The sequence below is a fragment of the Alloalcanivorax dieselolei B5 genome (assembly GCF_000300005.1).
GTDB classification, from domain to species: domain Bacteria; phylum Pseudomonadota; class Gammaproteobacteria; order Pseudomonadales; family Alcanivoracaceae; genus Alloalcanivorax; species Alloalcanivorax dieselolei.
In genome coordinates this window covers 4,577,722-4,633,560 of sequence record NC_018691.1, presented here as the reverse complement: position 1 = coordinate 4,633,560, position 55,839 = coordinate 4,577,722, and the positions used below count along the sequence as shown (strand labels likewise).

General features: G+C 60.9%; 55 protein-coding genes, 1 pseudogene and 1 riboswitch (2 of these 57 cut by a window edge). Of the genes and pseudogenes, 33 read left to right on the top strand and 23 right to left on the bottom strand.

Annotated features, from left to right (window positions below; all coding sequences use genetic code 11):
• From B5T_RS20760 to B5T_RS20735, 5 genes are all read left to right on the top strand, one after another.
• Positions 1–1,084, top strand: partial view of a sensor histidine kinase gene (locus B5T_RS20760; protein ID WP_014996491.1) — the 3' portion only. Its footprint begins 305 nt before the window's first position; 1,084 of the gene's 1,389 nt are visible here — the last part of the coding sequence; its start codon lies beyond the left edge, outside the window; the stop codon is at positions 1,082–1,084.
• Positions 1,085–1,527: 443 nt separating this feature from the next.
• Positions 1,528–2,358 (top strand): MipA/OmpV family protein, encoded by an 831-nt coding sequence (locus B5T_RS20750; protein WP_014996490.1) that lies wholly within the window; start codon positions 1,528–1,530, stop codon positions 2,356–2,358.
• A 196-nt stretch (positions 2,359–2,554) separates the two neighbouring features.
• Complete coding sequence (locus B5T_RS20745; protein WP_014996489.1) at positions 2,555–3,958, top strand: efflux transporter outer membrane subunit; 1,404 nt, start codon at positions 2,555–2,557, stop codon at positions 3,956–3,958.
• Positions 3,939–5,060 (top strand): efflux RND transporter periplasmic adaptor subunit, encoded by a 1,122-nt coding sequence (locus tag B5T_RS20740; protein WP_014996488.1) that lies wholly within the window; start codon positions 3,939–3,941, stop codon positions 5,058–5,060. Before B5T_RS20745 ends, B5T_RS20740 begins: the two co-directional genes overlap by 20 nt.
• Positions 5,057–8,194: an efflux RND transporter permease subunit gene (locus B5T_RS20735; protein ID WP_014996487.1), complete on the top strand. Its 3,138-nt coding sequence runs from the start codon at positions 5,057–5,059 to the stop codon at positions 8,192–8,194. Before B5T_RS20740 ends, B5T_RS20735 begins: the two co-directional genes overlap by 4 nt.
• Before the next feature lie 50 nt (positions 8,195–8,244).
• Here the strand turns inward: B5T_RS20735 and B5T_RS20730 are convergent, their stop codons facing one another.
• Both B5T_RS20730 and B5T_RS20725 read right to left on the bottom strand, forming a co-directional pair.
• Positions 8,245–8,997, bottom strand: a complete 753-nt coding sequence (locus tag B5T_RS20730) for an SDR family oxidoreductase (protein WP_014996486.1) — start codon at positions 8,995–8,997, stop codon at positions 8,245–8,247.
• A 244-nt stretch (positions 8,998–9,241) separates the two neighbouring features.
• Entirely contained in the window at positions 9,242–9,919 is a 678-nt protein-coding gene (locus B5T_RS20725) for a histidine phosphatase family protein (RefSeq protein ID WP_014996485.1), read from the bottom strand.
• A gap of 121 nt (positions 9,920–10,040) precedes the next feature.
• On the opposite strand from B5T_RS20725, the gene B5T_RS20720 reads away from it, so the two are divergent.
• Complete coding sequence (locus B5T_RS20720) at positions 10,041–10,952, top strand: LysR family transcriptional regulator (RefSeq protein ID WP_014996484.1); 912 nt, start codon at positions 10,041–10,043, stop codon at positions 10,950–10,952.
• A gap of 286 nt (positions 10,953–11,238) precedes the next feature.
• Here B5T_RS20720 and B5T_RS20715 read toward each other — a convergent pair whose 3' ends face one another.
• Positions 11,239–11,751 (bottom strand): winged helix-turn-helix transcriptional regulator, encoded by a 513-nt coding sequence (locus B5T_RS20715; protein ID WP_014996483.1) that lies wholly within the window; start codon positions 11,749–11,751, stop codon positions 11,239–11,241.
• Between the two features lie 175 nt (positions 11,752–11,926).
• On the opposite strand from B5T_RS20715, the gene B5T_RS20710 reads away from it, so the two are divergent.
• Together B5T_RS20710 and B5T_RS20705 are read left to right on the top strand one after the other, a co-directional pair.
• A complete protein-coding gene (locus B5T_RS20710) occupies positions 11,927–12,652 on the top strand; it encodes an SDR family oxidoreductase (protein ID WP_014996482.1) in 726 nt (241 codons plus the stop codon).
• Between the two features lies 1 nt (position 12,653).
• Complete coding sequence (locus tag B5T_RS20705; RefSeq protein WP_014996481.1) at positions 12,654–13,244, top strand: 2-hydroxychromene-2-carboxylate isomerase; 591 nt, start codon at positions 12,654–12,656, stop codon at positions 13,242–13,244.
• A 211-nt stretch (positions 13,245–13,455) separates the two neighbouring features.
• Here B5T_RS20705 and speE read toward each other — a convergent pair whose 3' ends face one another.
• Positions 13,456–14,316 (bottom strand): polyamine aminopropyltransferase, encoded by an 861-nt coding sequence (speE, locus tag B5T_RS20700; protein WP_014996480.1) that lies wholly within the window; start codon positions 14,314–14,316, stop codon positions 13,456–13,458.
• A gap of 237 nt (positions 14,317–14,553) precedes the next feature.
• Between speE and speA the strand changes: the two genes are divergently transcribed.
• Together speA and B5T_RS20690 are read left to right on the top strand one after the other, a co-directional pair.
• Positions 14,554–16,434 (top strand): biosynthetic arginine decarboxylase, encoded by a 1,881-nt coding sequence (gene speA / locus B5T_RS20695; protein WP_014996479.1) that lies wholly within the window; start codon positions 14,554–14,556, stop codon positions 16,432–16,434.
• A 32-nt stretch (positions 16,435–16,466) separates the two neighbouring features.
• Positions 16,467–16,919 carry a DUF4112 domain-containing protein gene (locus tag B5T_RS20690; protein ID WP_014996478.1) on the top strand — a complete coding sequence of 151 codons (453 nt, stop codon included), beginning with the start codon at positions 16,467–16,469 and terminating at the stop codon, positions 16,917–16,919.
• Here the strand turns inward: B5T_RS20690 and B5T_RS20685 are convergent.
• Positions 16,891–17,577: a DUF523 domain-containing protein gene (locus tag B5T_RS20685; protein ID WP_014996477.1), complete on the bottom strand. Its 687-nt coding sequence runs from the start codon at positions 17,575–17,577 to the stop codon at positions 16,891–16,893. The two genes, B5T_RS20690 and B5T_RS20685, sit on opposite strands and share 29 nt — an antisense overlap.
• A 36-nt stretch (positions 17,578–17,613) precedes the next feature.
• On the opposite strand from B5T_RS20685, the gene B5T_RS20680 reads away from it, so the two are divergent.
• Together B5T_RS20680 and B5T_RS20675 are read left to right on the top strand one after the other, a co-directional pair.
• Positions 17,614–18,588 (top strand): 2-hydroxyacid dehydrogenase, encoded by a 975-nt coding sequence (locus B5T_RS20680; protein ID WP_014996476.1) that lies wholly within the window; start codon positions 17,614–17,616, stop codon positions 18,586–18,588.
• Between the two features lie 3 nt (positions 18,589–18,591).
• Positions 18,592–19,017 carry a secondary thiamine-phosphate synthase enzyme YjbQ gene (locus B5T_RS20675; RefSeq protein WP_014996475.1) on the top strand — a complete coding sequence of 142 codons (426 nt, stop codon included), beginning with the start codon at positions 18,592–18,594 and terminating at the stop codon, positions 19,015–19,017.
• A gap of 114 nt (positions 19,018–19,131) precedes the next feature.
• On the opposite strand, the gene B5T_RS20670 is transcribed toward B5T_RS20675, so the two are convergent.
• The 3 genes from B5T_RS20670 to B5T_RS20660 form a co-directional block, all read right to left on the bottom strand.
• Positions 19,132–19,848: a DUF2057 domain-containing protein gene (locus tag B5T_RS20670; RefSeq protein WP_014996474.1), complete on the bottom strand. Its 717-nt coding sequence runs from the start codon at positions 19,846–19,848 to the stop codon at positions 19,132–19,134.
• A 106-nt stretch (positions 19,849–19,954) separates the two neighbouring features.
• Complete coding sequence (locus B5T_RS20665; RefSeq protein ID WP_014996473.1) at positions 19,955–20,290, bottom strand: DUF4870 family protein; 336 nt, start codon at positions 20,288–20,290, stop codon at positions 19,955–19,957.
• 70 nt (positions 20,291–20,360) lie between these two features.
• Entirely contained in the window at positions 20,361–21,002 is a 642-nt protein-coding gene (locus B5T_RS20660) for an MBL fold metallo-hydrolase (protein WP_014996472.1), read from the bottom strand.
• 60 nt (positions 21,003–21,062) lie between these two features.
• On the opposite strand from B5T_RS20660, the gene B5T_RS20655 reads away from it, so the two are divergent.
• Entirely contained in the window at positions 21,063–21,818 is a 756-nt protein-coding gene (locus B5T_RS20655; RefSeq protein ID WP_014996471.1) for an SDR family oxidoreductase, read from the top strand.
• Positions 21,819–21,969: 151 nt separating this feature from the next.
• On the opposite strand, the gene B5T_RS20650 is transcribed toward B5T_RS20655, so the two are convergent.
• Positions 21,970–23,157, bottom strand: a complete 1,188-nt coding sequence (locus tag B5T_RS20650; protein ID WP_014996470.1) for a CaiB/BaiF CoA transferase family protein — start codon at positions 23,155–23,157, stop codon at positions 21,970–21,972.
• A 104-nt stretch (positions 23,158–23,261) separates the two neighbouring features.
• On the opposite strand from B5T_RS20650, the gene B5T_RS20645 reads away from it, so the two are divergent.
• The 4 genes from B5T_RS20645 (at position 23,262) to B5T_RS20630 (ending at position 26,020) form a co-directional block, all read left to right on the top strand.
• Complete coding sequence (locus B5T_RS20645) at positions 23,262–23,909, top strand: TetR/AcrR family transcriptional regulator (protein WP_014996469.1); 648 nt, start codon at positions 23,262–23,264, stop codon at positions 23,907–23,909.
• Between the two features lie 57 nt (positions 23,910–23,966).
• The gene (locus tag B5T_RS20640; protein WP_014996468.1) at positions 23,967–24,962 is read left to right on the top strand and encodes an NAD(P)H-dependent flavin oxidoreductase; all 996 of its coding nucleotides are present in this window, start codon (positions 23,967–23,969) and stop codon (positions 24,960–24,962) included.
• Positions 24,963–24,967: 5 nt separating this feature from the next.
• Positions 24,968–25,495: a bifunctional adenosylcobinamide kinase/adenosylcobinamide-phosphate guanylyltransferase gene (gene cobU / locus B5T_RS20635; RefSeq protein ID WP_014996467.1), complete on the top strand. Its 528-nt coding sequence runs from the start codon at positions 24,968–24,970 to the stop codon at positions 25,493–25,495.
• 174 nt (positions 25,496–25,669) lie between these two features.
• The gene (locus B5T_RS20630; protein ID WP_014996466.1) at positions 25,670–26,020 is read left to right on the top strand and encodes a c-type cytochrome; all 351 of its coding nucleotides are present in this window, start codon (positions 25,670–25,672) and stop codon (positions 26,018–26,020) included.
• Between the two features lie 209 nt (positions 26,021–26,229).
• Here B5T_RS20630 and B5T_RS20625 read toward each other — a convergent pair whose 3' ends face one another.
• Positions 26,230–28,380 carry a metallophosphoesterase gene (locus tag B5T_RS20625; protein ID WP_014996465.1) on the bottom strand — a complete coding sequence of 717 codons (2,151 nt, stop codon included), beginning with the start codon at positions 28,378–28,380 and terminating at the stop codon, positions 26,230–26,232.
• Positions 28,377–30,128, bottom strand: coding sequence for an alkaline phosphatase D family protein (locus B5T_RS20620; RefSeq protein WP_014996464.1), 1,752 nt, complete (start codon positions 30,126–30,128; stop codon positions 28,377–28,379). The genes B5T_RS20625 and B5T_RS20620 overlap by 4 nt, the downstream gene beginning before the upstream one ends.
• A 278-nt stretch (positions 30,129–30,406) precedes the next feature.
• On the opposite strand from B5T_RS20620, the gene B5T_RS20615 reads away from it, so the two are divergent.
• The 5 genes from B5T_RS20615 to B5T_RS20600 all read left to right on the top strand — a co-directional run bounded on the left by B5T_RS20615 (position 30,407) and on the right by B5T_RS20600 (position 33,913).
• Positions 30,407–31,087 carry a response regulator transcription factor gene (locus tag B5T_RS20615; protein ID WP_014996463.1) on the top strand — a complete coding sequence of 227 codons (681 nt, stop codon included), beginning with the start codon at positions 30,407–30,409 and terminating at the stop codon, positions 31,085–31,087.
• The gene (locus B5T_RS20610; protein ID WP_041717165.1) at positions 31,080–32,357 is read left to right on the top strand and encodes a sensor histidine kinase; all 1,278 of its coding nucleotides are present in this window, start codon (positions 31,080–31,082) and stop codon (positions 32,355–32,357) included. The genes B5T_RS20615 and B5T_RS20610 overlap by 8 nt, the downstream gene beginning before the upstream one ends.
• Before the next feature lie 106 nt (positions 32,358–32,463).
• Positions 32,464–32,751 carry a class I SAM-dependent methyltransferase gene (locus B5T_RS23545; protein ID WP_014996461.1) on the top strand — a complete coding sequence of 96 codons (288 nt, stop codon included), beginning with the start codon at positions 32,464–32,466 and terminating at the stop codon, positions 32,749–32,751.
• A gap of 21 nt (positions 32,752–32,772) precedes the next feature.
• Positions 32,773–33,183, top strand: a complete 411-nt coding sequence (locus tag B5T_RS23540; RefSeq protein WP_014996460.1) for a class I SAM-dependent methyltransferase — start codon at positions 32,773–32,775, stop codon at positions 33,181–33,183.
• On the top strand, positions 33,176–33,913 hold the full coding sequence (locus tag B5T_RS20600; protein WP_081586932.1) for a lipopolysaccharide kinase InaA family protein: 738 nt from the start codon (positions 33,176–33,178) through the stop codon (positions 33,911–33,913). The genes B5T_RS23540 and B5T_RS20600 overlap by 8 nt, the downstream gene beginning before the upstream one ends.
• Here the strand turns inward: B5T_RS20600 and B5T_RS20595 are convergent.
• The 3 genes from B5T_RS20595 to cobT are packed head-to-tail and all read right to left on the bottom strand — an operon-like array spanning position 33,820 to position 36,247.
• Positions 33,820–34,566, bottom strand: coding sequence for an adenosylcobinamide-GDP ribazoletransferase (locus tag B5T_RS20595; RefSeq protein ID WP_014996459.1), 747 nt, complete (start codon positions 34,564–34,566; stop codon positions 33,820–33,822). The genes B5T_RS20600 and B5T_RS20595 overlap by 94 nt on opposite strands.
• Positions 34,563–35,177 (bottom strand): histidine phosphatase family protein, encoded by a 615-nt coding sequence (locus B5T_RS20590; RefSeq protein ID WP_014996458.1) that lies wholly within the window; start codon positions 35,175–35,177, stop codon positions 34,563–34,565. The genes B5T_RS20595 and B5T_RS20590 overlap by 4 nt, the downstream gene beginning before the upstream one ends.
• Positions 35,178–35,179: 2 nt before the next feature.
• Entirely contained in the window at positions 35,180–36,247 is a 1,068-nt protein-coding gene (gene cobT, locus B5T_RS20585; RefSeq protein WP_014996457.1) for a nicotinate-nucleotide--dimethylbenzimidazole phosphoribosyltransferase, read from the bottom strand.
• Positions 36,248–36,398: 151 nt separating this feature from the next.
• Between cobT and cbiB the strand changes: the two genes are divergently transcribed.
• The 11 genes and pseudogenes from cbiB (at position 36,399) to B5T_RS20530 (ending at position 48,647) form a co-directional block, all read left to right on the top strand.
• Positions 36,399–37,322 carry an adenosylcobinamide-phosphate synthase CbiB gene (cbiB, locus tag B5T_RS20580; RefSeq protein ID WP_041717163.1) on the top strand — a complete coding sequence of 308 codons (924 nt, stop codon included), beginning with the start codon at positions 36,399–36,401 and terminating at the stop codon, positions 37,320–37,322.
• Entirely contained in the window at positions 37,319–38,356 is a 1,038-nt protein-coding gene (gene cobD, locus B5T_RS20575; RefSeq protein ID WP_014996455.1) for a threonine-phosphate decarboxylase CobD, read from the top strand. The genes cbiB and cobD overlap by 4 nt, the downstream gene beginning before the upstream one ends.
• Positions 38,357–38,618: riboswitch (cobalamin riboswitch) on the top strand.
• 158 nt (positions 38,619–38,776) lie between these two features.
• Positions 38,777–40,654 (top strand): TonB-dependent receptor domain-containing protein, encoded by a 1,878-nt coding sequence (locus B5T_RS20570; protein ID WP_014996454.1) that lies wholly within the window; start codon positions 38,777–38,779, stop codon positions 40,652–40,654.
• 57 nt (positions 40,655–40,711) lie between these two features.
• Positions 40,712–41,581 carry a cobalamin-binding protein gene (locus B5T_RS20565; protein WP_014996453.1) on the top strand — a complete coding sequence of 290 codons (870 nt, stop codon included), beginning with the start codon at positions 40,712–40,714 and terminating at the stop codon, positions 41,579–41,581.
• 43 nt (positions 41,582–41,624) lie between these two features.
• Positions 41,625–42,560 carry a FecCD family ABC transporter permease gene (locus B5T_RS20560; protein WP_041717800.1) on the top strand — a complete coding sequence of 312 codons (936 nt, stop codon included), beginning with the start codon at positions 41,625–41,627 and terminating at the stop codon, positions 42,558–42,560.
• A pseudogene (locus B5T_RS20555) lies at positions 42,557–43,072 on the top strand (ABC transporter ATP-binding protein); the annotation flags it as partial. The gene B5T_RS20560 and the pseudogene B5T_RS20555, both read left to right, overlap by 4 nt.
• A 484-nt stretch (positions 43,073–43,556) precedes the next feature.
• Positions 43,557–44,879 carry a cobyrinate a,c-diamide synthase gene (locus B5T_RS20550; RefSeq protein ID WP_014996450.1) on the top strand — a complete coding sequence of 441 codons (1,323 nt, stop codon included), beginning with the start codon at positions 43,557–43,559 and terminating at the stop codon, positions 44,877–44,879.
• On the top strand, positions 44,872–45,483 hold the full coding sequence (gene cobO / locus B5T_RS20545; protein ID WP_014996449.1) for a cob(I)yrinic acid a,c-diamide adenosyltransferase: 612 nt from the start codon (positions 44,872–44,874) through the stop codon (positions 45,481–45,483). The genes B5T_RS20550 and cobO overlap by 8 nt, the downstream gene beginning before the upstream one ends.
• A gap of 89 nt (positions 45,484–45,572) precedes the next feature.
• Positions 45,573–47,009, top strand: a complete 1,437-nt coding sequence (locus B5T_RS20540; protein ID WP_041717799.1) for a cobyric acid synthase — start codon at positions 45,573–45,575, stop codon at positions 47,007–47,009.
• A gap of 264 nt (positions 47,010–47,273) precedes the next feature.
• Positions 47,274–47,723 (top strand): RrF2 family transcriptional regulator, encoded by a 450-nt coding sequence (locus B5T_RS20535; RefSeq protein WP_041717161.1) that lies wholly within the window; start codon positions 47,274–47,276, stop codon positions 47,721–47,723.
• A gap of 27 nt (positions 47,724–47,750) precedes the next feature.
• Positions 47,751–48,647, top strand: coding sequence for an NAD(P)/FAD-dependent oxidoreductase (locus tag B5T_RS20530; protein ID WP_014996446.1), 897 nt, complete (start codon positions 47,751–47,753; stop codon positions 48,645–48,647).
• Between the two features lie 28 nt (positions 48,648–48,675).
• On the opposite strand, the gene B5T_RS20525 is transcribed toward B5T_RS20530, so the two are convergent.
• The 9 genes from B5T_RS20525 to B5T_RS20485 all read right to left on the bottom strand — a co-directional run.
• Complete coding sequence (locus B5T_RS20525) at positions 48,676–49,452, bottom strand: ferredoxin--NADP reductase (protein ID WP_014996445.1); 777 nt, start codon at positions 49,450–49,452, stop codon at positions 48,676–48,678.
• Positions 49,453–49,552: 100 nt separating this feature from the next.
• Complete coding sequence (locus tag B5T_RS20520) at positions 49,553–49,873, bottom strand: DUF971 domain-containing protein (protein WP_014996444.1); 321 nt, start codon at positions 49,871–49,873, stop codon at positions 49,553–49,555.
• Between the two features lie 61 nt (positions 49,874–49,934).
• Entirely contained in the window at positions 49,935–50,258 is a 324-nt protein-coding gene (fdxA, locus tag B5T_RS20515) for a ferredoxin FdxA (protein ID WP_014996443.1), read from the bottom strand.
• Between the two features lie 30 nt (positions 50,259–50,288).
• Complete coding sequence (locus B5T_RS20510) at positions 50,289–51,245, bottom strand: HEAT repeat domain-containing protein (RefSeq protein WP_014996442.1); 957 nt, start codon at positions 51,243–51,245, stop codon at positions 50,289–50,291.
• Positions 51,246–51,252: 7 nt separating this feature from the next.
• Positions 51,253–51,486, bottom strand: a complete 234-nt coding sequence (locus B5T_RS20505) for a 4Fe-4S dicluster domain-containing protein (protein ID WP_014996441.1) — start codon at positions 51,484–51,486, stop codon at positions 51,253–51,255.
• Between the two features lie 19 nt (positions 51,487–51,505).
• On the bottom strand, positions 51,506–53,239 hold the full coding sequence (locus B5T_RS20500) for a fumarate reductase/succinate dehydrogenase flavoprotein subunit (RefSeq protein ID WP_014996440.1): 1,734 nt from the start codon (positions 53,237–53,239) through the stop codon (positions 51,506–51,508).
• 8 nt (positions 53,240–53,247) lie between these two features.
• Complete coding sequence (locus B5T_RS20495; protein ID WP_014996439.1) at positions 53,248–53,994, bottom strand: GntR family transcriptional regulator; 747 nt, start codon at positions 53,992–53,994, stop codon at positions 53,248–53,250.
• A gap of 69 nt (positions 53,995–54,063) precedes the next feature.
• A complete protein-coding gene (locus B5T_RS20490) occupies positions 54,064–55,002 on the bottom strand; it encodes an ABC transporter ATP-binding protein (RefSeq protein ID WP_014996438.1) in 939 nt (312 codons plus the stop codon).
• A protein-coding gene (locus B5T_RS20485) for an ABC transporter permease (RefSeq protein WP_014996437.1) crosses the window boundary here: on the bottom strand, positions 54,999–55,839 show its 3' portion. It continues 53 nt past the right edge of the window; the window shows 841 of its 894 coding nt (coding positions 54–894); its start codon lies beyond the right edge, outside the window — the gene reads right to left on this strand; its stop codon occupies positions 54,999–55,001. The genes B5T_RS20490 and B5T_RS20485 overlap by 4 nt, the downstream gene beginning before the upstream one ends.

The following is a 55,839-nucleotide window of genomic DNA, read 5'->3' as shown; positions in this document are numbered from 1 at the left end:
AGTGCCTAGCGTTATGGAGGATCAAGACGGTGATTTTGTTCTTTATGATATCCCTTATGGTGAGGTGATTGGCAATGCACCGGAACAAAAAGATGCATTTTTTCCGCATTATGATGTTTTAGCCAAAACGCTCACAGTGGGTGACGGTATGAGTCTGCTTGTCGGGCGCGATGTTGATGCGTTTCAAACTCTTGAAGCGGCTATTATGGGGGTGGCCTGGATTACAACTGCCTTGGTTTTCATGATGGCGCTTATCGGGTTTTTGATGGGAGCCATGATTTTGAAGCGCATGCGCTTGATTCATCAAACAGCAGATACGGTTATTAAAACAGGAAAGCTTTCTGCGCGTATTCCTACTGAGCACGCAACGGGTGATTTTAAGCCGCTTGCCGATACTTTTAATAACATGTTGGGGCGCATTGAAGATTTGGTCGCGGGAATACGACAAGTTTCAGACAATATCGCTCATGATCTACGTACCCCCTTAACACGGTTAAGTCATCATATCGAGGCTCTCAAAAAAGGAGAAAGCGATGTTAGCATTGATGATATCGCTGATGAAACAAACCGCATGATTGCAACTTTTAATGCTCTTTTGCGGATTGCCAATATCGAACATGGAAAGCGACGTTCAGCATTTTGCAGCGTTGATCTGAAGGCACTTTTAAATGATTTGTATGAATATTATACGCTGCTGGCACAGGAAAAAAATATTACGCTGAATATGGATTTGCCTATGGTTATCCCCCATATAACGGGAGATAAAGATCTTCTGTTTCAGGCGTTTTCCAATATGATTGAAAATGCGATGAAATTTACTCCTGAAGGCGGTCATATTACGATTCGGGCTCTCAATAAGGATGAAAAAATACACATCGTATTAACAGATACAGGATCTGGCATCCCTGATGAAGACAAGACACGAGTGTTTCGGCGATTCTACCGCGTGGAAGCCAGCCGCCATGCGCCTGGAAACGGCCTTGGATTGGCGCTTGTAAAGGCCGTCATGGATTTACACAAAGCGCAAATTTCTTTGGAAGACCATACTCCCTGTGGCTTATCTGTCACAGTGATCTTTTCGTAACTGTCCGAGCAACACCACATGGCCATTCATTCAGGCCTAAGATCGATCACTTTATGTAGCAGCGCATAGCTTACTCGCCAGGATATGCGGTCAGCATGATTCACGACGGCCGCTGTTATCTGATTCAAACGGATCACCTCGCCGGAGCGTTCTATACCTTCGCCATCAACGGGTTCGGGTTTTTTGTGCTTTCTCCAGTCTTCTCTTCAACAAGTTTTTTCATGATGATCTCCGGCTTTTTGGGGAGCTCAGAATGTAACGACTTGGAAGACCAATTATTAGGTGGGGTTGGGCGGACAGTTACGCCTTTTCTAACATTAACAATCCTTAATTTGCTCTCAACCTGTCAGTTAGACGCAACCATCTAAGCTGTAATTGTTCAATCGCCCTTTAAAGTATTTTGGGCGGGTGGAAGGCTAACTAAACAATGATAGGGAGGTGCTATGAAAAAGCTTATGGTGGCTTCGTTCGCGGCTTTTACAATGTCGGGAAGTGCCGCAGCATATGCCGAGGAACTCGGCTGGAGAAATTCCTCATACGAACACGGTGAGGAAGAAATGGGAACACGCAATTGGAAAGATTGGGATGTGACAATCGGAATCGGCGGTGAGTATGGCCCTGTTTCTCCAGGTGTTGATAAAACAGAGTTTGATGCTTTTCCCTATGTCGACATTGAATACAAAGATCGTTACTTTCTGAATTTTGAAAGAGGCTTGGGCGCGTACCTTCTGCGCTCGGAAGATGAGCCTGAATATGCTTTGGGTGTTGCTGTAGGATATGCTGAAGGTCGGAAAGAATCAGATGCCAGAGCAGAACTAGATGGGCTGGGTGATATCGATGGGGCAGCAGAAGTCGTTCTTTTCGCCGAAGGTGAAATCGGATTTTTTGAAGTCGAGTTTGAGGTCGCAAAAGCTTTTGGCGATCATGATGGCTTCACTGCCGAACTTTCTGCTGGCGTTGATGCGCCTGTGACAGACCGCTTGTTTGTCGGTGTAGCACCGTTTATCGCCTATGCCGATGATAAGTACACCCAGAATTTTTACGGTGTATCTGCATCACAAGCTGCAAATTCTGCGACTTACAGCCAATATGATGCCGGTGGTGGCCTTGAAAGCTACGGCATTGAATTGGAAGCGAATTACAGAATTACACAGAATTGGTCTGCCATGACCTTTGTCAGCTATACAAGATTGCTAGGCGATGCCAAAGATTCCCCGATTGTTGATAATGAAGGGTTCTTTAGTGCCGGTGTGGGATTTGCCTACACATTCTAATCTAACACTTCTTTATTTTTTCTCCTCCGCACTGGAAACCGGCGTCATTCACGAGTCGGTTATTAGGCGTTGGTTGCCGTTTGATAAATATAGAGTGGGCAAAATTATAAATGCACTTCACTCAAAACATGGAACCTTTCCAAGAATTAATATTTTGCTCACCCAATGGTGAGGAAGCGTTCGTTAGAATTAAGTCATGATGCTAAAATATGCGACCTTATCTATATGTCTCTTACTATTACCGGCATGTTCCGTGATTTCAGCCACGGATCGGCCTGATTTTTCTGCGCGTATGCCAGAACATTTCTTTAGTGCCGATAAAACGGTGAATGCCGGTTCGATATATTGGTCAGAAATTTTCAGTGATTCGGTTTTACGAAGGGATATTGAGGCCCTTAATACGGAAAATTTCGAACTCGAAGCTGCCCGTGCGCGAGTAGAACAAGCCGCAGCCAGTTATGGTATGGAACGGGCTGATCTGTTCCCTAGCCTCAATGCCACAACTGATTTTGAACGCAAAAGAGAAAAAGAGGATGGCGGATCATCGGAGACAAGCAGTGCCATTGGCTTTGGGGGGGCGCTGAATTGGGAATTGGATATCTGGGGGCGTTTACGTGCAAAAAAAGAAGCAGCAAGCCTCAGTCTTGAAGAACAAAAAGCACTGGTTGATCAAACAGCACTTAATTTAAGCACTGTTTTGGTGGAAAGCTGGATCGCTCATCACACAGCCTCCAAGCTGGAAATGATTTTACAGCGACAAAAAACAACAAATACACAATTTTTAGAGCTTACCGAACTGCGTCTTGAACAAGGGCAAGGAAGCGCACTTGATGTTCTCCAACAGCGTGGGCGTTTAGCGGCAACCAAACGCGAGATCCCTTCTGTTCAGGCCGATAAGATCAATGCTGCCAACGCCTATGATGTTTTGCTGGGGCAAATTCCTGATGGACAGGCTTTGCCGCTTGAAATATGGCCAGATATAAACCCGTTTTCCTCTCTGCCTACCTCCAAAGAACTGATGGAAAGTCGTCCCGATATTCGGGCAGCATTCCTTGCTCTTTTGGTGGCAGATCAGGATGTTGCCGCAGAGATTGCCAACCGTCTGCCGAAGCTTTCTATCGGACTGAATTACAGTATTACAGGCAATACACTTTCCAATATCGGTGATGGAAAAATTGTGAGTTTTACCACCGGTTTGCTTGCACCGATTTTTGATGCTGGGCGGCGCAAAGCCGAAGTATCACGCCGTGAGGCAATGGCTAAAGAAGCCCTGGCGGATCTTGAACAATCCATGTTGGTTGCTGTGAAGGATATTGAGAACGGATTAAGCAGCGAACAGGCATTGTTTAAAGAGAGAACTTTACTGAGCGAAGAAATCTCTATCGCCCAGCAAACCGTGAGCAAAGCCAAGTTGCGCTACGTCAACGGGCAAGAGAATTATTTAAGCGTTTTGAGTGCGCTGGAAAATCTACAGAACCTGCATAGACATGAAATTAATCTGCAACGTGACTTGTTGATCAACAGGGCAAGAATCTTGAAAGCCTTTGGTGCTACGTGGCATTTAAAAGAAGGGAATGTGAATGAAATACCCGAAACATAAACGCTGGCTAGCACCTGCGATTCTGATTACAGGCTTGATAATAGCTTTTTTGCTGATGGCTAACGAAGAGGATGAGCTGCCTACCGGTTTGCTTTCAAAACCGTTGACGGTTGAGGTCATAAAAGCGCAACGCAGTACAACACAGCTTGATGTTCCGGCCTGGGGATTGGTAGAGCCGCGCGAACAAGTTGATATTCGTCCGCAAGTTGAAGGCTCTATCGTTTCGGTTTCTGATCATATTGTCGCAGGTGCAGCCATCAAACAGGGGGATGTTTTATTTACCATTGATCCCCGTGATTTTGAAAATCGCTTAGCCGAAGCCAAAGCCACTTATGAACAAGCCATGCAAGCCCTTGAAATTGAAAAAGGACAGCAAAAGATTGCCCGTGCAGAATATAAGTTGCTGCAGCAAAATGACAGCACCATAAAAAGCAACGCTTTAGCTCTTCGTCAGCCACAATTAAAAGAGCGAGAGGCGGCACTGAGTATGGTAAAGGCGCAATTAAAACAGGCAGAGCTTGATTTGGAACGCACAACGCTTAACGCGCCTTGTGACGGTCAAATCATAAAAGAAAATATCGCTGCCGGACAATATGCGGAAAACGGCACAATTGCGCTGAGTATAGCCTGTACAGACAGCTATCATATCACCGCATCTTTTCCCTCTGACTATGGCGTTGATGCTACAAAGCAAAAAGCCACAGTTACAATCAACGACAAGGCATATCCGGCAACCCTTAAAGCCGTCTTGCCGCAAATTGATCCGGACACGCGACAAAAACAGGCTTTGGTATCCGTGTCCGATGTGGTCTTGCCGTTAGGATACTATGCTGCCGTAACCCTTCCCGGTCTTGAGTTTCAAAATGTTATCGCTTTACCAAAAGCCGCGTTAAGAGAAAATAACACAGTCTGGATTTTTACAGCCGACAGTATGCTTGATATTCGTTCAGTGACACTTGCTGCGCAAAATGACGAACGGATCTTTGTTGCTAACGGGCTGGAAAACGGTGCGCAGGTTATCCTCTCTCATATCGCATCGCCCCTAAAAGGTATGGAGCTTCGCTTACCTGAAACCAAACGGAATCAGGGTGATGCGTTATGAATAAATTATTAGAAAACATTCTACAGCGCCATGTGATTGCCAATATCTTGATGGCTGTTTTCATTGTTGGCGGCTTGTTAAGCGCACAATCAATCCGTCAGGAAGTTTTACCCACGACCCAATCTAAAACCGTGCAAATATCTGTCGCATTTAACGGAGCACAACCTGCGGAAATTGAAACCGCCATTCTGCTACCGATTGAAAATGCTGTACGAGGCATGGACGGTCTCAAAAAGGTTCAGGGGGTTGCACGTGAAGGATTGGGCACTGTCACACTGACATTGCTTCGGAGTGCCAATCCCAATCAAATGCTGGGTGATATCAAAAATGCCATAGACCGTATCGAAACCTTCCCAGTAGATGCAGAAAAACCGGTTGTAAGCATCCCCGCGGAAATTGAGAAAGTTATGTCGCTGGTCGTATCTGGTGACCAGCCATTGCTCTGGTTGCGGCAAACGGCAGAAAATATCCGCGATGATCTTCTTACCGAGAAAGGATTAACCAAAGTTCAACTGGCAGCACCGGGTGAGCAAGAAATCACAGCCGAAATCAGTGAAAAAACGCTACGCGCACATGGTTTGTCATTGGAAGATGTTGCCCTCCGCATTCGAGATACAGCGCAGGATTTAGCCGGTGGCACGATTTATACGCCGCAGGTTGATATTGGACTGCGTACGAATGAGCGCCGCGAATGGGCGCACCAATTTTCAAATATTATAATCAAGGAAACAGCGACAGGCTTACCTCTAAGGCTTTCGGATATCGCCACGTTACAAGACGGCTTTGGAAACTCTCCGATTGAATCCTGGTATAACGGCAAACCGGCGATTCAGATTGACATTTTTACAGCCGGAGTGGAAACGCCAACCTCAGTTGAAGAAGTTGTCAGAGATTACCTGCCTGGCGCCATACGGAAATACAAGGGCGTTTCTTTAGATATTTTTGAAAATGACGCGCAAACCTATCGTGATCGTCTCAGCTTGCTCATTGATAACGCTTTTTTAGGGCTGGTGCTGGTGATGATCGTGCTTGCTCTTTTCCTCACACCGCGCCTGGCATTTTGGGTGATGATGGGGATTCCCACCTCGCTTTTAGGCGGGTTGATGCTTTTGCCGCTGTTTGGCGCAACGATTAACGAGATTTCATTGTTTGCCTTTATCGTCACCATTGGCGTGGTGGTAGATGATGCCATTATGCTGGGTGAAGCCATCCACACCAATCGCAGTAAGGGCATGGATAATTTAAGCGCTGCGGTCGAAGGGCTTAAAGAAATGGGCGTGACGATTTTGCTGGCGGTCAGCACAACCATGCTTGTCTTTATGCCTATGTTTTTTATTCCAAAGCCAATGGGAACGATGATGGAGCAAATACCGGCTGTGGTAGTGTCGGTCTTGCTGGTTTCCCTGATTGAATGCCTTTTTGTTCTCTCAACACATCTGGCACAGGGTAACCCCCAACGTCCCTGGCTTAAAACTTTGTCCCGTCCGCAGGAAAGGGTCAATGCATGGCTGGAGAATTTTACCCGTGAAACGTTCCGCCGCTTTGTCCGTACGATATTGTTACGCCCGACGGCAATACTTTGTCTGGCCTTATCCCTATTGTTTATTACGTTTTCTGCAACTGTCGGCGGCATGATTGGCTTCATTTTTACCCCGCCTGTGCAATCTGACACGGTTATTGCCCATGCAACACTGCCCTATGGTTCACCAAAGGCACAGTCCATTGCCATTCAGGACAAAATGGTCAAGGACGCGCAGGCCGTATTCGCAGAATCAGGCATGAGAACACCCGGTATTTTCTCTTTAATCGGTGTGCGTCTTGATGAAGGAGAAATTGAATCGGAATCTCTGGCTGGATCACATTATATATCAGCACTGGCGGCTCTGCCGCCCGAAGATGAACGGGTGATAAACGGAATAGAATTTGCGCGGCAATGGCAAGAACGATTTGGTGATCCCGGTGGGCTTGAAGCATTGACCTTTACCGGTGAAACGAACGTAACCGGTGGAGAACCGATTCAAATAGAGCTTTTCCATCCGGATGAAGCTGTAGCGCGTGAAGCTGCATTGAAACTAGGTGAACGTATGCGATCTGTTGCCGGTCTAACGGCAATTGATGATGGTTTGCGTGCTGGCAAACCTGAATTAAAGATCAAACTTAAAGATAATGCCTTACAAATGGGATTAACGGCAGGTGATATTGCAAGGCAAGTCCGGCATCGTTTTTATGGCGCAGAAGCCCTGCGTATTTCTCGAAACGGTAACGATGTTAAGATGATGGTACGCCTTCCTGAAAAAGAACGCCAGCAACGCAGCGCCCTTGATCATGCGCTGATTAAAACACCTGGCGGATCTTTAGTGCCACTAACCGAGCTTGTCACAATCACATCCGAACGAAGCACCACTACGCTTACTCGCCGTGATGGAAAGCGCATTTACCCTGTGACAGCCGATATTATGATCGGGGCCAGCGATGATGCTGTGGAGGATGTATTGGACGATAGGTTGGTTCCGCAAATACTGGCGGAGTATCCTGGACTCACAGTTAAATTTGCCGGAGATGAAGAAGAAACCGATGGATCAATGGAGATATTGGGTAATGGGTTTTTTATTACGCTTTGCATTATATATATTTTGTTAGCGCTGCGATTCAATTCTTATGTGCAGCCGCTTTTGGTTCTCTCTGTCATTCCGTTTGCGTGTATTGGGGCTGTATGGGGGCATATCCTGATGGGATATGACATTTCCATTATCTCCATCATCGGTATTCTTGCAATGTCCGGGGTGGTGGTGAATGACTCTTTGGTATTGGTTACGGCTTATAACCGTTTTCGTATGCAAGGAGTGCCGCATGTCAGAGCAATCACCGAAGCAACATGTAGCCGTTTGCGCCCCATTCTTCTAACAACCCTGACAACGTGCCTTGGCCTAACGCCAATGATGCTTGAAACATCTGAACAAGCGCAATTCCTAATTCCTATGGCTGTTTCGATTATCTTCGGCCTTGCGTTTGGAACGTTTATTGTTCTGTGTTTGATGCCAGTTTTATTGCGATTGTTCGGTCTTAAAAAAATGCCGAGCATGAAGCAATACCCTTCCGTAGAACAACGCTACCCAGCGAATAAATATGACTGAGGTGTCAACCTATTCCAGGACTAGACATGATTGATGACCATCCTGTCGCCTTATGTCATCCGTTTGACCACCGACAACGGCAGCACCGTCATGGCAAAACCCAGCGGCGCCCAGGGCCAGCGTGGTACGTAGGCTTTGGCCGGTTCCTTCTCGATGGCTTCCACCAACTGCCGGCAGCCGGTTTCCAGATCGACGATAAACGGCGCGTTTTTCACCTGGGCGTTGATGTCGGTGCGGATGTAACCGGGATAGATCGTGCTCACCTTGATCGGCTTGCCGAGCATCTCCATGCGCAGGCCCTCGGCCAACGCGGCCACGCCGGCCTTGGTGGCGGAGTAGGTGTTGATGTTTTTACGCAGGCCGCGCAAGGCACTCATGGAAGACACCACCACCAGATGGCCGCTGTTCTGTTCGCGGAAGATTTCCATGGCCGCCTCGCACTGAGCCAGGGCGGCGACGAAGTTGGTCTCGGCGGTCTGGCGATTGGCGTGGAAATGGCCGGTGCCCAGCGGTTGTCCCTTGCCGATGCCGGCGTTGACGATGATCCGGTCCAACTGACCCAACTCCGCCTTGAAGGCGCGGAATACGTCGAAGACCTGCTCGTAGTCGTTCACGTCCAGTGGCCGGATCGCCACGGTGATGTTCGGGTGTGCCTGTTCCAGCTCGTTTTTCAAGGTTTCCAGTTTATCCAGGCGCCGGGCGCAGAGGGCCAGGTCGCGGCCCATGGCGGCGAACCGCCGGGCCATGCCCATGCCCAGTCCGGAACTGGCGCCGGTAATCAGGATGGTTTTGCGGTGCGGCATTGGGAGTCCTTATACGCCTTGAAGTGCCGGTGGCCTGCGAAGCCGCTGTAGGAGCCAGCCCTGCTGGCGAATTCACCCCTCCTGTGTTGGGTATTCGCCAGCAGGGCTGGCTCCTACAGCTACAGTGGTCTCGTCGTGCGGGCCAGTAAGCGTGCCAGTGGATTATGGAGCGGTAGAGGGATAGTGCCGCTAACCGTGGCGGCCCGCCAGTCCCTGCGGGCCTTTCCATGCCTTTTCATAGCAATCAACGATAGGTAAGCAGCTCGCCGCGCAGGTGCAGGTGCTCGTTGAGTGTGGCCAGACGCAGGCGGCCGGCATTGACCAGCAGACGGGTGACGCTGGTGTTGACCAGGCCGCGATTGAAGGTGATCAAGGCATCATCGGCCAGTTCAAGCAGATGCTGTATGGCCACGCTGATGGCGCCGCCGGAGGTGAACACCAGGACGGAATCACCACGTTCCAGGCCATTGGCCAGGCTGTAAAGCGAGGCCAGAACCCGCTCACGGAATGCCGGCCAGGTTTCCTTATAGTCATCTTCGTTGCGCTGCCAGCGTTGCAGGGCCTCCTCGAAACGGGCCTGGAAGGCGCGTCGGGGATTGGGCTGCTCGGCCAGCCAGGCGGACAGCGCCTGATGATCGGCGGACTCCGGCCAGTGCACGTGCAGCAGGCTCTTATGGTCGTATTCGTCGAAACCATGATCGGTCTGCCATTCCTTCGGCAGGGCCATTTGTTCCAGTGTGGCTTCGGCGGTCTCCCGGTGCCGGCGCAACGAGCCGCACACCGCCTGAGGGGCGCCCAGGTCCTGCTCGCTCAGATGGCGGCCAAGGATCCGGCTTTGTTCCCAGCCGTTGTCGGACAGGGCGTCATAGTTCTCCGCGCCAAAGCTGGCCTGGCCGTGGCGGATCAGATAAATCACAGGCATTGCGTACTCTCCCGGAGTCCGCTGGCGCCGGTGCCAGCGAACGCAGCAACCATTGACCTCATGCTAGGTATCGGTTTTCAATAAATCGAATGAATATTTGAAATAATTCCGGATAAAACTCATGCATGTTTCGCGCTTCGATCTGAACCTGTTCGTGGTGTTCGACGCCATCTACACGGAAGGGTCCCTGACCCGGGCGGCGCGGGTACTCAACCTCACCCAGCCGGCGGTGAGCCACGCTCTGGCGCGATTGCGGGAGCGTCTGGAGGACCCGCTGTTCGTGCGGCAGGGGGCGCGCATGGTGCCCACCAGCCGGGCCCGGGCCATGGTGACGCCGGTGCGTCACGCGCTGGGAGGCTTGCAGCGCTGCCTCAGTCATGAAGGGGGCTTCGATCTTGGCGAGGCGGAGCGCACCTTCGTGCTCGGGCTGCGCGATGGTCTGGAAGGGTGTCTGTTACCGCCGCTGATTTCCGCGTTGGTGGACGAGGCCCCGGGCATACGCCTGCAGTCAATGACGGTGCCGCGCCGGCAATTGGCCACGGAGCTGGCCAGCGGCCGCCTTGATCTGGCCACCGATATTCTGCTGCCGTTGCCGGAGTCGGTGCAGCATCGGCGTGTCATGCAGGGGCCCTTGGTGGTGCTGATGCGCGAAGGCCATCCGTTGGCCGGGAATCTTGACCTGCCCGCCTATCTGGCCGCCCAGCACGTGCTGGTGTCGTCCCGCCGCGAGGGCCCGGGAATGGAGGATTTCGGGTTGTCGCGGCTGGGCTATCGGCGTCACATCCGGTTGCGCTGTCAGCATCATCAGGCCGCGTTGTCCACGGTGATGGGATCCGACCTGCTGCTGACCCTGCCGGAGCTGCTGGCTCGTCAGCTGGCGCCGAAAGGGGCGCACACCGAGTTCTTGCCGGTGGACATTCCCGGGCTGGAGTTACATCTGTACTGGCACCGGGATCAAAGCGCCGACCCCGGCCATAGCTGGTTACGACAGAAGGTCATGGCGGTTATGGAACAATTGTCCACTCATCCTTAATGCGGTGGTTTCTGTTCCCTCTTTGTTCGTATTGTGTGACTTATGTCTCACTTGTACCGTTTTAGCTCCCCGCTGTCGCGGGGAGACCAAAAATGAAGGGGGAACCGACCATGTGGCACGTCAATTGGCCCCTGGTGCGACGTCGGGTGCTGCTGATCGTCATTCTGGGAGTCGTGGCTTGGGCCGTAGCGGTACAGGTGGGTGGCTGATTTTGGGTTGTGGCCACTCAGAAAAGGGAGCCTTTGGCTCCCTTTTTTTATGACCGCCGTCCATGGCGGTCACCCGGTCATCCACCCTGCCGCCAGGCGGTGTCCGGTGACCGGCCTTCGTCGGGCAGTTCCAGTTGTTGCGCCAGGGCCGGGTTGGCCGCCACGGTGACATCCCGCGGTCCCACCACGTCGCCGCAATCGGCGCAGGTGAGCTGAGCCTGGAAACGGTGTCCATGACCGCGGTGAATATGCTGCAGCGGGGCGCCATGGTCATCGGACAGCCAGCGGTCGCCCCATTGCACCAGGTGAATGATCGCCGGGTGCAGTTCCAGCCCCATGGTGGTGAGGCGATACTCTTCCCGCGGGGGCCGTTCCTGGTAAGCCCGCTTCTCCAGTACACCGGCCGCCACCAGCTTGCGCAGCCGGTCGCTGAGCACATGCCGGGTGATCCCCAGCCGTTCCTGGAAACGCTCGAACCGGCGCACGCCGAGAAAACAATCCCGCAATATCAACAGCGTCCAGCGGTCGCCGATCACCGCCAGGGTGCGGGCCATGGAGCAGGGCTCCTGATCCAGATCTTGCCAGCGCATAAGTATCTCCTTAACCACGCCGCAGTATAGAGGTTTGACAGGTTCTAAAAAAGAATGGACTATTTGGTTCCTTTTTGGAACTTTCAATGTCGATGGTCGGTACCGTTATGTTGACCGTGGTGCATATGTTGATCGCGGTGCAGTGGGCCGACCGTGGTGCAATCAGGAGAGAGTCATGAGCAAACCCGCGATCTTGGTGGTGGGGGCCGGCGATGCCACCGGCGGCGCCATTGCCCGACGCTTCGCCCGCGAGGGTTATGTGGCCTGTGTCAGCCGACGCCAGAAGGAATCCCTGGCGGACCTGGTGGCTGAGATCGAAGCGGAGGGCGGAGAGGCCCGCGCCTTTGGCTCCGACGCCCGTGATGAAGAGCAGGCGGTGGCCCTGGTGGATACCATCGAACAGGAGGTGGGGCCTCTGGAGGTATTGGTGTTCAACATTGGCGCCAACGTCAACTTTCCGATCCGTGACACCACTGCCCGGGTCTATCGCAAGGTCTGGGAGATGGCGGCGTTCGCCGGTTTCCTGGCCGGACGTGAGGCGGCGCGGGTGATGGTGCCCCGAGGGCGCGGCACCATCATTTTCACCGGCGCCACCGCGTCGCTGCGCGGTGGTCGTGGCTTCTCCGCTTTTGCCGGCGCCAAGTTCGCGCTGCGCGCACTGGCCCAAAGCATGGCGCGGGAGCTGGGACCGGAGGGCATCCATGTGGCGCACAGCATCATCGATGGCGCCATTGATACCGCCTTTATCCGTGACAACTTTCCCCAGCGTTACGCGCTCAAGGAGCAGGACGGTATCCTCAACCCCGAGCACATTGCCGATACTTACTGGACGCTGCATCAACAGCCCCGTGATACCTGGACCCATGAGCTGGATCTGAGACCCTGGATGGAGACCTTTTGAGATGAGCAAAACCGTGGAATTCTTCTTCGACGTGGGCAGCCCCACCACCTATCTGGCCTGGACCCAATTACCCGGAATCGCCGAACGTCATGGCGCTGAACTGGTGTACCGGCCGATGTTGCTTGGTGGGGTATTCAAGGCCACCGGTAACGCCTCCCCGGCGACGGTTCCGCTCAAGGGCTTGTACACTCGAAAGGACATGCAGCGCTATGCCCGGCGATATGGTGTGCCCCTCAAGCAGAACCCGCATTTTCCGGTGAATACGCTGAACTGCATGCGTCTGCTCACCGCCGCCTTGAACACGCCGCAATGGGACACCATGCTGCGCGCGCTGTTCGAAGGGATGTGGCTGCGGGAACGCAAACTGGATGAGCTGGAAGTGCTTGGCGCGACCCTCCAGGAAGCCGGTCTTGATCCGGCGGAATGGGCGGCCCGGGCCCAGCAGCCGGAGGTTAAGGACGCGCTGAAAAAGACCACGGAAGAAGCCGTGTCCCGCGGCATCTTCGGCGCCCCGACAATGTTTGTCGGCGACGAAATGTTTTTCGGCCAGGACCGTCTGGATTGGGTGGAAGAAGAGCTTGGGAAGAGTTGACAGTTGATAGTGGACAGTTGACAGTGAAAAACGAAATAAATGCGTTTACGCAAAAACCCTTTGCGCATCAGCAAGATCCGTTTTTCCTGGTGTTGTTTTTGTTCCAAGAGCAAAGAGGCCGCGCCAAGCTTCAGGCGCGGCCTCTTTGCTTTCAAATCAATTGATCCTGTCTCGCGTCGCTGTCAACTGTCCACTATCAACTGTCAACCCCTCAGGTGCCGATGGCGGCGCTCATGAACGGCGGCAGGGTCAGGGCGCCATGGTGGATGGCGTTGCTGTAATAGCGGGTGTCGAAGTCCTTGCCGGCGGCGTCCGCCTCGCGGAAGGCACCGACATCACAGCCTTTGCCGGCCAGGGTGCAGCTCCACCAGCCGCTGGGATAGACCGGCTGCGGGAACGGCAGGGTCTGGGTGTGATCAAAACCGGCCTCGCGCATGTTCACATGCAGGTCGCGGATGATGGTGTCGCTGTGCAGCAGCGGTGACTCCGATTGCTGTACCAAGACCCCGCCATCGGCGAGCACGCGGTGGCAGTGACGGAAGAACTCCGCCTTGAACAGCCCTTCCGCGGGCCCCACCGGATCGGTGGAATCGACGATGATGACGTCGAACTGGCCGGGCTCGCACTCCTGCATGAACTTGACGCCGTCCTCGAAGCGCAGCTCGGCGCGGGGATCGTCGTTGGACTCGCACAATTCCGGGAAGTACTTCTCGGAGAAGCGGGTGACCTGTTCGTCGATGTCGATCTGCACCGCTTTTTCCACACCGCCGTGGCGCAGTACCTCGCGCAGGGTGCCGCAATCGCCGCCGCCGATGATCAATACCCGGCGCGGTGCCGCGTGCGCGAACAGGGCCGGGTGCGCCATCATTTCGTGATAGAGGAAGTTATCGCGGCTGCTCAGCATGGTGGCGCCGTCGATGGTCATCAGATAGCCAAAGGTGTCGGTTTCCCACATTTCGATGTGCTGGTAGGGGGTTTGCACCGCTTCCAGCTTTTGCTTGAGGCGCAGGCCGAAGGCCACGCCGGCGGAGTCGAAATGCTCGATGAACCAGTTGCCGTCTTGGGCACTCATAGGACTCTTCCCGCTGATGGGTGGTGGAGAAAAACAGTAAATGGAACGGCGCCGATTGTACTGCGCCGTGGTACTGGCGCCTATAGAAAAGCGCCGGACGCCGGGCGCTTTAAATAAGAGGTCGGACGTCTGACGTCAGACGTCCGGCGAATTATACCGAAGCAAGGATTTGCCACCCCTCCATGATGGCCCATAATTGGGGCTGCCCTCATCCTCATCAGCAAGGATCACCAGCCTATGAGCACCACCCCGGAACGCCCCTTTGACGCCATCTACAATGTGGATCGCTGGGGGGATGGCTATTTCCGTATCGATGACCGGGGGCGCCTGTGCGTGCGGCCGCGGGGTGGCGATGGCACCGAGGCGCCGTTGGAAACGGTGCTGGAAGCCTGCCGGCAGGCCGGGTTGCGGCCTCCGGTGCTGGCCCGCTTCTCCGGCATTCTCAGGGACCGGGTGCGGCGTTTGTCCGGCGCCTTCGGGGCCGCCATTGACGATCTGCAATACCGGGGGGAGTACACACCGGTTTATCCGATCAAGGTGAATCAGCAGCGCCGGGTGGTGCATGAGATCATCCGCGCCCGTGAAGACGGTGACCGGGTCGGCCTGGAAGCCGGCTCCAAGCCCGAGCTGCTGGCGGTGCTGGCGCTGTCCAATCCCGGCGACACGGTGGTCTGCAACGGCTATAAGGATCGTGAATACCTGCGTCTGGCGCTGATGGGCCAGACGCTGGGGTTCAAGGTGCATATCGTGGTGGAAAAGCTCTCGGAGCTGCCACTGCTGCTGGAAGAGGCGGACCGGATCGGGGTACAGCCGATCATTGGCCTGCGCGTGCGCCTGATGAACATCGGCAAGGGCAACTGGCAGAACACCGGGGGCGAGAAATCCAAATTCGGCCTGAGCGCGCCGCAACTGATCGAGGCGGTGGCGCACTGCCGGGACGCCGGCAAGTTGTCCTGTGTGCGCATGTTGCATTTTCACCTGGGCTCCCAGGTGGCCAACATCCAGGACATCAAGGCCGGCATGCGCGAGGCGGCCCGCTACTATGTGGAACTGCGCGGCCTGGGCGCGCCGGTGGATACCGTGGACGTGGGCGGTGGCCTCGGCGTGGATTACGAAGGCACCCACTCGCGTTCCTACTGCTCGATGAACTATGGCGTGGCCGACTACGCCTGGCATATTGTTCATACTCTGGCTGAACAGTGCGCCGCCCACGACTTGCCGCACCCTGACGTGATTTCCGAGTCCGGCCGCGCGCTCACCGCCCATCACGCGGTGCTGTTGCTCAATATCACCGACGAAGAACGCCAGACCGTGGCGGAGGTGGCCCCGCCCGGTGCCGACGACAGTGTGGAACTGCACGAGCTGTGGCGGTTGAACGGGCAACTGGAACGCGGCGAGGGCAACCTGCTGGAGCTGTATCCGGAACTGATGGGCGCCTGGCAGGATCTGCAACTGCGTTACCTTAACGGGGACCTCGGCATCGTCGAACGTGCCCGCGCCGAGCAGTTGTACGTGAATGCACTGCTGCGCTTGCGCCAGCGCCTGGATCCGCGCCGCCGGCAGCAGCGGGAGCTGCTGGACCAGCTCAATGAACGTCTGGCGGACAAGTTGTTCGTCAACTTCTCCGTGTTCCAGTCGGTACCGGATGTCTGGGGTATCGATCAGGTGTTTCCGGTGCTGCCTTTGTCCGGGCTCGATCAGCCGGCCACCCGCCGGGGGGTCTTGCAGGACATCACCTGCGACTCGGATGGCCGTATCGATCAGTACGTGGACGGTGAGGGCGTGGAAAGCAGCCTGCCGCTGCCGGAGACCCTGAATGGCCATCTTGGTATCTTCATGGTTGGCGCTTACCAGGAGATTCTTGGTGACATGCACAACCTGTTCGGTGACACCGACTCGGTGGATGTTACGGTCACGGAGAATGGCGACATTGAACTGGCCCACGCGATTCAAGGCGACACCGTCAGTAGCGTGCTGCGTTACGTTAATTTCGATCCCCAGCGGTTGCTGGAAACCTTGGAAAACCGATGCCGTGATGCGCATCTGGACGAATCACGCCGGCAGGTGTTTCTGAACGACATTCGCGACGGTCTGGCCGGTTACACCTATCTGGAATAACCGATTCCGCAGACTGGAAAGGAGATCAGTGCATGGATGAACAGGAACGTCAGCGTTATCAGGCGGTGCTGGAACGGCTTGACCGGTTCAGCACCTGGACCGACTCCAGTATCGGTATTCCTTTCACCCGCTTTCGTATCGGCCTGGAAGCCATTATCGGGCTGATTCCGGGTATCGGCGACGTGGTGGGGTTGGTGCTGTCCAGTTATGTGTTGTTGCAGGCGCAGAAAGTCGGCGCCAGCGGCAAGGTCAAACGGCGCATGGTGCGCAACATCCTGGTGGACTTTCTCGGCGGCCTGCTGCCAGTGGTCGGTGATGCCTTCGACGCGGTGTTCAAAGCGAATACGCGCAATACCCGATTGCTGCGTGAGTACCTTTATGAGCAGTTGGAAGAAGAACCGAAGCAACGGTTTCCGTGGTGGCCTTTCCTTGGGCTGTGCGTGTTGTTCGCGGTCATCACCGCTGTGGTGATGTGGATTTGGTAAAGGGACGGTGATGGCGTTCAAAACGCTGCAAATACCTCAATAGCAACTGCCGAGGGCCCGGAGCAAGGTGTTGTGCCCGCTGTCGCAGATCGGCAAGGGAGCCGCCCAGCCGCCAGTGGCGATGGCAGTGGACTTGCAGCAGGAAATCAGTGAGCACGCCATCCTCATCCAGATCGCTGTCGTTGCACAGTGGCAAGAACGGCAGACGGGCATGGAGCCGGGCGGCGAAAGCGCCGCTGGTGAAGCCGAGTTCCCGGCCGCTCTCGTCATGCAGCGGTGTGGTGCCAAAGCCGCAACTGGGTGAACGCGACTTCAGCACCACGCCGTCCAGTGCCAGCGCCAGGCCGTCGGCGTAATCCGCCAGGGCATCACTGAAATCTTCGTTCGGCGCGGCCAGGCCGCGCACGCGCTGCGCCTCGCCCACAAGCACCACCTGGATCGGGGGGCGAGGCACTGGCAGGCCGATGGCGGTTTCCGGGCATAGCGGCACCAGGGTAACCCGGGCCGCCAGGGTGTTGGCCACGGTGGAATGGTACTTGTGGCCGCCGTCGTAGCGCACCGGCTGGCCCAGCAGGCAGGCGCTGGCCGCCACCCGGGGCGGCTCCGGGCGTTCCGGGGAAGGCTCGAAGCCCATTTCCCTGAGCAATTCCGTTAGCATAGTGGGCCCGTCCGGTTTCACAACGAAGGATCTCCCATGCAAGGCGTATTTCTCGACATCGAAACCATCAAGCCCTCCGAACTGGATTTGTCGGCGCTGCGGGCCGCGCTGTCCGGCTGGACCTTCCATGACCGCACCGCCCCGGAACAGGTGGCCGAACGTCTGGCCGGCGCCGCCGTGGCGGTGACCAACAAGGTGGTCATCGACCGGGCCACCATGGACGCTTGTCCGGACCTCAAGTTTATCGGTATCTCCGCCACCGGCACCAATAACGTGGATCTGGACGCGGCGCGGGAAAAAGGCATCGTGGTCAGCAACGTGGTGGGCTACTCCACCGCCACCGTGGCGCAGCACGCGATGGCGCTGATGCTGGGCCTCGCCACGCAATGGCATCGATACGACCGGGATGCCCAACGGGGCCGCTGGAGCGAGTCCACCATGTTCTGTCGCATGGATTACCCGGTGGTGGATCTGGCCGGCCGTACCCTCGGTATTATCGGCTACGGCGCTCTGGGACAGAGGGTGGCGGCCATCGCCCGGGCACTGGGCATGGATGTGCTGGTGGCCGCGTCACTGCGTCCTGACGCGAGCCCGGCGCCGGACCGGGTGCCGCTGCCGGAGTTTCTCCGTCGCGCCGACGTTATCAGCTTGCATTGTCCGCTCACCGAAGACACCCAGGGGCTGGTCAATGATGATTTCCTGGCTGCCATGCGTCCCGGCGCTTTCCTGATCAATACCGCCCGCGGGCCGCTGGTGGATGAGGCGGCGTTGGAGCGGTCATTGCGGGCCGGGCATTTGGGCGGTGCCGCCCTCGACGTGCTCAGCCAGGAGCCGCCGGCGGCGGATCACCCTCTGCTCAGCGGCGATGTGCCGAACCTGATCGTCACTCCGCACAGCGCCTGGGTCAGTACCGAGTGTCGTCAGCGAATGGTCGACCAGGTAGTGGAGAACATCCACGCCTGGCGCAACGGACGGCCGGTCAACGTCGTCAACGGTCTACAAGGAGCCTGAGCCATGTGGCACCAGCAGACCATCACCCTGAAGCCCCGGGCACGGGGTTTTCACCTGATCACCCGTGAAGTGGTCGAGGCGCTGCCGGAATTGGGGCGTTACCGGGTGGGGTTGCTGCATTTGTTCATCCAGCACACTTCCGCGTCCCTGGCCGTCAACGAAAACGCGGACCCGGATGTGCGCGGCGATCTGGAGCGCCATTTTAATGTGATGGTGCCGCAGAATGCGCCCCACTACGAACACACCCTGGAAGGACCAGACGACATGCCCGCGCACATCAAGAGCGTGCTGATCGGCCCGTCCCTGTCATTACCGCTCCATGACGGGGCCCTGGCCCTGGGCACCTGGCAGGGGATCTATCTGTGCGAGCACCGGGATCATGGCGGCGCGCGCAAGGTCGTGGCGACCTTGCAGGGCGAGGCGGGATAGCGGACGACATCGTTGACGTAGCCCGCTAACGCTTGATTCGTGGCCAGGCGGAGCGCCGCCCGGCCGCGAATCAGCGCCAGCGCCGCGTGAGTGCGGGCTGCTGGCGGTCAGAGCTTACTTGGAAATCCACTGCAGGAACTCGCGACGCTCTTCCGGCGTGGCCTGGTTCCACTGGGCTTTCAGGGTATCCACATAGCTGCCGGCCGGTGCCGCCGGTGCCACGGAAGAAGACGGAGCGGGAGCCGGTGCGGAGGCCGCTTCCTTGGGCGCGATCACGGCGGCGGGCTTCGGCGCTACCGCTTCGCTGGTGGAGGATTCCACCTCGGTGCCGGTGAGGGGCGCCAGAATGCTGCGCTTGAGCACCAAACCGCTGGGTTGAGTCGGGGTCTTTTCGCCGGTGGCGGTGTTCTCCACCCAGCCGGAGAAGTTGTCCGCCAGCTCCCGGGCCTCGCGGGCGTTTTCCGGCTGCTTGTAGTTCATGGCGTAGTACTGGCCGGCCTTGCCGTTGACCGGGAACACCACCGGATCGGATTTCATCACTTCGTGGCTTTCCGAGTTCAGGTCCCACAGTTCCTTGTAGTAGGCCACGATTTCATAGGTGCCGGGGGTCAGCTTCAGATCCTTGTGGGAGGTATTGAAGAAGGTGTTGGCGCCTTTCACCTCTTGGCCATTGATGGTGACGACTTCCATCTGGGTCGGAATCCGCACCGTCAGTACCTGGGTGTCCGGCTTTTTCGGACCATCATAAAGTTGAACCACCGGATTGCGCGCACAGGCGGTGAGCGCCAGGGTGGCGAAGATCAGGATCAGAAGAGAACGCGGTGAAGGCATGGTGAACTCCCGGTAAAACAGGCCCGACAGTGTGCCGATGGCCGGTGAAGGTTTTATGACAATGTTCCATGGCAGTGTGTGCCACGGCGGCAACAACGGGGGCGGGTTAAAAGCCCCAGGTTTCCAGATTGGCCGGTGGCTGGCCGCGATTCAGTTTATCCAGGCCGCGCAGACCCCGTATTACCCACCACACCACCGTGATGGTCAACAATACCCAGCCGATCAGCGCCAGCGTGGTCAGCCCGGAGATGAAGTAATACAACAGGCCGATCCAGAATGTCCGGTACTGGAAGCGGAAATGGGCGCGAACCGGGTCGTCGGTCTGCGGCGCATACAGGTGCGCGATCACCACCGCCACCAGCGCGGTAAGGCCGCCGGTAAGAATGCCGAGAAGAAGCAAAACATAGGCCAGTTTACACAGCTGGGTATGATTATCCGGCATTGAGGGTCTCCTGATCGGCCGGGCGGGAACCGAACAGCACCTTACCCCGGCCCCTGATGCAAATGAAGCCTTAGCCGCGATGATCGGCGACGAAAGGGTTGTGCTGACGTTCATGGCCGATGGTGGACATCGGTCCGTGCCCGGGGATGAACGCCACCTCGTCGCCGAGGGTGAACAGCCTGGTCTGGATGGCGTCGATCAGGGTCTGGTAATCGCCCCGGGGAAAGTCGGTGCGGCCGATGGAGCCGTTGAACAGCACGTCGCCGACCACCGCCAGTCCGGCCTCCGGCTGGAAGAACACCACGTGCCCGGGGGTATGGCCGGGGCAATGCAATACCCTGAGTTGCGTCGCGCCGACAGTGACGGTATCGCCGTGTTCCAGCCAGCGGGCGGGAGTGAAGGGGCGAGCGGGCGGAAAACCCATCATCTGCGACTGTTGCGGCAGCATGTCGATCCAGAACTGGTCGTCACGATGCGGTCCTTCGATCGGTACGCCCAGTTCCTCCGCCAGGTCCGCGACACCGCCCACATGATCCAGGTGAGCGTGGGTCACCAGGATCTTTTCCACCTCGCCGCCGAGCTGCTCCAGAGCCTGGTGGATGCGGGGCAAATCGCCGCCGGGGTCGACGATGGCGACCTTGCCGGTGGCCTCGCAAATCAGGAAAGAACAGTTCTGTTCATAGGGGGTAACGGGCAGAATGGCGTATTTCATGGCGGATCGGCTTTGAAAAACGGGGCCGACAGTATAACCCGAACAGAAAGGAGAGCAGTGATGAGTTCATCTCCCGTGGCCATTGTGACCGGAGCCGGTACCGGCATCGGACGCGCGGTGATGCTGGCGCTGGTGAGCGCCGGTTATCGCGTGGGTGCCGCCGGCCGTAATGGCGAGCGTCTGCAGCAGGTGCTGGCGGACGCCGGGCTGGGGCCGGATCAGGCGCTGGCCATCGCCACCGATATCACCGACCCGGATTCGGTGAAGGCCCTGTTCGCCGAGGTGAAGGAACGCTACGGACGGCTCGATCTGTTGTTCAACAACGCCGGCATCGGCGCTCCGCCAGTGCCGCTGGAAGAGCTGTCGGTGAAGCACTGGCGGGCGGTGGTGGACACCAATCTGACCGGGGCTTTCCTGTGCACTCAGGAGGCGTTTCGCATCATGAAGACGCAACATCCGCAGGGTGGCCGGATCATCAATAATGGTTCGATCTCCGCCACCTCGCCGCGACCGCGCTCGGCACCCTACACCGCCACCAAACACGCCATGACCGGGCTGACCAAATCCACCTCGCTGGATGGCCGCGCTTACAACATCGCCTGCGGTCAGATCGACATCGGCAACGCCGCCACCGAAATGACCGAGCCGATGCGGCGCGGCATCCCCCAGGCCAACGGCGATATCCTGGTGGAGCCGATGATGGACGTGGCCCATGTGGCCGATGCGGTGGTGCACATGGCGCAACTGCCGCTGGACGCCAATGTGCAGGTCATGACCATCATGGCCACCAAAATGCCGTTTGTCGGGCGGGGCTGAGAGCGAGAAGACCTGAAATCGGAGGTCGCCACGAAGCCGCTGTAGGAGCTTGCCCTGCAAGCGAATGGCTCTCGGGCCAAAAGATTCGCTTGCAGGGCAAGCTCCTACAGCTCCGGTCTGTGGGAAGCGGCCGATCAATGCCGAGCTGGCCTTAGCCAGCCTGTTCCGCTCGTTCCAGCTCGGCGAGGATTTCCTCGTTATGTTCGCCGAGCCGCGGTGGCGGCCGGCGCAGGCTGCCCGGGGTGCGGGACAGACTCACCGGAGCCGTGGCCAGTAACGCTTCCTTGTCCAGTCCGGGAATGGTCATCGGCTGCAGCATGCCGCTGGCCTGAACCTGAGGGTGAGCCAGGGACTGCGCCGGGGACAGCACCGGCGCCGAGGGAATACGCGCTTCCGCCAGTGCGTCCAGCGCTTCGTCGAGGGTGCGTTCCGCGCACCAGGCCGCGATGCGCTCACACAGCTCCTCACCGTGGGCGCCGCGCCCCTCATCGTCCTGGAAGCGGGGATCTTCCAGCCATTGCGGCTCATCAATCAATGTCGCCAGCCGGCGGAACAGGGGATTGCCCACCGCCTGCAACACCAGCCAGCCGTCACGGGCCTCGAACAGATCGCCGGGGTTGGTGAAGATGCCCCGGTTACCCGCCGGCTGGCGGTTGCTGGCGACCAGATGCTGTTCCACCAGGGGCTGGGCGTGGGCGGACAGCGCGGTATTCAGCAGGGCCCCGGTAACCTCCTGGCCGCGTCCGCTGAGATTACGTTCCATCAGCGCCAGCAGGGTGCCGAAAGCCGCGTGGGTGGCGGTGGCGTGGTCCACCCAGTTCACCTGGGTGCGGCGGGGTTTGCCATCCTCACCACTCAGATACACTCCACCGCACATTACCTGGCCGATACTGTCGAAGCCGGGGCGGGTGCTCCACGGACCTTGCTGGCCGTAGGCACTGAGGTTGACCAGAATAATATCCGGCTTGATGGCGCTGAGCGTGGCGTAGTCCAGGCCCATCTTGCGCAGGGTGGTGGGGGGCAGATTGGCCACCACCACGTCGGTGTTGGCCAGCAGCCGGCGCACGATGGCGCGGCCCTCATCGCTGGTCACGTCCAGGGCCAGCGAGCGTTTATTGCGGTTCATCTGCAGATACAAGGCACCGGTGCCGTCGTCGGTCACCGGCATCAGGAAACGGTCTTCCGCGCCTTCCGGGCGTTCCACCCGGATCACATCGGCGCCGAACTCCGCCAACAGCGCCGCGCAAAAAGGGCCGGCGATGAAACGGCCGAAATCCAGAACACGGACACCGGTCAGCGGTCCCGCGTTGCCGCCAGCGGGCGGTGTTGTTGTACTCATGATCTCTCCCGATGTCTGTCTTTGTTATGATTTACACTGTATCAATAAACCAATATAAGCCCATAACCGAGGTCCGCGCCAATGGCGTAGTTGGGGAGAACCGGGTGCCGAAGAAACCGAAGACCAATCAGGAAGTGGCGGTGTTCCGTAAACGGGTGTGCGATGTCGCCACCCGTTTGTTCATCGAGCATGGACCGGAGAACGTGACCATGCGGCAGATCGCCGCCGAACTGGGCGTCAGCGCGATGACGCCGTATCGCTACTTCCGGGACAAGGATGAAATCCTTGCCGCCGTGCGTGCCGCTGCCTACAACAAGTTCGCCTCGTCGTTGTCACGGGCGGTGAACCGGGCTCCGGATGTGCGTGCCAAGGCCCGCGCCGTGGGCGATGCCTATGTCCGTTTCGCCAAACGTTACCCCGCCGCGTACCAGATGATGTTCGACTTCTCCATGCAGGATGAAGAGCGCTATCCGGAACTGGTCAAAGCCAATGCCCGTGCCCATGACACCATGATCGGCTATGTGCAATTAATGATTGATGCCGGCCTGCTGCAAGGGGACGCGGATCTGATCGGGTATATGTTCTGGGCCACCATGCACGGCATCGTGGTGCTGGAGATGGCCGGCCGTCTGGACCGGGAAATTGACGCTGATACCCTGCGCGAAAAGTGCATGCGCACGCTGTACGCGGGCATGCTGGCATCGCCGCCCTCATTGGAGCCGGGGCCCCCGGCGCATGAAGATCAGACTTGATCTTTAAAGATATACGGTGTAAATCTTATCGCCATCCCGGACCGAAGAGAGTTTCCCATGGCACTTCCTGATTCCATCGCCAGCCGGCTGCGTTTGCCGGTGCTGTGTTCGCCGCTGTTCATCATCTCCAATCCAGATCTGGTCATCGCCCAGTGCAAATCCGGTGTGATCGGTTCCTTCCCCTCCCTGAACGCCCGTCCGCTGTCACAGCTGGACGAGTGGCTGCACCAGATCACCGAGGAACTGGCGGCCTGGGATCGCGATCATCCCGATCAACCCGCCGCGCCTTTCGCGGTCAACCAGATCGTGCACAAGACCAATGACCGTCTGGAGCAGGATCTGGAGCTGTGCGAGAAGTACAAGGTGCCGCTGGTGATCACCTCCCTGGGCGCCCGCGAGGACCTCAACCAGCACGTGCACAGCTGGGGCGGCATCACCCTGCATGACGTCATCAATGACCGCTTCGGTCGCAAGGCCATCGAGAAGGGCGCGGACGGCCTCATCGCGGTGGCCGCCGGTGCCGGTGGTCACGCTGGCAAGTTGTCGCCGTTCGCCCTGGTTCAGGAATTACGCCAGTGGTTTGATGGTCCGATCGGGCTGTCCGGTTCCATCGCCAATGGCCGCTCGGTTCTCGCCGCCCAGGCCATGGGCGCGGACCTGGCCTACATCGGCTCCATGTTCATCGCCAGCGAGGAAGCCAACGCGGCGGAAGGCTACAAGCAGATGATCGTCGACAGCTCCGCCAACGATATCGTCTACAGCAACCTGTTCACCGGCGTGCACGGCAACTACCTGGCGCCGTCCATCCGCAATGCCGGCCTCGACCCGGAGGACCTGCCGGAAAGCGATCCGTCGAAGATGAACTTCGGTTCCGGCGGCAACAGCAAGGCCAAGGCCTGGAAAGACATCTGGGGCTGCGGCCAGGGTATTGGCGCGGTGGACAAGGTGGTCTCCGCGGCCGACCACGTGGACCGCCTGGCGCGGGAATACGAAGCCGCCAAGGCCGAGCTCAACGGCAAGGTTGCCTCTCCGGCGCTGCGCGCCGCGAGCTGATCCTGATGACGCATACCCTGATCCTCGGCGGTATCCGTTCCGGCAAAAGCGCGGAAGCGGAGCGGGCGGCGGCGAACAGCGGCCGCCCGGTGACCTACGTGGCCACCGCCACCGCCGGGGACGGGGAGATGCTCGATCGTATTGAGCGGCATCGCCACCGCCGCCCGGACCATTGGGGGCTGGTGGAAGAACCGCTGGCGCTGGGCCGGGTACTGCGCGAGCAGGCGCCGTCGGCGCCGTGTCTGCTGATCGATTGCATGAGCCTTTGGCTGAGCAACCTGCTGCACGCCGGCGAGCAACGCTGCCAGAAGGAACGCGACGATTTCCTTGAGGCCCTGGTCGAGTATCCCGGCCCGCTGGTGATCGTCAGCAATGAAGTGGGGCTCGGCATTATCGGCATGGACCCGCTCACCCGTCGCTTCGGCGATGAACTCGGCTGGCTCAACCAGGCGCTGGCGCAACGTTGCCATAATGTACGGCTGGTGGTGGCCGGGCTGTCCCTGGACTTGAAATCCGCTACCCGATCCGGCTGATCCGGAACGCATCTCCCCTTGACCCAAGCGTCGCCCGGCGCCCATCCGGTTGTCATGTTTGTGCCGGACGGCAACGCTATACTTTTCGCTACGCGATCCACGCGTTACTTAAAAAAGCCATACCCCTTTCCCTCGTTTGGGGTGAGTCCGGGAACGTACCGCCAAGAGTTGATCATGTTGATGCGATCTTTTTTTATCATGACATTGCCGTTGGTGCTGGCGGCGTGCACGGATGCCGACAGTGCTTCTTCTTCCGGAGAAAAGGCGGTTCGCGACGGTGCGTCCCTCTATCAACAATACTGTGTGGTTTGTCATTCCAGTGGGGCCGGCGGCGCGCCGATAGTGGCCAAGGAAAACCGCTTGCACTGGTCCCACGAAGTGGAAGAGGAAGGCTTTGACGCTATCGTGCGCGAGGCCATCAATGGTGTGAACGCGATGCCGCCCCGGGGCGGGTGCGTGGATTGCAGCGACGAGGAAATTCGCGCCACCGTGATTCATATGTTGCAGTTGAGCGGCGCCAAATAGGGTTTGTCGCGGCTCACGAGTCGCTGATATTTCACCATGCGGAGCAACCCGGACCTCTTCCCGCAGGCCAGGCTACGAAGCCTCTGTAGGAGCCAGCCCTGCTGGCGAATCTTTTCGTCCCCAGAACTTATTCTCCAGCAGGGCTGGCTCCTACAGAGGCCTTGTAGTGACCTCTGGGTTGGTGTCCGCGTGGAGCAATAATGTTTCCGCTAACCAAACAAACCGGACAGCAGGTCCCGCAATAATCCGGTGATCGGCGACAGCAGGTTGCGGAGAAAATCCAAAGGCCCTTCCAGCACCGTATCCAGTATCGTGGTGATCTCCCGCACCAGGGTGGACAGCACCGAGGAGAGAAAATCCCCGGGCAGGGCGGGGTAATCTTCGGCTCCGGGAATCTTGTTAAGCCAGAGCACATCGTTGACCAGATGCTCCAGGGTTTGCTGAACCGTTCCCACCAGCTCGTCACCGCCGGCGCTGACGTCCAGGGCCACCAGTTGTTCCAGAGTGTTGGCCAGGCCGAGGGTGACCGTGGACAGTACCGAAGTGAGACCGGCGAACACTGGTACCTCTTCGGGCATGACTTCTTCAATGCCATCGAGGATGTTATGCAGATTGCGGGACAGCTCCACCAGGGGGCCGGCAATGAAGGCGATGTCGTCCACCGTGCTGCCTTCTCCCGGCTCGGTTTCGCCGCTGCCGATCCCCGCGGCCAGGGCCTGGAAGGCACCGCCCAGTTGATCGAACGGCGCCGGCAGGCTGCTGGTATCGATGGCCTGCAGTTGCTCGGCCGCGGCCAGCACCGCTTCCACCGACTGAGTGATTTCACTGCTGTCACCGTTGACGATGGCGGCGGTGGCCGCATCCAGGGCGTTCAACAGAATGTCCATGCCGGCGATCAGTTGATCCAGCGTTTGCCGCATTTCCGGCGGCAAGTCCGCGCCGGCTTCGGTGAAGCCTGATACCAGGGCCTCGCGCAACTCCTTCAGCGGGCCGGTGAAGGTAGCGTCGAAGTCCTCCGGCAGAGGCAATGGCAAGGCGCCGTCGCCGATCGGCTGGCCGGTAAAGTCATTGCCGGGAGTAAGGCCGGTTTTCGCTTGTTTGTCATAGCAGTGCGTGAACGCCGGGGTCAGTTCGTCGTCGCCGTTGATGACGCCGAGCCCTTCCGCGTCTTTATCCACCACATAGACTTCCAGGCAGAGAGACGCCGGTGTTTGCTTGTCCTCATCCGCTTCGCTGGCTTGCAGCCACATGAAACCGTACTCGTCGCCTTGCTGGAACAGTGCGTCGTTGCGTTGCGGATCGTCGATGGAGCGATGCTTGCCGGCGGCGCCGCTGACCATGAATTCAGTGCGGCCGCAGGAGGACGGTACGCCTGACAGCACCTGCAGATCATGATCGTGACCGGCCAGGAAGAAGTCGGCCTGATCGCACACCGCCTCTTCCATGAACGCCTTCCAGCGGGTGCCGGCCAGCACCGGCAAAATCTGATGCGGCACGCCGTCGTAGTTGCCGGCATTGCCGTGGGAACCATTGGAAAGATAAGGGTGATGCGCCATGGCGATCTTGAACACCGCATTGGAACCGGCCAGCGCGTTCACGGCCCAGTTGCGCTGGTCCACGCCATAAGTGTGGTAAGCGTAGGCGATGTTCGGGTCAGCGAAGCCGCCGGCGATGGGATTGGAGTCCAGGGCGAAAAAGTCCACCAGCGGGCGGCCGTCGCGGGCGGTCGGTGCCGGGGTATGCCGATAGTACCGGTCCGGCATTTTCCAACGGTTTGAGAGTCTGCCATCAAAATAATGGTAGTCGACCTGGAACTCGCCGCGGGCGTTGCCGGCACCATCACCGCCGACGTAACCGGTATTGTCGTGGTTGCCAAGCACCATGTAGAACGGCAATTGGATCGGCTCGAACGGCTTTTCGAATTTCTCCTCGAACTGGGGATCGTCGACGCTGGTGACCCCGGATTCGTAGATGTTGTCGCCCAGCCCCAGGGCGAGGTGGCAACCGGCGGCGGGGGAGGCTTCGTTCATGCCGCCTTTGCGGTCGCAGACGGCGGCAATGGCTTCCCCCACCGCGTACTGGCCCGACGAGCCGCTGCCGGAATCGCCGATTACGATGAAGCGTAATGCCGCCAGGGGTTCCGGCTCAGGTTCAGGTTCGGGATCCGGATCCCCGTTGCCGCCATCTCCATCGCCGCCGTCACCGCCGTCACCACCATTGCCGCCATCGCCGCCATCACCAGGCACGTTAGGATCGGGATTGGTCCCGCCGCCGGAGTCACTGCCGGAAGAGCCTCCCCCTCCGCAGGCGGCCAGAGTCAGAGCTGCCAGCAGGGGCAGCAGCGTCCATAGGGGCTTCATGATTTTACCTCTTCCTGGTTGTGCTCGACGGGAGGATGGAACAGGGCGGTGCGCAACGTTCGGGGGCGGGATAGCGGCAGGTCTTCCTTGATGCGGCTGCTGCCGCTTTCCACCGCCACGACCTTGGTCAGCCGATCGTTGAGCTGACCGCGCAGGTCATAGGAATCGATGCTGTTGACGTAATGGAACTCGGCCTGGGCGCGGCCGCGGGTCACATCCACCAGAATAAAACCGTGGGTTTTCAGTTCGGTGTAACGAATGTGCGGATTGACCACCGGAAGCGCGACCGAGGCCAGCTCCGCCAGGCCGTCGGGGAAGCCGGGGCTGGTCACCGAAGGCGCGACGAACTCCGCCGCCAGCGGGCGAGCAAACAGATCGCCCACCAGCACGGCGGGATTGCGGTACAACTCGTTGGCCCAGGAGGTGTGAATGTCCCCGGTGAGCACGACCACGTTATCGATCCGGTTGTCTTCGAGGTGCTTGAGAATGGTGTCACGGTCGGCGGTATAGCCGTCCCACTGATCCATGTTGACGGCCAGCAGCTGGCCCTTCATGTCCGGGGTCAGGCCGGGGATTTCGAGAATATTGAGTTGAGCGAACATGACCTGCTGGCCGATGAAGCGCCAGTGCCCGCGCGCGTTGTCGAGCCCGGCGAGCAGGAAGTCCATTTGCGCCTTGCTGATCAGGCGGCGATCCGGGTCATTGCGGTTCGGGTCCAGTGAGCCGGCCACCGCCGGCAACGGTTCGTCACGACTGTCCAGCCGGGTATCCAGCAGGGTCAGATCGAGCAAATCGCCGAAGTGGAAGCGGCGGTAGATGATGTCCGTGTTGCCCGGCTCGCGGGGACGGATCGGCATCCACTCAAAATACACGTCGCGGGCGGCGCTTTTACGCTGTTCCCAGACGCCTTCGGTGAGAGGGTCGTGGTTCTCGGCGCCGCCGTGCCAGCTGTCGTTGGCGGACTCATGATCGTCCCAGATCGCGATCATGGGGAACTGCTGGTGCAGCGCCTGCAGATCCTCATCGGTCTTGTACTGGGCGTGGCGCCGCCGGTAATCCTCCCGGGTGACGATTTCGTGAGGCGGATCGGGGACGCGTTCAGGAAAGTCGCCGTACTCGCCGGCGCCGTATTCGTAGATGTAATCTCCCAGATGCAGCACGAAATCCAGGTCGCCCAGTTCCGCCACCGCTTTGTAGACCGAGAAATAGCCGTTGGGGAAATTGGAGCAGGACACCACCGCGAAGCGGGCCCGATCAATAGCCTTCCAGGACGCCGGGAAAGTGCGGGTGCGGCCCACCGGCGAGTACCGCTGCCCCACCTCGAACCGGTAGTAATACCAGCGGCCGGGCAGCAGCCCGGTGGCATCCACCTTGACGCAATAGTCGCCATCGGCGCTGGCCACGGCCTGGTACTGAGCCACCACCGCGGTCATGGCGGGATCCGTGGCGACGGTGGCGGTGACCGTTACCTCGACGTCTTCCTCGGGAGTGATCCGCGTCCACAGGATCACTTGGGTGGAGAGCGGGTCGCCGGATGCCACGCCATGCAGAAAACGGACGTTGGGCGGTACCGGGGTTTCCGGCTCCGGTGAGGGTGGCGGCGTGTCGGGGTCCGTGGGCTGGTTGGGTGTTTCGGGATTGCCGGTGGGCGCGCCGCCGTCACCACCGCTGCCTCCGCCACAGCCGGCCAATGCCAAAGTGCTGCCTGCCCCGAGTGCTCGCACCAGAGCGCGACGTTTGTGATCCATGCTGATCCCCGCTGAAAGACGGTCAATAAATGCCCCCAAGAGTAGGCAGGGAATTGCACCGGCACCGTGGCTCTTGCGTTTAGTACCGTAGTGCCATGTTTCGGTTTGTAAGGGCCCAGTTAAAGGTGACAAGGGGATGAAAAATGGATGAAGAATGGCGAATGCAGACCGGGTCTGGTGGAACGTAATCGGGGACCGGAAGGTCTTCTCTCTGAGTGTTTGTCACTCAGGCCGCCGTTCGCGCGGCGTCAGACTGACCTGAAGTGTCGGAGAACGATGTGCGTATTCTGGTCATTGAGGATAACCCGGACATTCTGGCCAACGTCATGGATTACCTTCAACTGAAGGGGTTCACGGTGGATTGCGCCCGGGACGGGGTCAGCGGATTGCACCTGGCGGTAACCCAGCCGTTCGATCTGATTCTGTTGGATATCATGCTGCCCGGTATGGACGGCTATCAGCTGTGCGAACGGCTGCGCCAGGACGCCTGCGTGACCACGCCGATCATTATGCTGACCGCCCGTGATGCGTTGGACGACCGGGTCAAAGGATTGCGTACCGGGGCCGATGACTATCTGATCAAGCCGTTTGCGCTGTCGGAGCTGGTGGCGCGTATCGAAGCCGTGCTGCGCCGGTGCCAGGGCGACCTCAAGCGCCAGTTGCAAGTGGCGGATCTGTGCTACGACCTGGATACACTGGAAGTGACCCGGGCCGGACAGTCGTTGAAGCTGAATCCGCTGGCCTTGAAGCTGCTGGAAGTGTTGATGCAAAAGAGCCCGGCGGTAGTGCGCCGGGAGGCCCTGGAAGCGTCGTTATGGGGTGAAGATCCTCCGGACAGTGACAGTTTGCGCAGCCATATCCATCAGTTACGCCAGACCGTGGACAAACCCTTCGAGCGAGCGCTTCTTCAGACCGTTCACGGCATTGGTTATCGACTCTCGGATCGGGCCGATGTCTAGCCGGCAGCCGTTCGTTCGGCGCTTGGTGATTGCCTTTACGTTGATGACACTGGTGGTCAGCGGGCTGTTTTCGTCTGGCATTTTCTTCTCCGTTCATTTTGTCGAGAAGCATCTGATGTCGGAGGAAATGGATCGTAAGATGGATGCGATTCTTTCCGATGATTCGTTGGCGCACTCTTCATCGCGGCTGGACGTCAAGACCCGTTTCTACAGTGATGCCGGCGCGGGTTTGCCGTCGGCGCCCTGGATGATGACGCTGACCGCCGGCTTTCACGAGTTGGAGCGTGGCGGCGAAGCGTATTACGCCTATGTGCGTGATGAGGGAGGGCATCGTTATCTGCTGTTGCAGGAGCAGCAGGAATTCGAAGCCCGTGAGCAGGCATTGTTCCAGGTGGTCGCGGTGGGCTTTCTGCTCAGTGTGGTGGCCGCTTGTCTGCTCGGTTGGTTACTGGCAAGAAAAGTGATGGCGCCTTTGGTGAAGCTGGCCTGGCAGGTGCGCCAGGAAGACCGCTTGCTTTCCCATTCGCCGCCCCTGGCCCTGCATTATGCCGACGATGAAATCGGACATCTGGCGGCGGCCTTCGATGCCACGCTGCGGCGCCTGCATGAATCCCTTGAGCGCGAGCGCCTGTTCACCGGGGATGTCAGTCACGAACTGCGCACGCCGCTGATGGTGATCGCCGGCAGCTGTGAATTGCTGGCGGCCCGGCCACTGGCGGAGCGGGAGCGGGAACAGGTGGAGCGCATCGCCCGCTCGGTCAAGGAAATGCACGGTCTGGTGGACACTTTCCTGATGCTGGCGCGCAACGATCCGAAGGATTCGGCCTTCGCCGCCGACGCCACTCTTGGGCAGGTGGTGGAAGAACAGTGTGCACGCTGGGCGCCTCAGATTCGTGCCAAGGGGCTGGATTTTCAGGTGCGATACCCGCATGGCGGGGACGGTAACGCCAGTGCCTACAACCAGACGTTGCTGGGAGCGGTTCTGGGCAACCTGCTGCGCAATGCCTGCCACTACACCGAGAACGGCGGCGTCATACTGACGGTGTTGACGCATGGCTTCAAAGTGGAGGATAGCGGCTCCGGCATCCCCGAAGCGGAGCAGGTGACGGTTTTCCAGCCGTTCGTGCGGGGAAGCGGCGCCCGGGGCGAGGGCATGGGGCTCGGCCTTTCGTTGGTGAAACGGATCTGTGCCAGCCAGGGCTGGCGTATCTCGGTCACCTCCCTGCCAGCGGGGGGCTGTTGTTTTCAGGTGTCGTTGTCATCGTCCTGATTTTTTCCGAAAAATGCCCACTTAACGAAATTTTGACATCTCTTTGACGAGTGTTTCAGGCCGGTTTTTCTACTGTTATGGCTGATATTCCCAATGGAGTAGAGCCATGTCGGATTCCCGGCCGGTGGAACTGGAATTTTCCAGCAAGTACGACCTGCAACACGCCGAACACTATCTGAACAAGCACCAGGATGGCTGGTCCCGCCGGCTGTCCAACTGGCGCGATCAACAGCTCGCGCGGCGTGCCCTGAAATGGGCCGGTGAGCCCCGGGTGGTGTTGGACCTGCCCTGCGGCGCGGGCCGTTTCTGGGCCACTCTGGCCGAGCATCCGAGCCGGGAGATCCTGGCCGCTGACTACTCCGCCGACATGCTCGATGTGGCGCGCCGCTATTAGGGGCGTGAAAGCCAGGGACGGGTGCGGACCTTGCAAACGTCGGCGTTCTCCATCGATCTCGATGACACCAGTGTGGATTGCGTGTTCTGCATGCGTCTGCTTCATCACGTCGCCGACGCGGAAAACCGAACGACGATGTTGCGCGAGTTTCACCGGGTCAGCCGCGATACGGTGATCCTGTCCCTGTGGGTGGATGGCAATTACAAAGCGTGGCGCCGCCGCCGTCTGGAACAACGTCGCGAGCAGGGTCGCAACTATGGTCACAACTACAGCCGCAACCGTTTCATCATCGCCCGGGAGCAAGTGGAGCAGGAATTCCATGATGCCGGCTTCGACATTGTCGGCCATCAGGATTTCCTGCCGGGCTACGCCATGTGGCGGGTCTACACCCTGCGCAAGAGCGATACCGCCACCGGGAGCAGAGATGACTGAGTCAACCTTCCGCTACTGGTGGCAACGCCATGGGCCCTGGGTGGAGCCCGCCAACCAACGGCGGGGTGGTGAAAGCGGCGTCCAGTATCTGCAAGTCGAGGGGGATGGCGCGCCGGGGCTGTATTGCAAACGGCAAACCGGTCATTTGTATCGCTCGCTGCGGTATCCGCTGGGACGCCCCACCGTGATCCGTGAGGCGGAGGCTTACCGGGCCTGGCGGGCTTTGGGCATCCCCTTGCCGGCGCTACGCTATGCCGGTGCCCGGCGCGAGGCAGGGGAATGGCGCGCGCTGCTGGTGACGGAGGAACTGACCGGCTTCATCAGTCTGGATCAATGGTATGCGCAGGCGTCGCGCGCGGAACAGGAGCGGCATGCCATGCTCCATGATCTGGCCACCATTTTGGCGCGGCTGCACACCGCCGGTTGGCAACACGGCTGCCTTTACGCCAAGCATGTGTTCGTCAATGTGGGGCGCGGCCGGCCGCGGGTGGCGTTGATCGATCTGGAAAAGAGCCGCCGCCGGTTCCGGCGGGCCACCGCGTCATGGCGCGATCTGGATCAGTTCGGCCGTCACCGTGGCGTCATGCCGGAACGGGACTGGGCCTGGTTCCTCGAGCAGTACCGGCGGGCCTGGGATCACAACAGCAAAGCGGCGGCCAGCAGAACAAGGGTTTCCACCACCTCGATCAAGGCGCCGGCGGTGTCCCCGGTGAAACCGCCCAGCCGCTGACGGAGCACGCGTACGGCGGCCCAGGTGACGAACACGCTGATTAGCACCCAGGCGGCACCGGCCAGTCCGCCGAGCAGTACGGCAAGCAGCGCGGTCAGCGCCAGGGCCACGGTGACCTTGTCCCGGGGCAGGTGGTCCGCGCCGGCCCGGCCCAGTCCCTCCGGGCGGGCGTAGGGCAACAGCAGGAACAGTGAGGCGCCGGCCGCGCGGGCCAGCACCGGGGACAACAGCAGCGGCAGCGACCAGCCCAGATCCAGCAGTGTCCACAACGCCAGGGATTTGCCCAGCAGTACCAGCACCACGGCGCATACCCCGGCGGGGCCGCTGGCCGGATCCTTCATGATGCGCAGGGTGCGCTCGCGATCGCCGTAGCCGCCGAGCCAGGCGTCGGCGCTGTCCGCCAGGCCGTCCAGATGCAAGGCGCCGGTGATCAGCACCCAGGCCGCCACCAACAGAATGGCCAGTGGTGTGCTTTGCCAATGCAGCCAGCCGCCGGCGGCGCCGCCGAGCCACAGCAGCAGCCCGACGATCAGCCCCACCAGGGGATAACACGCCACCGCCAGACCCTGATCGCGATCGTCGGGCGCCCGGTTCAGCCCGCTGGGCAGGCGGGTCATCAACGCCAGGGCGGTGCTTAGCGGTGTGGGTATCATGGCGTCAGCCCGTGGCTGAGCAGGCAGCCGAGACGGCCGTGTTCGGTGTCGTCCAGCCGTACCCGGCTGCGGCCGGCGTAGGGGATATAGAGACGCGCCATGGCCCGCGACGGGGCCAGATCCAGTACCGAAGCCAGTATCATGCGGATCATGCCGCTATGACCCACCAGCAGCACGCGCTGTCCCGATAAGCGGTCGGTCCAGTGTTGCCAGGCGCTGGCTACGCGGGCGTGAAATTCGGTCAGGGACTCGCCGTTGGGGGGCGGGTGGCGTTCGCCGTCGGCCCAGAATGCCGCCAGCCGCTCGCCGTCCCGTTGCGCCAGTTCGGTGGGGGTGAAGCCTTCCCAGTCACCGAAGTGGATTTCCTTCAGTTGCGGTTCCACGTGCAAAGGCAGGCCCTGTTGTCGCGCCACTTCCTCGGCGAAGGCGCGGCAACGCAGCAACGGCGAGCAGAGCACCGCGTCCCAACGCTCTTCGGCGCCGATGGCGGCGCGCATCTGCGCCCAGCCAGTGGTGCTGAGCGGGTCGTCCCGGTGTCCACGGTAGCGGCGCCCGCCTTCCGGTTCGCCATGGCGGATCAGGTCCACCCAGGTGGTCGTTTCAGTGCCCATCGCTACTGTCCTTTGCTGATGCCCGCGTCCTGGAACGACGCCATCTGGTTATGCAGGGCGCAGGCCTGGCGCAACAGAGGGACCGCCGTGGCCGCGCCGCTGCCTTCGCCAAGCCGCATGTCCAGCCGCAGCAGCGGATCGGCGTCCAGCGCGGCCAGGACCCGGGCGTGACCGGGCTCGGCGGACTGATGGGCAAAGTGCAGCCAGTCCGCCAGGCCCGGCTGCAACCGCGTTGCCGCCAGCGCCGCCACCGACGCGATGAAACCGTCCACCAGCACCGGGATCCGGGCCTGGGCGGCGGCCAGGAAGGCGCCAGCCAGGGCCGCCACCTCAAAGCCGCCGAGGGAGGCGAGTACCGTCAGTGGCTGGTCGGCCTCGGCAACGGTATCGCGATGACGTTGCAGCGCCCGATGCAGCACCGCCACCTTGCGGCGGATACCGTCCGCATCAAGCCCGGTGCCGGGACCGGCCAGGCTCTCCGGCGCCAGGTCCAGCAGGGCACAGGCCACCGCCGCCGAGGCGGTGGTGTTGCCGATACCCATCTCACCGCCAATGAACAGCTCGGCGCCGGCCTCTGCCGCCCGTTGCACGGCGGCCTGTCCGGCATGTAAGGCGGCCTGCAGTTGTTCGGTGCTCATCGCCGGTGCCGTCGCCAGATTGGCGGTGCCGGGCGCGATTTCCGCCATCACGACTCCGTCACGGGCGGGTAACGGGTGAGCGGTACCGAGATTGACCACTTCCAGCTCCGCGCCCAGATGGCGGGCCAGCACGCTGATGGCGGCACCGCCGTTGACGAAGTTGGCGATCATCTGACCGGTCACTTCCTGAGGGAAAGCGGACACGCCCTCGGCGCAAACGCCATGATCGGCGGCGAATACCACGATGCGTACGCGGTCCACCGCCGGCCGGGGGCGTTGCTGTTGCGCGCTCAGCGTAATGGCAAGCTGTTCCAGCCGCCCCAGGGAACCGGCGGGTTTGGTGAGGCAGGCCTGACGCTGCCGGCCTTGCTTCAGAAGATCCGGGCTCAGGGACGGCGGTGATTGCCGCCAGAAAGGGGGAGAAAGGGACACGGGGTCATCCATTGGCAAAGAGCAAAATGGTCGGCACGGTCGGGAGGGCTGTCAAGGGAAGAAAGTCTGACGTCTGACTAGCCGGCTAGGCCCACCCCGCCGCCCACGCTAGACTTGGCGCCTCTTTTTACTGGGATGGTCTGCAAAATCCATGGGCGCCTGGCTTTGCGTACTGGCAGTTTTACTGGACACCGCGTTTGGGGAGCCCCGGCGCGGGCATCCGTTGGTGGTGTTCGGCGGCTGGGCCTCGGCCCTGGAGCGACGCTGGAACCGGCGGCCCGACCGGAGCGTGGGAGCCGGTTTCCAGGCGACGCTGTTGCTGGTGGGCGGTCCGGTGCTGGTGGCCGCGTTCTGCCAGTGGTGGTTGCCACCGTTGCTGTTATGGCCGCTGCAGGTACTGGTGCTGTGGTTGGCGATAGCGCCGCGCAGCCTGCATGAGCACGCGCTGGCGGTGGCGCGGCCGCTGGCCGCCGGTGATCTGCCCGCCGCCCGTGCCGCCGTGGGACACCTGGTGAGCCGCGACACCGCCGCTCTGGATGAAACCGGCGTCGCCACCGCCGCCACCGAGTCGGTGCTGGAGAACGGCGCCGACGCCGTGTTCGCCAGCCTGTTCTGGTTTCTGCTGGCGGGTCTGCCTGGCGTGGTGGCCCATCGCGCCGCCAACACCCTGGACGCCATGTGGGGGTATCGCACCGAACGTTACGAGTATTTCGGCAAGGCCGCGGCCCGTCTGGACGACGTGCTCAACTGGGTGCCGGCGCGACTCACCGCGTTGAGCTACGCGCTGTGTGGACGCACGCGGTTGGCGCTGTCCTGTTGGCGCCGGCAAGCCGGGCAGTGGTCGAGTCCCAATGCCGGCCCGGTGATGGCCGCTGGCGCTGGGGCGCTGGGCGTATCGCTTGGCGGCGGCGCGCCCTATCACGGCCAATGGCGGCAACGGCCCGTGCTGGGTGCCGGCCCGGCGGCGGAGGCGGCGACCATCAAGGCGTCGCTGCGGCTGCTGCGCAGAGCCCTGGGATTGTGGTTGCTGCTGGCGGTGACCGGAAGTGTGTTGCTGTCGGTGGGGAGCCTATGAGCCGGGACTGGGAACGCGATCACGGTGGCGGCCGCCGGGCGGCGTCCCGGCTTTGGCGGCGCCCGGAGGCGGACTGGCTGGACCTGTCCACCGGCATCAATCCGAACGGCTGGCCGGTGCCGCCGCTGCCGCCGGAGGTGTGGCAACGGTTGCCGGAGCCGGCCCCGGAACTGGCGGACCTGGCCCGCCAATGGGTGGGCGCGCCGTCGACGGCGGCCTGCCTGGCGGTGCCGGGCAGCCAGGCGGCGATTCAGCAGCTGCCGCTGCTGCGCGCGCCTGGCCGGGTCGGCGTGCCGGTGCCCGGCTATGGTGAACACGCGCTGTGCTGGCGGCGGGCCGGTCATCAGGTGCGCGGTCTCGACAGCGAGCAGGTAGAGGCGGCGCTGGACCAAATGGATGTGCTGGTCTGGATCAATCCCAACAACCCCAGCGGCGAGCGGTTGTCGCCGGAACGGCTGCTGGCCTGGTGCCGGCGGCTGGCCGATCGCGGTGGCTGGCTGGTGGTGGATGAAGCCTTTCTCGACGACCCGGCGCTGAGCGTCGCCGCCGATACCGGCATGCCGGGGCTGGTGGTGCTGCGCTCCCTGGGCAAGGTGTTCGGGCTGGCCGGCGTGCGTGCCGGCTGGGTTTTCGCCGAAGCGGCGTTGTTGGAACGGCTGGCGCGGGCGCTGGGCCCTTGGAGCCTGAGCGGCCCTGCCCAGGCAGTGATGGCGGGCGCCCTGGCGGACCACACCTGGCAACGCGAAAACCGGACAGGGCGGCGGCGCGCGGCGCGGCGTCTGGCCATGCTGCTGGAAACAGCGGGGCTCACCGTGGCCGGCGGCACGGATCTGTTCCTCTATTGCCCCCATCCCCGTGCCGCCGCGCTGGCCGAGGCGCTGGCCCGGCAGGGTATTCTGGTGCGGGACTTCGTCCACCCGCCCGCTCTGCGCATTGGCCTGCCACCGGAGCAGGCTGACGCCTGGAAACGGCTGGAGCAGGCCCTGGCCGCGCCGGCGGTGCGGGAAATCATTGACCCGGCGCGACCGGATTGATAGTTTCGCGCCACTTTCGGGTGCCCGGGAGCCTGCCAGGCTACGGGTTAAACGGGAAGTCGGTGAACCTTGGGTTGCGAACAGCCCCCCAAGGTGAATCCGGCACTGCCCCCGCAACGGTGATTGAGTACACCGCGATCCGCGACCGGTCCGGCGCCGGCCGCCACCACTGTGCCTCAGGCATGGGAAGGTGATCGCGGCGGAAGAATGTTCCACCTTCCACCTCATCAGTCCGGATACCGGCCCGAAGGGGAGAGGCTTGCCTCTCCGCCAGGCGTCGCGGTGGGCGGCCGCCGGGTGATGCGAGGGCGCTTCCCGCGCCCGCTTTCGTGGCTTGCCTCCGCCGCCTCTCCCGGATGTCCCGCCGTGACACGACACCATTCGCCGTGCGGGTGAGCACGGCCAGGGGAAATTCGTGCCATGTCCAGATTCAAATTGACTCCGGTGGCCGCCGCCGTTATCGGCCTGTGCGCCACCGCCTCCCATGCCGGGGAAAACCCAACCGATCCTATCTTGCTGGCGCAATTGTCGCTGCCGGAGGTCGAGCCCCACGAGAATCGGCTCGATCCGGTGGTGGTGACACCCAGCATGACCACGCAAACCGCCCGCGCCAGTCTCACGCCGGTAGCGGTGATCGACGAACAAACGCTGCGTGAGCAGCAACCGCTGGAAATGGCGGACATTCTGCGCGCTCAGCCCGGTGTGGATATCGTCGGCAACGGCGCTTTCGGCAAGAGCACCAGCGTCTACATGCGGGGTACTGGCGGCAGCTCCACCTTGCTGCTGCTTGACGGTGTGCGCATCCGCCCCGCCACGGGGGGCACCCCGTCCTGGCAGTTCCTGCCACCGTCCATGATCGACCGGGTGGAAGTGGTGCGCGGCCCGCGCGGCAGTCTCTACGGCTCCGATGCGGTGGGTGGCGTGGTTCAGGTGTTCACCCCGGACGGGCACGGTGATCCCGGTGCCTGGCTGGAGCTGGGTGGCGGCAGCTTCAATACCCGTTCCATCGGTGGTGGTGCCGCCGGTGAGAAAGACGGCACCCGCTACAGCATGGCGGTGAACCGCTTCGATACCGACGGCACCCGCCTGCGCCGGCACGGTGATGATCGCGGTTACGACAACACCTCCGGCATCGTCAAACTGAGCCACCGGTTCGGCGAGCGGGCGGAAATCGGCGTGATGGGATTCCGAGCCGAGGGCAACACCGAGTTTGAACCCGGCACGACCGCCAACCGGGAAGACACGGATTATCTGATCCAGGTGGGCGCCCTGCGCGGTGAATTGCTGGTATCCGACGACTGGCTGATGCAGTTGCAGGTCAGTGAAGCGCGGGATGAAAACGAGAATTTCACCGACGGTGATTTGACCAGTACCTTCAACACCAAGACCCGCGCCGTCAATCTGAAGAACCACTTCGCGGTGAACGATTACGTGGAACTGATCGTCGGTGGCGAGTATCTGCGCGACGATATCGAAAGCACCACGCAATACAGTCTGGACAACCGCGAGAACAAGGCCGCTTTCGCCCAACTGATGACCACCTTCGGTGATCTCGATGCGCAGGCCAGCGTGCGCTATGACGACAACGAAGCCTTTGGCCACAAGAGCACGGGCGGTGTGGCCCTCGGCTACGCCTTGAACCCGCATCATCGCCTTCGTGTCAGTTATGGCACCGCCTTCCGGGCGCCGACCTTCAATGAACTGTACTACCCCGGCTTCGGCAATCCGGACCTGTCGCCGGAGAAATCCGAAAACAAGGAAATTGGCATTCGCGGGCAGTACGGCCGTGGCTTCTGGGACCTGTCGGTATTCCAGAATGATGTCGAGGATTTGATCGCCTCGGAACTGCGGGACGGCAAGTATCTGCCCTACAACGTTAACGAAGCGCGCATTCGCGGCGCCGAACTGCAAACCGGTCTGGATTTGGACCAATGGCGCCTGGCCATGGCGATAACGGTACTGGATCCCAAGGATGAGGAAACCGATGAGCTGTTGCAGCGTCGAAACCGCAAGAGCGTACGTTTCGATGTGGACCGGGATTTCGGCTCCGTGTCGCTGGGCGGCAGCGCGGTGTTCCAGGATCACCGTTATAACGATGCCGCCGCCACCCAGCGTCTGCCGGGCTACGGTTTGCTGGACCTGCGCGCCAGCTGGCGCTTTGCTCCGGACTGGACCACCCGGGTCTCGGTGAAGAACGTGTTCGATAAGGAACACGCCACGGCGCGGAATTACTCCGGTTGGAATTATCTCAACGCCGGCCGCACCGTGTTCGTCAGCGTGCGCTACGATATCCGCTGATCACAACGGGAGAACGTTATGGTGGCCAGGATGGGGCGATGCGGAATGGGACCATGGATGGTGTCGACGGTACTGATCGCGCTGTTGCCCCTGGCCGCCATAGCGGCGCCCCGTTGTGTCGAGGATGATGTCGGCCGTGAGGTCTGCCTGGAACAGCCCGCGCAACGCATCGTGGCGCTGTCGCCGGGCGCGGTGGAGCTGCTGTTTTCCGCCGGTGCCGGTGAGCAGGTGGTGGGCGCGGTGAGCTTCAGCGACGAGCCGCCGGCGGCGCGCAAGGTGCCCCGGGTGGGCAGCTATAAACGGCTGGACCTGGAAGCGATCCTGGCGCTCAAGCCGGATCTGGTGATCGCCTGGCGCAGCGGTAATCCGGCCGCTCAGATCGAACAGCTGGAACGGCTCGGCCTCACCGTCTATTACAGCGAACCGGTCCGCTTCGCAATGATCGGCGGCACTCTGGAACGGTTCGCCAGACTGGCCGGTACCGGGCCGGTGGGCAAGCCGGTGGCGGAGCAGTTCCGCGCCGGTATCAAGGCGCTGCGCGAGCGTCACGACGACGCCAAGCCGGTCACCGTGTTCTACCAGGTATGGGAAGAGCCGTTGATGACGGTGAACGACCAGCACCTGATCAGCGAAGCCATTCGTCTGTGCGGTGGCGTCAATGTGTTCGGCGGGTTGCCGGCGTTGACGCCGCGAATCGGCCGTGAAGCGGTGCTGGGGGCGGACCCGGAGGTGATCATCGCCGGCGGCATGGGCGAGGACAACCCGGCCTGGCTCGATCCCTGGCGCGAGTTCGGTTCGCTCACCGCGGTACGCCGCGACAACCTGTTCTTCGTTCCGCCTTCCACTTTGCAAAGGCCCACGCCGCGCATGCTGGAAGGGACCCGCCGGCTGTGCAAACACCTGGAGCAGGCCCGTGCCCGGCGTTGACGCGCCGGCGCGCGCTTACCCCTGGACCGCTCTGTGGGTTCTGATGCTGGCGGGTGTGCTGGCCATGGCCCTGGCGGTGGCGGTGGGCAGCGTGCCGTTGGGCGCCGCCGATCTGTGGGCGGTATTCACCGGCGGCGGCAACGAACTGCAGCGGGATCTGATCTGGTCGCTGCGTGCGCCCCGGGCGCTGGCGGCGTTCGCCACCGGCGGTTTGCTGGCCCTGGCCGGCGCTCTGATGCAGGTGCTGTTACGCAATCCGCTGGCCGACCCTTACGTACTTGGATTATCCGGCGGCGCTGCCGTCGGCGCGCTTGGCGCCATGTTGTTGGGCGCCGGGGCGGTGCTGGTATCCGGCTCCGCCTTCGCCGGAGCCCTGGTGTCCACATTGCTGGTGTTCGGCCTGGCCCGGGGTGTTGGCAGTTGGACCCCGACCCGATTGTTGCTCACCGGCGTGGTGGTGGCGGCGGGGTGGAGCGCGGTGATCAGCTTTTTGCTAACCATGAGTCCGGCGGAGCGTTTGCCCGGCATGCTGTATTGGCTGATGGGGGATCTCTCTCACGCCGGTGCTCCGGGGTGGGCCTGGTTGGTACTGGTGGTCGCGGTGGCGGCCATGTTGCCGTTGGGGCGCTCACTCAATGTGCTGGCGCGCGGGCCGCTGCAAGCGGCGGCTCTGGGCGTCGCGGTGCGGCCGCTGGAGACCTCGGTGTACGTGCTGGCCAGCCTGGTCACCGCGGTGGCGGTGACCACCGCCGGCAGCGTCGGCTTCGTTGGCCTGATCGTGCCCCATCTGTTGCGTTTGGTGTTGGGTAATGACCAGCGTCTGATTCTGCCCGCCAGCGCCCTGGCCGGCGGCATCTTGCTGACACTGGCGGATACGCTGGCCCGCATCCTGTTGGCGCCGCAGCAATTGCCGGTGGGCGTGATCACCGCGCTGCTGGGGGTGCCGGTGTTCCTGTTCCTGCTGTACCGGAGCCGATGATGAGCGTGCTGGAGACCCGCGAGCTGATCATCGACGTGCCCGGGCGGGTAGCCGGACGGGCGCTGAGTCTGCGCATCGAACCGGGGCAGCGCTGGGGCATTCTCGGCCCCAATGGCGCCGGCAAGACTACCCTGCTGCATACCCTGGCGGGCTTGCGCGCGCCGCGTTCCGGACAGGTGCTGCTGGATGGCGAACCGCTGTCTCAATGGCGCCGCCGCCAAGTGGCGCAACGGCTGGCGGTGGTGTTTCAGGAACGCCAGGACGGTTTCCCCGCCACCGTCCTGGAGACCGCGCTGATCGGCCGGCATCCGTTCCTGCCACCGTGGCGCATGGAAACCGCGGCGGATCTGGAACGGGCCCGGGACGCTTTGCGCCAACTGGATTTGAGCCATTTGGAGCCGAGGCTGGTCAGTACCCTGTCCGGCGGAGAGCGTCAGCGTCTTGCGCTGGCCACGGCCCTGGCCCAACAACCGGCCCTGTGGTTGGCGGACGAGCCCACCAATCATCTCGACCTGCATCATCAGGTGGCGGTGATGCGGTTGTTGGAGCGGCAATCGCAACAGGGCGTGGGCCTGTGTCTGTGCCTGCACGATCTGAACCTGGCCGCGCGCTGGTGTGACCGGGTCCTGCTGCTCTATCCCGACGGTGAGCTGTGCCATGGGCCCGCCGACGCCATGCTGATACCGGAGGCTTTGGAGAAGCTCTACCGGCAACGGCTTATGGTTACCGAAATAAACGGCACCCGGTTATTCCTGCCGGAGTGATTCTCTGACATAGGACCACCGCTGTTCCACAATTCACATGCACGCAACACGCCGGCCATTTTTCACAGGCCGGACTACGCAGCCGCTGTAGGAGCTTGCCTGCAAGCGAACCTCTTGGACCGCAAGCACAATTCGCTTGCAGGCAAGCTCCTACAGCGGCTTCGTAGCGGCCTTTAAAGAAGGTGTTGCGTGTAAGTGGCGTGGGGCAGCAATGACATAAGGACCGCCCTTCATGACACAAGCGGTTTCCCGAGTGGAGGGCTGCGCGCCCGCCGCTCTGATCAGCGCGCCCGGATCGGGGCAGGGCAAGTCCCTGATCACCGCCGGTCTGGCGCGCCTGCACCGCAACGCCGGCCGCCGTGTGCGGGTATTCAAGTTTGGCCCGGATTATCTCGATCCGATGATCCTGGCCCGCGCCAGCGGCGCGCCGGTGTATCAAATACAGCCGTGGATGACCGGCGAAGCGGAATGCCGCTGGCGTCTCGCCGAGGCCGCCCGTGACGCCGACCTAGTGCTGGTGGAAGGGGCCATGGGCCTGTTCGATGGCTCGCCCTCCAGTGCCGATCTGGCACTACTGTGTGGCTTGCCAGTGATTCCGGTGATCGATGCTTCGGGCATGGCGCAGACGTTCGCCGCTCTCGCCCAGGGCCTGGCGGATTACCGGCCGGAACTGCGAGTCCGGCAACTGATCGCCAACCGCGTGGGCAGTCCGCGTCATGGTGAGATGCTGGCCGAAGCATTGCCGCCATCGTTGTCGCTGCTGGGCGCGGTGCCCCGTCATCCGGACCTGGCGTTGCCGGAGCGGCATCTGGGGTTGGTGCAGGCGGAGGAACTGATTGATCTGGACCGGCGCCTGGATGCGGTGGCGGCGGTGCTGGCGGAGGCGGGGCTGGACCGATTGCCGGAGGCGGTGACGTTGAGTGGGGATTGTCCGGCGCCGCCGCCGGCACTGTTGGCCGGCCGCCGCATCGCGGTAGCCAGGGACGCCGCCTTCGGTTTTCTCTATCAGGCCAACCTGGATCTGCTCACCGCCATGGGCGCCGAGCTGTGTTTCTTCTCACCGTTGAATGATCGGGCGCTGCCGGAGGCCGAGGCGCTCTGGTTGCCCGGCGGCTACCCGGAACAGCATGGCGGCGCGTTGTCCTCGAATCTGGCCATTCGGGCCGCGATCCGCGACCACCATCGGCAAGGCAAACCGATCCTGGCGGAGTGCGGCGGGCTGATGTACTGCATGGAGACGCTGGTGGACAGCAAGGGCCGGCGCCACGCCATGCTTGGCCTGCTGCCCGGTGAAGCGCTGATGATGGCGCGCTTGCAGGGTCTTGGATTGCACGCCTTGTCGTTGCCACGGGGGCAACTGCGTGGGCATACGTTCCATTACTCCAGGTTGGAAACGCCACGCGTGCCGGATCAGCATAGTGAAAAACAAAGTGGCACCGGCGGTGAGCTGGTGTTCCGTGAAGGCAATCTGACCGCCAGTTACTTCCACGGCTACTTCCCGTCGGCGCCGGAAGCGGTGGCGGCGTTGTTTGTTGGAGATAAAGACCATGCGTGAAGACGCCAAGACCCCGCAACGCCATGCCGAACGCATGGCGAAAAAACAGAAAATCATGCAGGAACGGATCGCCCGTGCGCGGAACAGCCAGGGCGTGCTGTTGGTGCTGACCGGTCCAGGCAAAGGCAAAAGCAGTTCCGCTTTTGGTATGGCGGCGCGTGCTCTGGGCCATGACATGAAAGTCGGCGTGGTGCAGTTCATCAAGGGCGCGTTCAAAACCGGCGAGGAGCGATTTCTCCGGGCGCAGGCATTGGTGGATTATCACGTCATGGGCGAAGGCTACACCTGGGATACCCAGGACCGCGAACGTGATGTGGCCGCCGCCAAAGCCGCCTGGGCCGAGGCTCGCCGTATGTTGCGGGACCCGGACTACAAACTGGTGGTGCTGGACGAATTGAACATCGCGCTGCGCTACGAGTATCTGGATCTGGACACGGTGCTGGATGATTTGCAGGACCGCCCGGAAATGCAGCACGTGGTGGTCACCGGCCGTTACGCGCCGAAACCACTGATCGAACTGGCTGACACCGTCACCGAGATGAAAGTGGTGAAGCACGCGTTCAAGGATCTTGGGGTGAAGGCGCAGAAAGGAATAGAACTGTGAAGAAAGTTGACAGTGGACAGTTGAAAGTTGACAGCGAAAACCCTGACAGTAGCTGTCAACTATCCACTGTCAACTGTCAACTGACTTTGATGGTGCAGGGCACTACTTCGGATGCCGGAAAAAGCACGGTGGTGGCGGCGTTGTGCCGGTGGCTGGCGCGGCAGGGGGTGGCGGTGGCGCCGTTCAAGCCGCAGAACATGGCGTTGAACAGCGCGGTGACCGAGGACGGTGGCGAGATCGGGCGCTCCACGGCGTTGCAGGCGCTGGCCTGTGGCCTCGCGCCGCACAGTGACATGAACCCGGTGCTGCTCAAGCCGCAGAGCGATCGCGGCGCCCAGGTGATTGTGCGCGGGCAGGTGCTCGGCAACATGGACGCCATTGCCTATCACGATTACAAAAACACCGCCCGCGAGGCAGTGCTGGCGGCGTGGCGTGATCTGTCCGCACGCTATCCGGTGATTATCGCCGAAGGCGCCGGCAGTCCTGCGGAAATCAACTTGCGTGAGAACGACATCGCCAACATGGGCTTTGCCGAAGCGGTGGACTGCCCGGTGATTCTGGTGGCCGACATTGACCGGGGCGGTGTCTTCGCGCAACTGGTGGGCACGCTGGAGCTGCTCTGCGAAAGTGAACGCAACCGGGTAGTGGGTTTCGTCATTAATCGCTTTCGTGGCGATCCGGCACTGCTGCAAAGTGGCCTGGACTGGCTGGAGCAGCGCACTGGCAAACCGGTGCTCGGTGTGCTGCCTTATCTGCATGGCTTGTTGCTGGACGCGGAAGACGCGGTGGCCGATGCCGGTGAGCATGCCGGTGAGGCACTGAATGTGGTGGTACCGGTCTTTCCCCGCATCAGCAACCACAATGATCTGGATCCGCTGCGCTTGCATCCCGGTATCGCCTTGCACCTGGTCGGACCGGGGCAGACGCCGCCACCGGCGGACTGGGTGATCCTGCCGGGCAGCAAACACACCCGTGCCGATCTGCAATGGTTGCGGGAGCAAGGCTGGGAGCCTTATTTACAGCGCCATTTGCGTTATGGCGGGCGGTTGCTGGGCATCTGCGGTGGCTTCCAGATGCTGGGCAGGGCGATACATGATCCGGACGGTATTGAGGGACGTCCCGGCAGCAGCGACGGACTGGGACTGCTGGATATGGAAACCACGCTGGTGGCCGGCAAGCAGCTGCGACAAGTGGAGGCGCGCTTGCTGCCGGGCGGCGAAGCGGTGTCCGGCTACGAAATTCATAACGGCGTCACTGCCGGGCCGGCGCTGCAACGGCCTCTGTTCGATGTGGGCGGACGCCTGGACGGTGCGGTCAGTGACGATGGCCAGGTGATGGGGGGCTATCTGCACGGCCTGTTCGACCGGGCCGGCGTGTGCGATGGGTTATTACAGCCACCGCAAGAGAGCACAACGGATTATGAGCAACACCGGCAGGCGGCTCTGGAGCGTCTGGCGGATGCCATCGAAACGCATCTGGATGCGTCTTTCCTGCGAGGCTATAGCCGCCATCCAGGAAATGCCTGACCGTCTCCGTCGGGGACAGAAGGAGCTACGAAGCCGCTGTGGGAGCCAGCCTGCTGGCGAATTCCGGTCCTCCGGTGTTGGCACATTCGCGTACAGACCCGTGCCTCAATGCAGACAGTCATTCCCAAACAGCGATGAAGCAAAGTTCCTGCTCGACCAGGCGCGTACGTTCATACGGTTCCACACCGACGCAGAAATCGATAACCGGCCTGAAGTGAGGGGCAGGGTTTGCATGCCACGCCTTAATGTAATATTGTTTGTTACATGAAACGAGACAGCAGATTATCAGGTGTGCTCCACGTGCTTCTGCACATGGCGGAAATGGACGGACCGGTTACCTCGGAAGCCCTGGCCGGGATCATGCAGACCAACCCGGTTGTGGTTCGTCGCACCCTTGCCGGATTGCGCGAGCAGGGGCTGGTGACCTCGGTCAAGGGGCACGGCGGCGGCTGGCGTCTGTGCTGCGATCTCGATGCCGTCACCTTGCATGACATCTATGTGGCGCTGGGGGAACCGGTGGTGTTCGCCATGGGTAATCGTTCCGAATCGCCCGGGTGTCTGGTGGAAAAAGCGGTCAACGCTCACATGAACGACGCGTTCCAACAGGCCGAAGCGGTACTGATGGCACGACTGCGTGATGTGACCCTGGCGGATCTTAGCCGGGATTTTCATCGTGGTCTGCAACGACGGGACCCCACTCATTGTTCCTCATGATCATGGCTACCTTTGCCGGAGGCTATTATGTTTGACGTCATTATTATCGGCGGCAGCTATGCCGGCATGTCCGCGGCGCTGCCGCTGGTGCGTGCCCGCCGCAAGGTGCTGGTGATCGACAGCGGACTGCGACGTAACCGCTTCGCCGAGGCCGCCCACGGCATTCTGGGCCAGGACGGGCGCCCGCCCGGAGAGATCGCCGCTGAAGGGAAACGGCAGTTAATGCTCTACCCGGATCTCACCTGGCGCGATGGCGAAGTTGTATCGGCGAGCCCGCTTGATGGCGGATTCGAAGTGGGGACCGCTGACGGCGATCGGTTTTCCGGCCGTTTTCTGATCCTCGCCACTGGCGTTTCCGATACCTTGCCCGATGTGCCGGGATTGAAGGAACGATGGGGACGTTCGGTGTTTCATTGCCCGTACTGCCACGGCTACGAATTGAACCGGGGCGCGCTCGGGGTGCTTGCCAGCGGGCCTATGTCGCTGCATCAGGCGCAATTGATTCCACAGTGGGGGCCCACCACGTTTTTCACCAATGGCGCGTTGACCCTGGACGAGGAGCAGCAGCGCGACTTGGCCCGGCGTGGCGTCACGGTGGAAGCGGAAGCCGTGGTGGCGGTGTCCGGCGATCGGGCCACGGTGGCGCTGAAGGACGGGAGGGCGATGGAACTGGCGGGCCTGTTCGTGGCCACCGAGGTGGCGCCGGCCGGGCCGCTGGCGGAACAGTTGGGCTGCAAGCTGGAGCAAACGCCCATGGGCACCGTCGTCGTCACCGACGACTTCAAGGCGACGTCGATTCCCGGTGTGTTCGCCTGTGGCGATATGGCCCAGGCGGCCAACGTCACTCTGGCGATGGCGGACGGCACCATGGCGGCCATGGGCGCGCACCGGGCTTTGTTGTTCGGTTTGCCGGAAGGCGGCTGACGCCGCCGTCGTCTGGTTTGTGGGCGGCTCATTGCTCCACGAAGGCGCGCTCAATGACGTAATCGCCGGGTTGTCCCTGATGCGCGGACGCCTGAAAGCCACGGGCGTCCAGCATCCTGGTCAGTTCCTCCAGCATTGCCGGGCTGCCGCACAGCATGATCCGGTCGGTTTCCGGGTTCAGTGCCGGCAGACCGAGGTCGTCAGTGAGTTTGCCACTTTCGATCAGGGTGGTGATTCGCCCCCGGTTGCGGAACGGTTCCCGGGTCACGGTGGGGTAGTAGACCAGTTTTTCGCGAATGCATTCGCCGAGAAATTCGTGCGTGGGCAGCGCCTGGTGAATGTAATCGTGATAGGCCAGTTCGCTCACATAACGGACGCCGTGGACCAGGATGATGTTGTCGAAACGGTCGTAAATTTCAGGATCCTTGATGATGCTCATGAAGGGCGCCAGACCGGTTCCGGTGCCGAGTAGGAACAGGTTCCTGCCCGGATTCAGATCGTGTACCACCAGGGTGCCGACGGGTTTGCGGCTGACGATCAGCGCGTCCCCTTCTTGCAAATGCTGAAGCCTTGAGGTCAACGGACCGTCTGGTACCTTGATGCTGAGAAATTCCAGATGTTCTTCATGGTTGGCGCTGGCGATGCTATAGGCGCGCATCAGCGGCTTGCCGTCCAGCTCCAGACCGATCATGACGAAGTGGCCGTTCTCGAAGCGCAGGGCCTGATCGCGAGTGGTGCGAAAGCTGAACAGCGTGTCGTTCCAATGGTGCACACTCAGCACGTTCTCTTTACCAATGGCAGCCATGTCTATCCTCCAATAACAGGCAAAGTTGAACTCGATCCCCTTTGGGGGAGGTTGAATACATGAACGCCGTGATGCAGGCGCCAGCATCCGCTGGTCGGCGTCACGGTGGCGCCTCCGCGCTGTCGCCGAGGCGATAAAGATAGTTCCAGGGAAAACGGCCGCGATCGTGGCCGTCGGAGAAGGTCAATTGCAGGGCGCCGAGATCGGCCATGGCCACGTCCTGGATGGTGATGTCGCCGTCGGCTGGATCAGTGCGGCGCCGCCGGGCCGCTTCGCAGTGCGCGCAGCGGCAGGCACGGCGCAGGGTGGTGCTGGTGAGGCGGGAGATCTCGCCATTTTCCCAGATCAGCTGCAGAGTACGCCCGCCTTTGCGCAGATGGATTTCCTCCGGGGCATTGAGCTCGGTGTGGTATGTCATCATGGTTTCCGGATCCGGGTTGGTTGTCGCCTGGGATAACCTGTCATGACAAGTTGTCGCGCACTCAGCGTTGCAGGTACTGAAGCTTGTCGCCCTTGCCTTCCCAGACTTCGGCGTCGGGCAGGGGCTCCGACGTTTCGGCCAGTACCGGCCAGACCCTGGCCAGCTCCGCGTTCAGTGCCACGAACATCTCCTGCCCCTCGGGCAGTTCGTTGTCCGCATAGATGGCGCTGGCGGGACACTCCGGCACACACAGTGCGCAATCGATACAGACCTGCGGATCGATTACCAGGAAGTTTTCTCCTTCGTGGAAGCAGTCCACCGGGCACACTTCCACGCAGTCGGTGTATTTGCAGCGAATGCAGTTCTCGGTCACCACGAATGTCATCGTCGTCTCCTTGCAGGCAGTGGCCGTTGGTCAGGCGGCACTCAACTTCGATTGTGCCCAACGGGCCAGTTTGCGAACGTCCGGGTCCGGGTCATCCAGAGCGGTTTGAATGTAGGGCCGGCATTGTTCGTGAGCGATGGCGCCGAGCGCGCCGATGGCGGCCTTGCGCAGATTGCTCATGGCATCGCGGCTGCACTCACCCAGTGCCGGAATGCCTTCCACCCGGCCGAGCTTGCCGATGGCGTCGGCGGCTTTTTCACGCACCTGCCAGGTGTTATCCCGGGTGGCTTCGATGAGCAGCGGCAGACTGTCCTGATGATGAAGCTTGCCAATGCTGTTCATCGCTTCGGCACGCACCTGCCAGTGCGGATCGCCAACCACGCACCGGAGCGCTTCGGCCACCGAGACCGGCTCGGCGTAAACCAGCGCGCCGACGGCGGCACGGCGTACCTCGGCATCGTCGTCGTCGCGGGCACGATCGATCAGCGCCGGCAGATTGCTTTCCTCCTTGAGCCAGCCGAGTAATCCCACCGCTTCACGGCGCACGCCGGGATCGGCGGCGTTCAGACGAGCCAGTGCCGGCTCGCGGGCGGCAGGTTCGCGCAAGGGTTTCAGCGCTCGCAGAATACCCGCCACCACGAACGGGTCGCGGCTGTCCTCCAAGGCGGCCAATAGCGGTTTGGCCGCGGCCGGGTCCTTGAGGTCCGAGAGCGCATGGGCGGCGGCGTTGCGCACCACCTCGTCGCTGTCGTTGAGCGCGGCGATCAGAGCGTCGGCCATATCCTCGGATTCAAACTCATCGACCACCTTGGCGGCCTCCTGCCGTACTTGCGGGTCCGGGTCCCGGAGTGCCTGGATCAGCAGCGTCACCGCCTCCGGCTCCGGGCAGTCAACCAGGTCCAGTACCGCCACGCGGCGCAGACCGGGATCCGGTGAGGCCAGGCGGTCGGCCAGTTCCTGCAGTTCGGGATCGTCAAACGCGTTCATGGGCACCTCAGCGCAGCAAGTAGGGAATGTTCACGGTGACCGCGTCGGTCGGGCAGTCCGCTTCGCAAGGCATGCAGTACCAGCACTCGTCGTACTTCATGTGGGCCTTGCCGGTACTCTCGTCGATCCAGAGCACGTCCAGAGGGCAGACGTCGATGCACACGGTGCAGCCTTTATCGGCGATGCATTTATCCGCATCGACGGTAACGGGCACGGCGCTGTGATGATGGGCGATAGGCATGGGAATCTCCTCGTCGGAATCAGGCGTTGGCGGCTTTTTTCACGCGCAACTGGTTGTAGGCGTCCTTGTCTTCGCCGAGTGAAACGATGTACGGCGCGATCGGACGGGTTCCGCTGGCCATCGCGCCGGACGTGTCCTTGTACAGACGGCTGTGACAGAACCACTGTTGTTCGTCGGTTTCGGGGAAGTCCACGCGATAGTGGTACAAGCCCCAGCGCGACTCGGTGCGGTAGAGTGAGGCGCGGGCAGCCATCTCGGCGCAATCGACGATGGAGTGCACTTCCATGGCGCGCATCAACTCGTGGGCGTCGCCGGCCTTGAGCAACGGCAGGTCGGCACGGACCGAGAGAATCCGTTCCAGGCCGATCTCCATGCGGCGGCTGACTTTTGGCGGTTGCAGGTAGTCGTTGACCAGGCGCCGGACTTTGTACTCCATCTGTTCCGGAGGGATACCGTCGGCCCGCTCCAGCGGCGCGCGAAGGCGGATCAGCTCCTCCTCGATCAGCGTTTTGTCCAGTTCAAATTCGCTACGCTGTTGTGCGAAGTCCGCGGCGCTTTCGCCGCAGATCTGGCCATACACAAAAGCACCCAGCATGTAGTTGTGCGGCACCGAGGCCATGTCGCCGGCGGCGTACAGCCCTGGCACGGTGGTGGCGCCGGTCTCATCCACCCAGACGCCGGAGGCGGAGTGGCCGCTGCAGAAACCGATCTCGGAAATGTGCATCTCCACCATGCGTTTGCGGTAGTTGACCTGACGGCCGTCATGGAAGCGGCCGCGGCTGGGACGCTCATTGGTGTGCAGAACCGTTTCGATTTCCTGAATGGTTTCCTCGGCGAGGTGATCCAGTTTCAGAAACACCGGACCCTTGCCGGATTCCAGTTCCTTGAAGAACTCCAGCATCATCTGGCCGGACCAGTAGTCGCATTCGATGAAACGTTCGCCGAAGGCATTGGAAGTGAAACCGCCGAGCGGTCCGGTGACATAGGCGCAGGCCGGCCCGTTATAGTCCTTCAGCAACGGGTTGACCTGATAGCACTCGAGATTGGCCAGGTCGGCGCCGGCGTGATAGGCCATGGCGTGGCCGTCGCCGGAGTTGGCCGGGTTTTCATAGGTGCCGAACAGGTAACCGGAATGCGGTAATCCGATGCGACCGGCCGCGCCGGTGGCCATCACCACCGCCTTGGCACGAATGACGATCGGCTCGGCGGTGCGGGTGTTGATGCCGATCATGCCGGAAACATTGCCCGCGGTGTCCTTGAGCAGCCGGGTGGCCTGGTAGCGGTTTTCCACTTTGACCCGGTGCCGGCGCAGGCGCCGGTAGAGAATTTTCTTGACGTTGTGGCCTTCCGGCATCGGCAGGACATAGGTGCCGAGGTGATGCACCTTTTTCATGTCGTAGTCACCGGTTTCGTCCTTCTGGAAATGAACGCCCCAGGAATCCAGCTTTTCGATCATCGGGTAGGACCGCTGGGCATACGCCATCAGCGCCGGCTGGTGGACGATGCCGTCGTTGGCGATGGTGATCTCCCGGACATACTGTTCCGGAGTGGCGTGACCGGGGACTATGGCGTTGTTCAAACCGTCCATGCCCATGGAAATGGCGCCGGAGCGTTTGACGTTGGCTTTCTCCAGCAAGGTCACGTCGAGATCCGGGTAACGTTCCTTGACCGTCACCGCGGCCATTGGACCGGCGGTGCCGCCGCCGATCACCAGCACATCGGTATCGATGATGGCTACGTCGTCGAAGTTCATGTTTCCTCCTATTTCCGATCCACACGGAAGTGATATTTGAAAGAGTCGCCACGGAAGCTCAGATATTCGAAGTCGATAGGGCGTCCCCGGCGGTCATGGGTAAGGCGTTCCACCCGCAGTACCGGTTCGCCGGGTTGCAGGTTCAGATGAGTGCGGGTGTCCTGATCGGAGAGCGCCGCTTCGATGCGGATGCTTGCTTCACCCAGGGGGATGGCAAAGAGGTTTTCCAACATTGGAAAAATGTCGCCGCTCAGGTCCATGCCGAACAGGCGTCGGCCAATATCCAGCGGGAAGTAGCTGCGCTCCAGGGATAACGCCTCACGGTTGAGGAAACGCACCCGTGTCACTTCCACGACATCGTCGCCGCCGCCGAGCCGCAACGCGGCAACCACCGCCTTTGGTGCCTTCAACTGCTGGATGCTGATCAAACGGGCGGAGGCTTCGTATCCTTGCGCGGCCATGGCTTCACCAAAGCCCTGCAGGTGCTCCACGCTCTGCACCGCCTTGGGTTTGCTGACGAAGGTGCCTTTGCCCTGGGCGCTGAATACCAGGCCCTCGTTATGCAGATCGCGCAACGCCTGTCGAATAGTGATGCGACTGACGCCGAAGGCGCCCATCAACTCGCTTTCCGATGGCAGTTTCTCGTGGGGGCGATAGTCGCCTTCGAGAATGCGGCGCCGAAGCTGATCTTTGATCTGTAAGTACAGCGGCTGCGGCGACCGGTTCGATAGCGGCCGGGTCAGGGTTTTGCTCACGGTACTGTCCTCTTGTTATGACAGGTCATGGCATTCACGGGCGTAAACGCGGGCGGCATGAAAACCATCTCAGCCAGCCTGTCCGTTCTGTTGTTCGAACGCGCGCAGGGTTTCACGGCGGATCAGATCCAGGCACTCACGCTTCAGTGCCATGAATTCGGGCCGGGTCAACAGGTCCTGAATGCGCGGACGTGGCAGATCCACGGCAATGTCAGCGATGACACGACCAGGGCTGGCACTCATGATCAGAATACGGTCGGACAGAAACACGGCTTCGTCGATGTCATGGGTGACGAACAAAACGGTGTTGCCGAACTCACTCCAGATATCCAGCAGGCTCTCCTGCATCATGGTGCGGGTCTGAGCGTCGAGAGCGCCGAACGGCTCATCCATCAGCAACACGCTGGGGTAGTTGGCGAGCGCGCGGGCTATCCCCACACGTTGCTGCATGCCGCCGGACAAGGTGGCAGGAAAGGCATTGGCGTGGGCGGACAAGCCGACCAGGCCTAAAAAGGTACGCGCCAGACTCATGGCCTCGTTGCGGCCAAGCCCTGACATCAAAGGGCCGAACGCCACGTTGTCGCGCACGGTTTTCCAGGGGAACAGGGAATGCTGTTGGAACACCATGCCGCGATCCGGTCCGGGGGCCGTGACCGGAGAGCCGTCCACCAGCAGTTCGCCGTGGGTGGGGGTGACGAATCCGGCTACCGTATTCAGTAACGTGGACTTACCGCAGCCTGACGGGCCGAGCAGGCAGACAAACTCACCGGGTCGGATATCCACCTGAGCGCGGTGTACCGCGGTAGCCCAATCGCCACTGCGTTCGAACTCCACCGAGACGTCGCGAATCTCGATATGGCCGCGTTCTCCGCCGGGAGTTCTGGCGCCGCGTTTCGGCGGTTGCGGCAGTCTCTGGATCATGTCGACGGCGGACGTCATGGTGTTCTCCTGGGAACCGGTCTGCGCTCGTAAGGCGCTTTCCGGGGTCGATTTGGTGGCGGGTCTCATCGATCGTTCTCCTCTACCTGCCAGCGCAGCAGCGGCCGGCAAAGCAACTTGATCAAGAGTGTGCAGAGCGTGCCGAGACCGCCGATCATCAGCATGCCGATGATGATTTGTGGGTACTGGATCAGGGTGTAAGCGGACCAGGTGAAGTAACCGATGCCGTACTGGCCGCTGATGATTTCGCCGGCCAGCAGGGAGAACCAGGCGACGCCCATGCCAATGGCGAGGCCGGCGACAATGCTCGGCAGCGCGCCGGGCAGCACCACATGGCGGAGGATGGCGGCGTTGCTGGCGCCGAGACTGCGTGCCGCCCGTACCAGCACTTTCGGCGTTTGCTCGACGCCGTGCACGGTGTTGATGACGATCGGAAACAGAGCGCCCAGAAAGGTAATGAAAATGATGCTGGATTCTTCGCTGGGCATCATCAGGATGGCCAATGGAATCCAGGCGACCGCCGGTATCGGTCTGAGCAATTCGATATAGGGGGTGATGATGTCCTCGGCGAGACGCGAGCGTCCCATCAGAATACCGAGCCCCACACCCAGCACCACGGCCACCACATAGGCGACGGCGATGCGTCGCAAACTGTGCAGAATGTGCAGGTAGAAATCGGCGCTGGCCAGCGCTTCAGCCAGCGCCTGGCCCACCACCAGCGGACCGGGCACGTTCTCGAAGTTGATGAACAGATTGAAGCCACTGCTGGACGCCCAGTGCCATACCAGAAGTGCGGCCAGAAGGGCCAGGCCTCGAACCAGATAACGGCGCACGGTCTCCGGCAGGCGCACCGGTGCCTGACGTGCCATGGTGGTGACGGTGTCCGCGGCTGGGGTATCGACCTGG

Coding starts and splice junctions, on each gene's coding strand:
- B5T_RS20705 (WP_014996481.1), top strand. CDS start 12,654: ATGAGCAAAACCGTGGAATTCTTCTTCGACGTGGGCAGCCCCACCACC.
- B5T_RS20550 (WP_014996450.1), top strand. CDS start 43,557: ATGACACAAGCGGTTTCCCGAGTGGAGGGCTGCGCGCCCGCCGCTCTG.
- B5T_RS20730 (WP_014996486.1), bottom strand. CDS start 8,997: ATGCCGCACCGCAAAACCATCCTGATTACCGGCGCCAGTTCCGGACTG.
- B5T_RS20750 (WP_014996490.1), top strand. CDS start 1,528: ATGAAAAAGCTTATGGTGGCTTCGTTCGCGGCTTTTACAATGTCGGGA.
- B5T_RS20720 (WP_014996484.1), top strand. CDS start 10,041: ATGCATGTTTCGCGCTTCGATCTGAACCTGTTCGTGGTGTTCGACGCC.
- B5T_RS20715 (WP_014996483.1), bottom strand. CDS start 11,751: ATGCGCTGGCAAGATCTGGATCAGGAGCCCTGCTCCATGGCCCGCACC.
- B5T_RS20570 (WP_014996454.1), top strand. CDS start 38,777: ATGTCCAGATTCAAATTGACTCCGGTGGCCGCCGCCGTTATCGGCCTG.
- B5T_RS20675 (WP_014996475.1), top strand. CDS start 18,592: ATGTGGCACCAGCAGACCATCACCCTGAAGCCCCGGGCACGGGGTTTT.
- cobU (WP_014996467.1), top strand. CDS start 24,968: ATGACGCATACCCTGATCCTCGGCGGTATCCGTTCCGGCAAAAGCGCG.
- B5T_RS20735 (WP_014996487.1), top strand. CDS start 5,057: ATGAATAAATTATTAGAAAACATTCTACAGCGCCATGTGATTGCCAAT.
- B5T_RS20540 (WP_041717799.1), top strand. CDS start 45,573: ATGGTGCAGGGCACTACTTCGGATGCCGGAAAAAGCACGGTGGTGGCG.
- B5T_RS20590 (WP_014996458.1), bottom strand. CDS start 35,177: ATGGGCACTGAAACGACCACCTGGGTGGACCTGATCCGCCATGGCGAA.
- B5T_RS20625 (WP_014996465.1), bottom strand. CDS start 28,380: ATGAAGCCCCTATGGACGCTGCTGCCCCTGCTGGCAGCTCTGACTCTG.
- speA (WP_014996479.1), top strand. CDS start 14,554: ATGAGCACCACCCCGGAACGCCCCTTTGACGCCATCTACAATGTGGAT.
- B5T_RS20530 (WP_014996446.1), top strand. CDS start 47,751: ATGTTTGACGTCATTATTATCGGCGGCAGCTATGCCGGCATGTCCGCG.
- B5T_RS20600 (WP_081586932.1), top strand. CDS start 33,176: ATGACTGAGTCAACCTTCCGCTACTGGTGGCAACGCCATGGGCCCTGG.
- B5T_RS20490 (WP_014996438.1), bottom strand. CDS start 55,002: ATGAGACCCGCCACCAAATCGACCCCGGAAAGCGCCTTACGAGCGCAG.
- B5T_RS20560 (WP_041717800.1), top strand. CDS start 41,625: ATGCTGGCGGGTGTGCTGGCCATGGCCCTGGCGGTGGCGGTGGGCAGC.
- B5T_RS20620 (WP_014996464.1), bottom strand. CDS start 30,128: ATGGATCACAAACGTCGCGCTCTGGTGCGAGCACTCGGGGCAGGCAGC.
- B5T_RS20680 (WP_014996476.1), top strand. CDS start 17,614: ATGCAAGGCGTATTTCTCGACATCGAAACCATCAAGCCCTCCGAACTG.
- cobO (WP_014996449.1), top strand. CDS start 44,872: ATGCGTGAAGACGCCAAGACCCCGCAACGCCATGCCGAACGCATGGCG.
- B5T_RS20655 (WP_014996471.1), top strand. CDS start 21,063: ATGAGTTCATCTCCCGTGGCCATTGTGACCGGAGCCGGTACCGGCATC.
- B5T_RS20520 (WP_014996444.1), bottom strand. CDS start 49,873: ATGATGACATACCACACCGAGCTCAATGCCCCGGAGGAAATCCATCTG.
- cbiB (WP_041717163.1), top strand. CDS start 36,399: ATGGGCGCCTGGCTTTGCGTACTGGCAGTTTTACTGGACACCGCGTTT.
- B5T_RS20725 (WP_014996485.1), bottom strand. CDS start 9,919: ATGCCTGTGATTTATCTGATCCGCCACGGCCAGGCCAGCTTTGGCGCG.
- B5T_RS20595 (WP_014996459.1), bottom strand. CDS start 34,566: ATGATACCCACACCGCTAAGCACCGCCCTGGCGTTGATGACCCGCCTG.
- speE (WP_014996480.1), bottom strand. CDS start 14,316: ATGAGTGCCCAAGACGGCAACTGGTTCATCGAGCATTTCGACTCCGCC.
- B5T_RS20630 (WP_014996466.1), top strand. CDS start 25,670: ATGTTGATGCGATCTTTTTTTATCATGACATTGCCGTTGGTGCTGGCG.
- B5T_RS20610 (WP_041717165.1), top strand. CDS start 31,080: ATGTCTAGCCGGCAGCCGTTCGTTCGGCGCTTGGTGATTGCCTTTACG.
- B5T_RS20670 (WP_014996474.1), bottom strand. CDS start 19,848: ATGCCTTCACCGCGTTCTCTTCTGATCCTGATCTTCGCCACCCTGGCG.
- B5T_RS20660 (WP_014996472.1), bottom strand. CDS start 21,002: ATGAAATACGCCATTCTGCCCGTTACCCCCTATGAACAGAACTGTTCT.
- B5T_RS20510 (WP_014996442.1), bottom strand. CDS start 51,245: ATGAACGCGTTTGACGATCCCGAACTGCAGGAACTGGCCGACCGCCTG.
- B5T_RS20525 (WP_014996445.1), bottom strand. CDS start 49,452: ATGGCTGCCATTGGTAAAGAGAACGTGCTGAGTGTGCACCATTGGAAC.
- B5T_RS20690 (WP_014996478.1), top strand. CDS start 16,467: ATGGATGAACAGGAACGTCAGCGTTATCAGGCGGTGCTGGAACGGCTT.
- B5T_RS20565 (WP_014996453.1), top strand. CDS start 40,712: ATGGTGTCGACGGTACTGATCGCGCTGTTGCCCCTGGCCGCCATAGCG.
- cobD (WP_014996455.1), top strand. CDS start 37,319: ATGAGCCGGGACTGGGAACGCGATCACGGTGGCGGCCGCCGGGCGGCG.
- B5T_RS20740 (WP_014996488.1), top strand. CDS start 3,939: ATGAAATACCCGAAACATAAACGCTGGCTAGCACCTGCGATTCTGATT.
- B5T_RS20745 (WP_014996489.1), top strand. CDS start 2,555: ATGATGCTAAAATATGCGACCTTATCTATATGTCTCTTACTATTACCG.
- B5T_RS20665 (WP_014996473.1), bottom strand. CDS start 20,290: ATGCCGGATAATCATACCCAGCTGTGTAAACTGGCCTATGTTTTGCTT.
- B5T_RS20650 (WP_014996470.1), bottom strand. CDS start 23,157: ATGAGTACAACAACACCGCCCGCTGGCGGCAACGCGGGACCGCTGACC.
- B5T_RS20640 (WP_014996468.1), top strand. CDS start 23,967: ATGGCACTTCCTGATTCCATCGCCAGCCGGCTGCGTTTGCCGGTGCTG.
- B5T_RS20710 (WP_014996482.1), top strand. CDS start 11,927: ATGAGCAAACCCGCGATCTTGGTGGTGGGGGCCGGCGATGCCACCGGC.
- B5T_RS20535 (WP_041717161.1), top strand. CDS start 47,274: ATGAAACGAGACAGCAGATTATCAGGTGTGCTCCACGTGCTTCTGCAC.
- B5T_RS20500 (WP_014996440.1), bottom strand. CDS start 53,239: ATGAACTTCGACGACGTAGCCATCATCGATACCGATGTGCTGGTGATC.
- fdxA (WP_014996443.1), bottom strand. CDS start 50,258: ATGACATTCGTGGTGACCGAGAACTGCATTCGCTGCAAATACACCGAC.
- B5T_RS23545 (WP_014996461.1), top strand. CDS start 32,464: ATGTCGGATTCCCGGCCGGTGGAACTGGAATTTTCCAGCAAGTACGAC.
- B5T_RS20685 (WP_014996477.1), bottom strand. CDS start 17,577: ATGCTAACGGAATTGCTCAGGGAAATGGGCTTCGAGCCTTCCCCGGAA.
- B5T_RS20505 (WP_014996441.1), bottom strand. CDS start 51,486: ATGCCTATCGCCCATCATCACAGCGCCGTGCCCGTTACCGTCGATGCG.